Here is a 57671-nt window from a genome sequence, read left to right as displayed (position 1 = left end):
GGCGGGTCATTCTTCTTGCCATAGGCGTGCAGGAGCTGGAAGTCCTGCGCCAAGTCCTCCACCGCTCCAGCAACGGCGCGGTTGATGCTGGCCGCGCCTTGGGAGCCGCCGGTGATGAGAATGGTGGGAAGCTCGGCCAAGTTCCACTTGGTGCGCGCGTCTGCGGCCAGGTTGCCATTCGGGTCCTCCGCCAGGCTCGGGCGAACGGGGATGCCAACGACCTCGCCCGGCATGCCAGAATCCGGGTGGGCGTTGAGCCCAATGCCACCCATCTTCACGCCGAGCTTATTGGCCATTCCAGCCAAGGCATTGGTCTCAAGAACATAGAACGGGATACCGAGGGACCGCGCAGCAATATAAGCCGGCCCGGCCACGTAGCCGCCGGTGCCGAAGACGACATCCGCCTCGACGTCCTTGAGTATCTGCTTGGCCTCTCCCACCGCGCGGGAGAGGTTGAACGGTAGCTTGAAGAGCTGCGCGTTGACCTTGCGCGGGATTGGCACGGGGGTTATCAGGCTAAGGTCCACGCCGCGTGCGGGAATGATATCGCGCTCGAGGCCCTTTTCGGTACCGAGAGCGGTGATGCGTGCGCCGTGGCGCTCGCGCAAAGCTTCGCCCACGGCGAGGGCGGGTTCAATGTGTCCGGCGGTGCCGCCACCTGCGATGACGACGGAAATAGGCGTGGAATTCATAGCCTAAAGGCTACCAGCGCCACCTAGCGATAGCGGCGCTCGGCGCGCGGATAGCGGCGGCCGCTTCCGGTCACGGGGCGGCCAAAGCGCTCCTCGCGCACGCGGGATCGCGGCTCCTGCGGACGAGCGTGACGGCCCTTCTTCTTCGGCTTCGGCACCGGTTGCGGCTCGCCGATGAAAAGGAGGCGGTCGAACAGCGGGCGGCCAAAGTTCTGCATGGCGGAAATCTGCATCGGCTCATGACGCGCCACATTGCACAGAATGCCCATCGAGCCAATCGTGATGATAGCCGCGGTACCGCCGGCAGAAATCATGGGCAGCTGAATACCGGTCACCGGCAGCAAACCAATGACGTAGCCGATATTCACGAAGGCCTGCGTAACCACACCGATGGTCAGCGTTGCGGCGAGCAGGGACTGGAACTGGTTCTGCGCCCGCATTGCGGTGCGCAGGCCCACATAGCCCAACGCGGCGAATAGCACGATGACGAGCGCACCGCCCCACCAGCCGAGTTCCTCGCCCACGATGGCGAAAATAAAGTCATTCTTCGCCTCGGGAAGGTAGAACCACTTGGCACGGGATTGGCCGATGCCTACGCCCCAGAAGCCGCCGTCGGCAAGCGAGAGAAAGCCCTGATAGGACTGGAAACCCGTACCTTGAGTATCGGAGATATTGCCCACTAGGGCGTCGAAATAGGTGTGGAAGCGGTTGGAGCGGAAGCCGCCAGAAAGGAAGATAAACAGCAAACCACACACGGCTGCGACGCCGATGGTCGCGGGGACGCGCCAGTCGACGCCCGCGAAAATCAGGGTGAAGACAACCACGAGGGCAAAGGACAAAGCCATGCCCAAATCGCCCTGAAAGACGATGAGCAAGAACATAACGCCGGCAATGAGGGAGTACATCATGAAGGGATCCGTCACCTTCATGGATTTGTGCTCCTTATCCGCCAACACGGTGGCACCAAACATGCCTACGGCGACGCGGGCAAGCTCCGAGGGCTGCAGGGAGAACGGTCCCAAGTAAATCCAGGACTGGGAACCTACCTCCTCGCGGCCGGTGCCCACGCCGGGGATCAGCACGGCGATGAGCAAAATGATGGACAAGCCCACAATCCACGGCACGCATTTGCGCAGGGTATGCGGCGACACCTTGAGACCAAACCAAAAGGCAACGAGGCCCAAGAACACCATCACGCACTGGCGCAATGCCTGGTTCCATACTCCGCCGTCCTCGGTCAGGGAGGTAGCCATGGAGGAAGAAAAGACCATGAGCACGCCGATGCCCACGAGGAAAAAGATGATTAGGCGCAGCAGCTGGTAATCAAGGCCTGCTTCCTGGCGGGCGCGCTCGCGCAGCTCGCGAACGCGGTCGCCAAAACTCTTGGAGCGCGGGCGCTGCTGGGAGGTGGCCGTCATGTGTTCTCCTGATCCTTAAATCTATAGCTCTAGTTGCGGGTAAGCTCCCGCGCGGCCGCGGCGAATACATCACCGCGTTGAGCCATGCCGGTATACATATCCAACGATGCCGCAGCCGGCGCCAAAAGAACGGTATCCCCGGCGTCGGCGTGTTGCAGTGCAGCCTCCACCGCAGCATTCATGGCTGCACAAGGCTCCTGCGTCTCGATGACGTCCACCAGGGCATGCGGCGCGTGCGCCGCGAGGGCCCGGGCTACCTCTTCCCTATCCACGCCTAGGACTACCGCGGCCTTGATGTGGGCGGCGTGCTTGGCGACGAGCCCGTCTACCTCCGCGCCCTTCAACTGCCCGCCGGCAATCCAGACCACGGAATTGAGCCCCTTGAGCGCCGCATCCGCCGCGTGCGGGTTGGTGGCCTTGGAATTATCGATGAACGTAATGCCGGAATGCTCATGGACCACAGCGCCGCGGTGCCCGGCGACGGTATATGCGGCCAACCCCTGCGCAATGGATTCCGGGGTGGCGCCTGCCAGACGCGCGACGCTGGCTGCGGCCGCAGCGTCCAGAACTCCTGCCAGGCCGGCGGGCTCAATGCCCTCTGCGGACGCGAGATCCTCACGCTTCCCGTCAAGCCGCGAGACAAGACGGCCGGCACTTACGCCCACCTCTCCCTGTGTAGGTTCAGCGGCAGTAAAGCGGAAGAGGTCTGCGGTATCCGCGGCGTAGTGAACCGCCTCGGCGTCATCCTTGCCCACCACAGCGACTTCACCGGAGAGCACCTTAGCCTTCGCGCGGGCATAGGCATCGAACGATCCATGCCAATCCAGGTGGTCATCAGCCAAATTCAGTAGCACGCCCACATCCGGGCGCAGGTGGCTGGACCAATGCAACTGGAAAGAAGATAGCTCGGCGCAGAGAACGTCGACGCGAGGGGTGGCCGTGAGGGCGTCGAAAAGCGAAACGCCGATATTGCCCACCGCCAGTGCGCGCTTGCCGGTGCGCTTGGCATCTGCCTGCATAATCTGGGCCAACATACCCGTAGTGGTGGTTTTGCCGTTGGTTCCGGTAACTACCAGCCAGGTACGCGGCGCGCCGAAGACGCTCGCACGATCCAGGCGATACGCCAGCTCCACGTCACCGATGACCTCTACCCCAGCGCCCTGGAGGGCGACCAACAAGGGCGAATCGGGACGCCAGCCCGGCGAAGTAACCACCAGGTCAAAATCGCCTTGGGCGGCAGAATCGACGGAGACGGTTGCTACCCCGTACTCCTCCGCCAATTCCGCCAGCGCGGTCTGGTTGGAATCTGCCACGGTGGTATCCACCCCGAGGCTTGCCAGCATAGCGACGCAACCGCGCCCCGATACTCCCGCCCCGGCCACGAGCACTCGCCCGCGCAACGAGGATGGCAACTCGGTCATCTCTATTCCTCTTTCCTCGATAAAGCTAAAAGGCGTGAGTCTTAGGAGGCAAAGCCGACGGCAGACAGCCAGTCGCCGTAGAAGATGCATACGCCGGCAATAGCGGCCATGGCGCTCAGCAGCCAGAAGCGGGTGACTACGGCGGTCTCGGCCCAGCCACCATTTTCAAAGTGGTGGTGGATGGGCGCCATACGGAAGAAGCGCTTACCGGTGCTGCGGAAGACGATGATCTGGATAACCACGGAGACCGTCTCAATCACGAAGATAGCGCCGATGATGATCATGAGCAGCTCGGTGCGAGTGGTCACCGATAGGCCGGCGACGAGGCCACCGAGTGCTAGCGAACCGGTATCGCCCATGAAGATCTTTGCCGGTGCGGCATTCCACCACAAAAAGCCCAAGCAACCGCCCAGACCAGCTGCAGCCAGCACGGCCAAGTCGAGCGGATCGCGAACCTCATAGCACCCTGCCGCTGGCGACACGGCGCAAGAGTTGCGGAACTGCCAGAAGGAAATCAGAGCATAGGCACCCATCACCATCGCGGTAGTGCCCGCGGCCAAGCCGTCGAGTCCGTCGGTGAGGTTTACGGCGTTTGACCACGCAGCAATGAGTAGGTAGAGAAAGACCAAGAAAACAATGGTCCCGATGACCGCGCCGCCCACGGCGATGTCGAAGGTATCAAAATCGCGGACGAAGGAAAGGTTGGTAGACGCTGGGGTCAATCCATGTGCATCTGGGAACTGCAGCGCCAGGATGCCGAAGATGAGCGCCACGGCCAGCTGACCTACCAGCTTGGCGGTCTTGTTCAGGCCGAGGTTGCGCTTTTTGAATAGCTTGATGAAGTCATCGGCAAACCCCAGACCGCCAAGGCCCATCGTGAGGAAGTAGACCAAGAGACCGGAGGGGCTAAAACCACCGTTACCGGTCACGCGGGCGTAAATTCCCACCACGAGGTAGGCCACGGTGATGGCCAGCAAAATCGCCAGTCCGCCCATGGTGGGGGTGCCGCGCTTGCGCAGGTGCAGCTGCGGTCCGTCCTCGCGGATTTCTTGTCCCTTGCCTACCCCGGAAAAGTAGCGCACCAACATGGGAGTGGTAAAGATCGCGACGAGGAAGCTGAGGATGCCCGCGATAATGATCTGAGTCATTGCTAAAGGTCTTTCTCCTTGTACTGAGGACTAACGGCGATTGAGCTGTTCTGCCACGCGCCACAGGCGCTGGGCATTCGATGACTTGATAAGGACTACATCTTTGGCCTCGCGCCCCGTCCAATCTTCGATGCCGGCAGGCGCTACCCTAATGATGTCTTCGACCGCCGCCGCAGCGGCGTCAACATCCGGGCTGATAGTAGTATTTATACCCCGCGCCTGTGCGGCCTCAACCATGGCCCTCATATTATCGTTGTCTCCCACGGCCACGAGGTGGTCAACGTGGTATTTGGAAAGCACTTCTCCCAATGCACGGTGGGCGGCCACTGCTTCTCCTCCGAGCTCGCCCATCTCACCGAGCACGGCGATGGCGCGGGCATCCGGTCGGGCGGCCGAGGTATAGGCCAGCGCCGCAATGGCCGCGTGCATGGAATCGGGGTTGGCGTTATAGGAATCGTCGATGGTGGTTACTCCATCGCGGCGGGTACGCACGTCCATGCGGTGTTCCGAGGCATTCTGGTGTCCGGATAGCGCGTTAGCTACCACCTGCGGGTCCATGCCCGATTCGATGGCAGCCGCGGCCGCTGCCAAAGCGTTAGAGACCTGGTGCTTGCCAAAGACCTGCAGCTTTACCGGAAGCGGGTCCGTTCCCGGCGCATGCAGCACAAACGAGGGGCGGGCGACGTCATCGAGCTGGATATCGCTGGCGTAGTACTGGGCGTCGGAAGCTGGCGGCTTATTGGCCGAGTAGTAGACGACCTTGGCCGAAGTGCGCGGCGCCATGCCGGCGACGAAGGGATCATCGGCATTGAGTACGGCGACGCCGCCCTCAGCGGCCGAGGGCAATGCTTCCACGAGCTCGCCTTTGGCTTGGGCGATATTCTCGCGTGAGCCGAACTCACCCAGGTGAGCGGTACCAACGTTGAGTACCACGCCGACGGTGGGCGCGGTAATGGTGGTCAGGTGGCGAATATGTCCGATGCCGCGGGCAGACATTTCGGCAACCAGGAAGCGAGTGTGTTCATCGCAGCGCAACGCGGTATACGGCAGGCCGACCTCGTTATTAAAGGAGCCGGGAGGAGCGACGGTGTCACCCTCAGCGCGGAAAATCGTGGCCAGTAGGTCCTTGGTGGAGGTCTTTCCGGCCGAGCCGGTTACGCCCACGATGTCTAGGCCTTGCTCGGCGGTCAAGCGGCGGGTGACCTCCCGCGCAATATCGGATAACGCCTGCACCACCGCGGCGGCCGAGCCGTCCTCGTCGTGGGCATAGATATCCGCGTTGGCGGCATCACCGGTAACGCGGCCTTGGGGCTTGACGACGACCGCCGGAACCCCCACCGGCCGCGCAGCTAGCACCGCCACTGCGCCCTGCTCGATGGCCTTTGCTGCATAGTCGTGGCCATCCACACGGGCACCGGGCAAGGCAAGGAAAAGCCCGCCTTTTGTTACCTTTCGGGAATCGAATTCGATGAACCCGGTAACGCGCTGGTCTGGGTCAGACACGCAATCGAGGCTGCCCCCGGTGATTTCGGCAATATCGGCAATAGAAAGTGGAATCATGTCTACTCCTTCGCATTCCCAAGGGTATCGCGGTGCGGGGTTCCGGCCAGCTTTTCCTCGATGGCGCGGGCCATTTCCTCGCGGTCATCAAAGTGCAAGGTTGTGCCGTTCACGAGCTGTCCCACTTCGTGGCCCTTGCCTACGACGATGACGGCATCGCCCGGCTCGGCCCAATCGACGACCTCATCGATGGCACGGGCGCGGGAGCCTACCTCGCGGATATCGCCCTCCGGGGAGGCGTCACGTGCGCCCGCCATCACCGCCGCGCGAATGGTGGCAGGGTCTTCGGAGCGCGGGTTGTCATCGGTAACCACGGTAAGGTCAGCGCGGCTGGCTGCGACTGCGCCCATGATGGGGCGCTTGGAGCTATCACGGTCTCCGCCGGCGCCGACGACGATGCCGACGCGGCCCGTGGTTCCTTCCAGCTGGCCGCGCAAGGTGTCGAGCACCGCTGCGATGGCCGCCGGCTTATGCGCATAGTCCACTACGGCTACAAAGTCTTGGCCGCGGTCGATGCGCTCCATGCGGCCGGGGACTGCGACCTTCTCCACTCCCGACAGGAACTCCGCCGGATCCTCTCCTACCGCGGTGGCCATGCCGAGTGCTAAGCAAGCATTGGCGATATTGAACTCGCCAGGCAGCGGCAGCCGGAAGGTGAAATCAGCGCCGTCATAATTCAGGGCTACCTCCTGGGCACCGGTGGCCTCAGTGGCGGTTTGGCGCGCGCTAATCGTGGCCGCAGCGCCCTGGGTGGCAACCGTAGTCACTGGGTGGTCGGTGCTCTTGGCGACGCCGCGCATGCGCTCGCCCCACTCATCATCGATGCAGAGGACGGCCCGCTCGGCCGCCTGTTCCCCAGCAAAAAGCTTCGCCTTAGCCTGGAAGTAGTCCTCCATGGTGGGGTGAAAATCGAGGTGGTCTTGGCTCAGGTTCGTAAACCCACCTACCGCAAACCGAGTTCCGCGCACACGTCCCAGCTCCAGCGCATGCGAGGATACTTCCATCACCACATGGGTAACGCCCTCGTTCTTCATGCGTGCGAAAAGCTCTTGCAAGGTCGGCGCCTCAGGCGTGGTGAGCGAGGTGGGAACCGGCGTGCGGTTGATTCGGGTACCGGTGGTTCCGATAAGGCCCACAAAATGCCCGGCGTGGAGTAGGCCGGCCTCCAGCAGGTAGCTGGTGGTGGTCTTGCCGGAGGTGCCGGTAACGCCGATGACCGTCAGGTCACGGGTGGGGTGGCCATAAATCTCGGCGGAGATTGGGCCGAGCACGGCACGAATATCCTCCACCACCACGATGGGGCGGGTTTCCTGGGCCTCGGTAAGCAGGGCGAGCCCAGCGGCGTCGGTAAGCACGGCTCCTGCCTTGGTGTCGCGAGCGAACTGCGCGCCGTGGACGCGCGTGCCCGGCAAGGCAGCAAAGAGCGCGCCTTCCGGCAAACGGGAAGAATCCAGCCCGCACGCGGCGACCTCCACGGAGGCATCACCAATGACGCGGCCGCCAGAAAGCTGGGCGAGAGTATCCAAAGAAACGGTCATACTAAGCTCCTATTGTGCCCGCAGGGTCAGCCGCGGTGCTGGTTTCGATGTCGGAATATTGTCACGATTAAGTAGCCACGAGGCGATATCACGGAAGATAGGTGCCGCCGACTGGCCGCCGCCTCCATTGTCCTCCACGCCGGACTTAGGCTCATCCAGCATGACGGCAACAACGAAGCGCGGATCATCGGCGGGTGCGACGCCGGCAAAGGTGATCCAATAGGCGGAATTCGAATACGCCCCGGTATTTGGGTCCACCTTCTGGGCCGTACCGGTCTTGCCAGAAAGCTGATAACCCTTAAGCTGCGCATTGCCGGCCGTACCGTTTTGCAGGCCTGCATCATCGTCTTGGAAGACGGCGCGGAACATATCCACCGTAGTCTTGGCGGTCTCCGGGCTTACCACCTGGTTCTTTTCCGGTTCCTCTAGCTTTTCGTCCTTGCCATCCGGCCCCTTGACCGAGTCAATGATGCGCGGCTCGATACGCTCGCCACCATTGGCCAACGCTTGATACACGCTGGCCATCTGCAAGGTGGTCCACGACTGGCCCTGACCAATAGGCAGGTTAGCGAAGGTGCCGCCGGACCATTGCTCCAAGTCCGGCACGCTACCGGCCGATTCATTCGGCAGCTCAACGCCGGTGGTATTGCCCAACCCAAACTTCTTGAGGTACTCGGCGTACTTTTCCTGGCCCAATTTATCGGCGATCATCAAGGTGCCGACGTTGGAGGATTTACCAAAGATGCCGGTGGTCGTATACGGCTCGGTGCCGTGCTCCCATGCATCGTTGACCGTCACGCCCGCCATATCGATGGAGCCGGGGACCTGATGCACCTCATCCGGGGTGGTCACACCCTCCTGCAGTGCAGCAGCCGCGGTAACCACCTTGGCTACAGAACCCGGCTCATAAGGATGGGAGACGCTGCGGTTTTCAAAGTCCTTGCCTTCATCGAGCTGATCCTCAACATTCTTATTGGGATCCACGGTATCGGTATTGGCCATGGCAAGCACCTGGCCGGTGGCAGCATCGAGGACCACTGCTTCCGCACCAGAAGCCTTGGAGTTGGCCTTAGCCTTCTCCAACTTTTGCTGAACGTAAGTCTGCAGGTCCAGATCCAAAGTGAGGGTGACGTCGCGACCATCAACGGTATCCACGACGTCGCGCAGCGTGCCTGGAATTACCTGGCCATCCGCGGATACGTCCTCGGTGGACTGGCCGTCAATGCCGGTAAGTTCCGTATCGCGCGCGGCCTCGAAACCGAACTGTCCATGGCCATCCATCGACACCTTGCCCACAACGTTTTCACCAATGGCACCGTTGGGATATTGGCGGATGTCTTGGCGGTCCGCTGCCACTCCGTGGTACTTATTGGCGATCTCTACGGCAACATCCGGATCGACATTGCGCACCAGTACCTCATACTGGGTATCGGCTTTGAGCTTATTGAGGATGTCGTCCTTATCCACCTTGGAGGTCGAGGCGCCGGAATCCTCAATCAGCTTCGGGATTCCCTCAGACATGTCCTTGAGGGTCTCCTCCATCTTCTTGGTGAGGAAGCTATCCAGCTTTTTATCATCCATGCCCTCGGTCGAGCCATCTTTTTGGGCCTCGATCTCGGCCTTGTCTTTTAGCTCATCGCGCAGGCGGGTCGGCGAGACGGTCAAGGAACGAGACTTCATCGTGTAGGCCAAGCGCTGGCCATCGCGGTCTAAGATCTCTCCCCTCCGGGCCGGCTCAATATAGACGCGCTCACGCTGGGTGACGGCTTTGGCGGAAAGATCCGGGCCCCACACAAGCTGCACCCACGCCAAGCGGCCAGCGAGGACGACCATCGCCACGAGCACCACGGATACGATGATGCGCAGGCGTTTGCGCATCATTTTCTTTTGCGGCACCGCGGAGCTGGCAGAGCGGCGCGGGCGGCGCCTAGCCTTACTTGGCGTAGTCACAGTCCAGTGTCACCTTCCCTATTTCCGCCACAATTTCTTGCGTGTATTGATTGTGCCCTACAAAAGTGAGAATGCCCGCGCCACCACGCGCGAGCATCATCTTTTTCACCGATTATTCTTCCCTAGCTACTCGGCGCGGCTGGCATACGGCGCACGGGCCGGAAGGTTGGGTCGCGCATTGTTCTGGGCGGCATCAGCTTCGCCGGCCTCACGATCGGAATTACGGTCGGCATCGCCACCATTGCTGGTGCGCTGCTGTCCCTGTGGCACGGCATTGAGGGAATCCGACATCCCCTCCGTATCCTTTGGGTCGCTGGAAGCCTGGCCCGGGCGGATTGGTTCACCGTTGACATCAATGAGCTTTTCGGTATCCGGGGTGCCTTCGCGCTTGTCGACGATCTTTCCATCGCCGCCAACTTCCGCAATACCCGGCTGCTTAGGAATAGCCATTCCCATTTCATCCGCGCGGCGCGCAATATCAGCAGAAGAGCTGAGATTTTCCGCATCGCGGTTGAGGGTCTCAATCTGGTTATCCAGTTGGGAATCCTGCACGGTGAGCTGCTGGATGGCAAAGGTTTGCTTGGTAGACAGACCAGACAGCCACATGGCCAAGGCCACACCGACGATAAGCAGGGTGAGGGAAATGACGCCCAACCGGGTAAGGAGCCCGTTCTTCTTCGTTTGCGGCTGCAGCTGGCGTCCGCGGAAGCTCACTACTTGCTTCGAACCTAGGCGCTTCGTGCTGCGGTGCGGCACGCGAGTGCGGCTCGGAGCACGCTTAGTGCTGGGACGCTCGCGCAGCGCCGTCGGGGCTCCGGTATCGATTCCGGTGGTGAAGTCTCGGCTGGCGCCCATGGTGCGAGTGGCCTCTCTGTCGCGGCTGTCAGTCTTTAGGTGGTTGCGGCGTGGGATGGTGCTCATTGCCTGCCTCCCGGCGGTAGAAATTCTGGCATTCCCTCGAGCCTTTCGATGGCACGAACACGCACCGACGCGGCTCGCGAATTTTCCGTAACTTCCTCTTCAGAGGCCTTTTCCGCCCCGCGCGTAACGATCTTGAACTTCGGCGCGGTGCCCGGCAGATCCATCGGCAATCCAGCCGGCGTCTTGGAAGTGGTCAGTTCTTTGAAAGCTGCTTTAACGATGCGGTCTTCCAAAGATTGATAGCTCATGAATACGGCACGGCCACCTTCCGAAAGTGCCTGGGTTATGACCGGCAGGACATTTTCGATAGCCTCCAACTCGCGATTGACCTCAACCCGCAGCGCCTGGAAGGTGCGCTTGGCGGGGTGCCCTCCGGTACGGCGGGTCGCAGCGGGAATGACATCATATAGCAGCTCAACGAGCCGCGCGGAGTTCTCGAAAGGCTCCTTGTCGCGCTCTTTCAACACGGCGGAGGCAATTTTTCCCGCGAAACGCTCATCACCGTAGGTTTTGAGGACGCGAGCCAAGTCACCGTGCGAATAGGTATTGAGTACATCCGCCGCAGTGATCCCCTGCGAAGGATCCATGCGCATATCTAGCGGCGCATCCGCTTTATAAGCGAATCCGCGGTCAGCTTGGTCTAGCTGCATCGAGGAAACACCAAGGTCAAAGAGCGCGCCGGCAATGCCTACGGTGCGGGCCGAATCAAAGATATCGCCCTCCCCTTCCGCGATGGCGCTGCCCAGCTCATCGAATCGTGCATTAACGCCGACGAAGCGATCGCCGTAGGGCGCAAGACGTTCGGATGCATTGCGCAACGCCTGCTTATCGCGGTCAACGCCAATGACTCGAGCTTTGGGGAAAGATTCCAGGAAGTAGCGGGTATGGCCGCCGGCACCCAAGGTGGCGTCGACAAGCACTGCCTTATCCCCCGCCGCTTCTACCTGGGGGCGCAGGAGATCGGACATGCGCTCGCGCATGACTGGCACGTGGCCGTGGTTATCCGACACGTCATAATTTAGGTCTTTGGTAGCCATGTCTCCCCGCAACCCCCTTTCTCAAATTTCCTGACTTCCAGTGGTGGAAAGCATGCGAGTGCGTATAGGGCCCTGTCCGAGGCAGGTTTCTGATATCGGGGAAGTACACCAGAATCATCCGCCTCGGACAGAGTCCTTACACGCACTCTTGTGCAGGCTTAGAGCAAGCCCGCCAGTACGTCATCGGCATCTGCTGCCGAATAAGCATCTTCAGTTTGCGACTGGTACTCAGCCCACGCGGCTGCGTCCCAAATTTCGAGAAAGTCCACAGAGCCAACCACAACGCACTCCTTAGACAAGTTCGCATATTCCCGATGCCCCGCGGACAACGTAATGCGCCCATGCCCGTCCGGCCGCTGTTCGTCCGCACTTGCTGCCAAGTTACGGATGAAAGCACGTGCTTCTGGGTTGGTTCGAGAAACTGCCGCAGCCTTCCGCGCGCGTGCCGCAAATTCCTCCCGCGGGTACACGGCCAGCGAGTGGTCCTGCCCCTTGGTGACCATGAGGCCACCCGCGAGTTCATCGCGAAACTTTGCCGGAAGCGTAAGACGTCCCTTGTCATCGAGCTTCGGAGTGTAGGTTCCGAGAAACATCCCGGCGTCCACCTTCCTTACTCGAAAACTCCGGATTCTCTTACTTCAGAATCGAGGCCCTTAAGCCCCTCTTTCCTCCGCTGCGCCCCACTCTACCCCACTTTCCCCCACCTAACCCACTTAAAGCGGCGTGTCCCTCAGATAGCTCTCGATTACGTGCAGCTAGATAATGGTTTTTCCAGTGGGAAGAAATCCCGCGAAAGGCCTTGACAGCTCACTACAATCACCCCACTCACCCCACCCGTAACACCAATATAATGCGCCCCACTCCACCCACCGACCCCATATGCTGTGTTATCGAGGACTTTTACCTAAGCCCATGGGGCAACTACCCCACGATTGCCCACCCAGCGCCTCATCCGTGGGGCAAAGTGGGGAATTTTGGCGAGATACAAAAGTGCCCCGGTTGACCCTCACTGGGTCAACCGGGGCGAACTAAATTAAAAAGCGCTAACGCTCCTCAAAGCGGCGACGGAAGTTTTCCTCCAACTTGCCACTGACTCCACCACTGCGGGACGCGGATTTCTTTGCACGAGCGCTGGAATAATGGCCCTGGGCGGAATGCCCAGATCCATCTCCGCGCAGCATCCACACACCTGCGGCAAACATCACCAAAAAGCCCGCGATAGAAAGCACGATAAACCACAGGCTTTGCTGCGCGAGAGCAACACCGCCGACAAGCATGCAAAGGCCAACGACAACGAGCGCTACACCTCGGAGGGTTACCGCACCGCCGGATCCGCCGAACGACGTAGGCTCAGAAACGGAAGCGCCAAACTTAGGATCGTCAGCAAGTAACGATTCCTCAATTTCACGGAGCGTACGCTGCTCCTGCTCAGAAAGGGACACTGTTCCTCCAACTAGGGATTGAGCTTCGGGCGGTAATGGTTCTACCTATACTAACGCCCAGAATAATCAGTATGTTCCCCAAAAGGTAGTGAGCGCCCCCACGGAGTGACTACGCAGCAAAAGCGCCGAAAGTAGTCCCTGTCTCACTTTCATCCAAAAATTGTGCGGCATGCTGCATGAGACCATAAACATATTCCTCGCTCGGCGCTTCATCCAGCCCCGAAGACACGCGCGCACGAGTCCGCGAATATCCCTTAAAGGATTCAGCCCACCGTTTGCCTTCCACACCGACGAGCGCTAACCGATCCCATGCACTGGAGGGAAGGCGGCGGCGCCGAGCCACGACAGATGCAGCTACTCGTGCGCCAGCAGTACGTAAAGCCGATTGGTACGCCACCTCTAAAGCTTGATCGAATCGTCCCTCAGCCGCATAACCGCGCGCAGCGTCTAATAATTCTCGCGCCTGGAAGAGAAAACGTGCCCGCTTGCCACCTTCTCGCCCAAGAGAATGGGTACGCGTTGCCGAAATAATCTGTGCCATTGCCTCTGTCCTTAACTAAATAAATAACGTCGTTGAACTGCCCCTGACCCTAAGCAAGCCGCTAGACATTTCACCCCCGAGCATAGTTCACCTGTTCGATTTAAGCAACGTTAATAGCTGGCCACACGCTTTTTCCAGCCTTCTTGTTCGATTTACTTTTGTGAATTTCGAAGAACATAGCGAGCCCTGCTTTCCCTCCGCCACAGACTTCTGGTGTCATAGGAAGAGTGAGCTTTGAAATTCGCCGCCTAACCCCGCCAGAATTCTCCCTGCTAGCCCCACAGTTGGTTGAGATTTACATCGAGGCAATGCACTACAATCCCGCAATCTTGCATAGCCGCATTTCAAGCTGGCGAAATGACGTGACCCGCCCCGGATTCGGCGCGCAGATTGTCACCCATGAAAATGGCATCGTCGGCGTGGCCTATGGGTTCTTAGGCTCCCCAGATAGCTGGTGGGACGCTGAACTTCGCCGCGGGCTCCGCCTACAAGGCGGGCCCACCGAAGAGCAGTGGGACATTGTGCGCAACTACTTTGAGCTGGCTGAGATCCACGTCTTGCCGCAGTACCAGGGGCACGGCCTAGGCAGAAAGCTTTTGGAAGGATTGCTGTGGAATGCCCCGGCGCGCTATGCGCTGTTGTCCACACCCGAGGTGCCGAACGAGGATAACGGTGCCTTCCGTCTTTATAGAGCCGTCGGCTTCTTCGATGTCCTCCGTGATCATCTCTACCCCGCCGATGCTCGCCCCTTTGCCATATTGGGCGCAAGCCTGCCGCTGTAAACCTCTGTTATTTCTTGCGCAGCCTAGCCGGTATCGTGTGGGGTGTGACTATGCAGAATATTCCTGAGCTTGCGGACATCCCCGGTGCGGTGCGCGAGGAACTCGCCACCTTTCTCGATCAACGCCGAGAGCAGGTGGCCGAAATCGGCGCCCCTGTGACCAAGGCCGTGAGCTTTTTGGAATCCTTCGTGCTTGACGGTGGCAAGCGAGTACGACCTACCTATGCCTGGGCGGGCTACCTCGCCGCAGGTCGAGGAGAAGAAGATCCCGCGGCCATGCTCCGCGCGGCCGCCTCTTTGGAATTTATCCAGGCCTGCGCCCTTATCCACGATGACATTATCGATGCTTCCAATACCCGTCGCGGCAATCCTACGGTGCACCGGGGCGTCGAAAAGCTGCACCGCGAATCGGAGTACCTAGGGGATCCAGAGTTCTTCGGCACCTCCGTGGCAATCTTGGTAGGCGATTTAGCACTGGTGTATGCAGAGGACATGTTCCAAGATTCCGGCCTGAGTGCGGCCGCTTTGCACCGTGCTCGCGGCCCCTGGCGCGGCATGCGCACTGAGGTTATCGGCGGGCAGCTCTTGGATATCTCTTTGGAGGCGGCAGGTTCCGAATCGGTAGAGCTTGCCAATTCGGTCAACCGTTATAAGACGGCCGCTTATACCATTGAACGCCCGCTGCACTTGGGCGCCGCTATCGCCGGTGCAAGCGAGGAACTTATCGCTGCCTTCCGCGGCTATGGGCACGATATTGGCATTGCCTACCAGTTGCGTGACGATCAGCTGGGTGTTTTTGGCGATCCCGCGGTGACCGGCAAACCTGCCGGTGATGACCTGCGCGAAGGCAAGCGAACCGAACTTCTAGCGCTAGCGCTCCAGCGCGCGGATGAGTCTGATCCACAAGCTGCTGCTACCTTGCGCAAGCTCATTGGCCGCACCTCAGATCCCCAGGAGCTATCGCGCTTGGCCCAGATCATCGCTGATTCGGGCGCACCAGAAGAAATTGAGCGCCGCATCGATTCCCTAACACAATCGGGACTGCAACACCTGCACTCCGCACAGGTAGATCCCGCGGTCACCGAAACCCTAGAGCAGTTGGCTATCAAGGCTACTGCTCGCCGCAAGTAGGTTGTGCCGTGGCAAAGACGTACTCTTTTCCCATTCCGCGCGCGCTGCCGCTAGGGCTATCTGCCTCCTGCATTTTACTGCTCGCGTCCTTCTCTGGCGGTGCCACCCGCAACCGTGGAGGACTCCTCGAAGCATTAAATATCGGCTTCTTGTCCTATGGACACGGGCGCAATCTCGGCCTCGCGCTGTACTGGGTGGGTATTTTCCTCTTAGCCGCAGCGTGGGTGCTAGCTGGGCGCACCATCATTCGCCCGCAGCTCAAAAATCCTCTCCCCGAGGGCGGCTTGCGCGACATCCAGCGCATCCTCATCGCCTGGGTAGCTCCCCTTTTATTAGCCGGGCCATTGGCCTCACGCGATGTGTATTCCTACCTCATGCAAGGTGCTATGGTTCGCGATGGCTTCGACCCGTATACCGAAGGTGCCGCCGTTAACCCCGGACCCTTCCTCCTTGAGGTATCTCAAGATTGGCGCAATACCACCACGCCTTATGGTCCCCTTCACCTGTGGATAGGAGAACTGGTCACCAGCCTGGTAGGCGATAACGTCACTGCAGGCGTGGTGATCTATAAGATTCTTTCTCTGCTCGGGTTTGTTACCATCGCCTGGTCAATCCCCCGCATCGCCCGCAAACTCGGCGCGGATCCTGCGGTAGCACTGTGGCTTGGTGTAGCTAATCCAGTCATTATCTTGCACCTTATCGGCGGCATGCATAATGAGTCACTCATGGTGGGGATCGTGTCTATCGGCCTGCTAGCGGCATTGCATAAGCGCTTCCACGCCGCCCTCATCCTCGTGGGCACGGCCGTGGCTATGAAGGCAACTGCGGTTATTGCGGCACCGTTTATCGTATGGATGATGCTCCACCACTACGCTCCCAAGGGCTCCAGTAAGTGGCGACAACTTGCTGTCTTTGTGCTATCTGGCATCGCCGCAGTGGCAGAAATCATCGCCGCAGTGGCCCTCATCACGTGGGTTTCCGGCACGTCGTGGGGCTGGCTATCGCAGGTAAGCGGCAATTCCAAGGTGATTAACCCGCTGGCAGGTCCCACCTTGGCCACCGATATTATCTTCCCAGCGGTACAAATATTTATGCCGGATGCGTCCTATAACGCCATCCTGGCCGTCCTGCGCAGCATCGCCATGGCTTGCATGCTCATTGGGCTGGTGGCGGTGTGGTGGCTTTGCCGCAAGGACAACCGCGACGCCATTATGGGCACCGCGGCCGCGTACCAAGTTGCCTTTGTTTTCAATGCCGTGACTCTGCCGTGGTACTACGCCTCAATCTTCACCCTGATGGGCACCTTCCGGCCGCCGCTCTGGCTTATCAAATTCACGACCGGCGTGGCCCTGTTTATCGGCGTCTCGTTCTCTGGCGATGGCAATCACCAGCTCTACAACTGGTTCTGGGTCATCGGCATGATTGTGGTGGCATGGTTTGCCACCCAGTGGATCTTTGAAGACGTGCCTAAAAAGCGGCAGCCTGCGCGCGCCGAATAACCTCGCGGGCAAGGTGACCGTGCAGGGCATCGATCGGGCGGCCCGGCAGCGAGTCATCCTCGGTAAAGAGATGCTTGAAGATTTCGTCGTCCTTATAGCCGCCGTCTGTCAACACGGTAATTGCCGCAGTTACGTGCTTGGCAATAACGCCCTTGTCGTTGAAGAAGGCTAGCGGCACGCGCTTTCCTTCTGGGGAATCCCAGGCAATAAACTTTCGGTCCTGCAGCAGGTCATAAGCGCGGGTGATGGGCAGGTCTAGCTTTTCTGCCACCTGCTGCATGCTGAGCAGTTCTTCGTTTGCGAGCAAGGAATCGAGGGATTTTTCTTGGTTAGTCACGTTCTCTACTTTAACGCGGGCTAGATGATCAGCCATACTGGGAAGCATGACTAGGTTGGAAATTGGTGACGTTCTGGAGAACCGTTACCGGATCGATCGCCCCATTGCCCGCGGTGGCATGTCTACCGTCTATCGCTGCGTGGACATGCGGCTGGGGCGAGCGGTCGCGGCCAAGGTCATGGACGAGCGCTATTCCGATGACCCGGTCTTTATCAAGCGTTTTTCTCGCGAGGCTCGCGCCATGGCCCGCCTGCAGCATCCCAATCTCGTAGCTATTCACGATTTTTCCGCTGACGGCGAGCCCATTTATCTCATCATGGAGCTCATCGATGGCGGTACGCTGCGCGAGCTATTGGCTGAGGGTGGCCCCTTTCCAGTGCAGGCGGCCGCCTCTACCCTGCGCAATGTTCTGCGCGGCTTGGAAGAGGTGCATTCAACCGGGCTCATCCACCGCGACATCAAGCCCGATAATGTGCTTATTACCTCCCACCACCGGGTAAAGGTGGGCGATTTTGGGCTGGTGCGTGCCACCAATGCCGAGGCTACCTCGGACATGATTGTGGGCACCGTGTCCTATCTCGCGCCGGAGCAGGTCACAGGCGAAGAAATTACACCGGCCTCGGACGTGTATTCAGCCGGCATTGTCCTCTTCGAGCTTCTTACCGGCACCGTTCCATTCTCGGGGGATACTCCCCTAGCGCATGCCACGGCCCGTTTGGATTCCGACGTCCCCGCGCCGTCCTCGCGGATTTCTGGGGTGCCCAAGCTTGTCGACGCCCTCGTGGCCACCGCCACTGCCCGCGACCCTCGCGAGCGCTTCGCCGACGCCGGAGAATTCCTCGAGGCGCTCGATGATGTTTGCCGAGAGCTCGATCTTCCGGACGTGACCATCCCCGTGCCAAGGAACGCTGCCGCGGCACGCACGGCACAAGCACCCACGGATTTTTCTGGCACTGGAGCCACGGAAATTTTCGAACCCACCCGCAGCATTCCACAGGGTGAAACGGAGCATCTCGACGGTGGCCCGACTGAAGTCATCCCACCGCAGCGCCTTAGCTTTGAGACGAAACTGGATTTGCCGCAGGCCGGGGCCGCTCCAGAACCGGAGCCGCAATCATTGTCACGCCCCCAGGCACAGCCGTATTCCGCGTCCGAGCCCCCACTCAAACCATTTGCGCCGGCAGCTGCCTCTGCGCCTGCACCGGTACCTGCTCCTGCCCCCGAGCAGCCGGTCCAGAGCACGCATGAAGAACCCGCCGAGCGTCCGCTGACCAACCGCAATCCGCTGTCACTAGTGCTGTACTTAGTAGTGGTCGCGATTGCGGTGGGCGCAGTGGCTATCGGCGGGTGGTGGTTCGGCTCCTCGCTCTACGGCACGACGCCGCACCTGTGGATTTAGTTACGTAGCATCTCCGCGATAAGGAAGGAGAGCTCGAGCGACTGCTGCGTATTAAGGCGCGGATCCACGGCCGACTCGTAGCGGCCCGGCAGATCCACGTCGGTAATGTCCTCGGCGCCGCCCAAGCACTCGGTGACGTCTTCACCGGTGAACTCAAGGTGTACGCCACCCGGGTGGGTGCCCAGTTCGCGGTGAACCTCAAAGAAGCCTTGGACCTCATCCACGATCTTGTCAAAGTGGCGAGTCTTGTAGCCATTAGAAGCGGTGAAGGTATTGCCGTGCATCGGATCGGACTGCCATACCACCTTGTGACCGGAGTCTTCCACCGCCTTCACAATGGCAGGCAGAACCGTGCGCACCTTATCGTGGCCCATGCGCGAGATCATGGTCAGGCGCCCCGGCTCGCGATTCGGGTCCAGCCTTTCCGCGTACTCCACGGCCTGCTCCGGGGTGACGCCCGGCCCCAGCTTGATGCCCACTGGGTTACCAATCATCGCCGCAAAGTTCACGTGGAAATCTTCGATGCCACGAGTGCGCTCACCAATCCATACCTGGTGTGCAGAGAGATCGTAGAGCTTGGTATCGCCGTTATTGTCCTGGCCCAAGCGCAGCATGGAGCGCTCGTAGTCCTTCAGCAAAGCCTCGTGCGAGCAGTAGATATCGGCTGAACGCAGGGTGTCATCGTGCACGCCGCAGGCATTCATGAAGTTCAAACCGTTTTCGATCTCCCGGGCCAAGTCCTGGTAGCGGGCACCAGCGCGGGACTTGCGCACGAACTCGCGGTTCCACTCATGCAGGCGGTAAAGATCCGCAGTGCCGGAAGAGGTCAAAGAACGCACGAGGTTCATTGCCGCCGAAGAGTTCGCGTAAGCGCGGATCATCCGGGCTGGGTCGTGGCGACGAGCCTCATCGGTCGGCTCCACGCCATTGACAATGTCACCGCGGTAGTTCAGCAAACCATTGGAATCCGTATCAGAGGAACGCGGCTTGGCGTACTGGCCAGCGATGCGGCCGAGCTTAACCACGGGAACGGAAGCGCCGTAGGTCAATACCACGGCCATCTGCAGCAGCGTTTTCACATTGCCACGGATATGCGGCTCAGTATTGGACTCAAAGGTTTCCGCGCAATCGCCGCCCTGCAGCAAAAATGCGTTACCCAAGGCAACGTCTGCCAGCTTCTTCTTGAGCGCCTCAATCTCGGGCGCAACCACGATGGGCGGCACGGACTCGAGAATCTTGCGCACGTTATCGGCCTGGGAAGTATCCCAGCTGGGCTGCTGCTTTGCGTCACGCTTGATGACGTCCTGGAAGACCTCGTCGATGCCGGAGGGCAATGGCGGGAGATCTGGGAGAACGCCTTGCGGAATATCTACTGTCCAACTCACACTGCTATTTAACCATCAAGCGCCTATCGCGCGTTAGTTAAATTCTAGATATTAATTCTATTGCCTTTAGAGAGCGGAAGAACTTGAGCGCAGGCACGGAACTTGGCGAGGTTATGGCGGGCGTCGACAAGCGCATCGTGATTGCCCTTAGGGACAGCCGGCAGGCTGGGACGCCCCGCAAACTCCCAGTACTGCTTCAGCTCGCGGGTATAGCGGGGCATGCGTTTAGGCAGTCCAGCCATATCGCCCCACAGCTGCGCCAAAACCACATGATCATAAGCGCCCACCCACGCCCACAGCTCTACCGGGGTTGAGCTCTGGGTCAGGAACTCGAAGACCTCCGTGCGAATGGTCGCCAGAGGTTTCCATACTGGGTCCCGCGGGCTAGGCAGCTTGGCCAATACATTGTCTTTGACCCAAGAATTGGCCTTGGCCGGATCAAAATCCGTAGACACGGCGTAGTATTCGCTGCCATTCTCACCGACGATGCCGATGGAGACCAATTCAATGGTTTGTCCATCTTCAATAAATTCGGTGTCATAGAAGTAGCGCACGTCTCCCAAGCCTAGCGCCGCCTAGTCTGCGGCGATAAATTGGCCCCTTAAAGAGACGGTTGTACACTTCTGGCGTGAAGAAATCTTTGTGGTTTACTGCTTTGCCCTTGTGCCTCTCTGTCCTCGTGGCCCTCTGGTGGCTCATTGATATTCCGGAGCTTTTCTCCGGCCATTTTTCCACGTATTACCACATTGACCTGGACGTTTACCGCGAAGGCGGGGCCGGCTTTGGCAGCGACCTCTACGCCAAGGACTATCTCGTCGGCAGCAATCGCGATGTCTCTCTTCCCTTCACCTATCCGCCCTTTGCGGCGCTGCTTTTTGCCCCACTGAGCTGGATTCCCCTCACCGCCGCGAGCATCCTCATATCTGTCGCCTCCTTACTTGCCCTGTGGGTCTGCGTTGCCCTGGTCCTGCGCTCTCTTGGCTGCCCTGGCTGGGCAGGCTGGGCGCTTCTAGCGGCGATGCTTACTGAACCGATTACGGAGACCTTTAGCTTCGGGCAGGTCAACATCCTGCTCACCGCACTCGTCGTGGTCGATATTCTCTGGCTGCGCCCCGGACGCGGCAGGGGCGTGCTTACCGGTATCGCTATGGCGATCAAGCTCACCCCTGCGGTATTCCTTGCCGTATTTTTCGTCCGCCGCGAATGGCGCGCATTTTTCAGCGCCCTGGGTTCCTTTCTGGCAGCAGGGCTCATCGCCTTCGCCTGCAATCCACATAGCTCCATCCAGTACTGGAGCGAAACACTGCGCGATTCCAACCGCATCGGTGGACTTGCCTATAGCTCCAACCAATCTCTGCGCGGTTTGTTTAGCCGCCTAGTCCCCGAACACGCTGAAAAGCTGTGGCTCGTGGCCGTTGTCCTCGTCGTCGCCATCGTGTGGTTTGCCATGGAGCGCCTCTCTCACGGGAACCAGGCGGTACTCATGCTGCTGGCCGCTTCAGTATCGCTCCTGTGCTCGCCAGTGTCATGGTCGCATCACTTCACCTGGTTGGTATTGGCGGGCGTATTGCTAGTGGCGCAGCGCCACTGGGCGCTCGGTGCGCTGACATGGCTGGCGCTTTTGGCCCGCGGTCATTGGCTCGTCCCCCATGCCAATGACCAAGAGCTGGACTGGGCATGGTGGCAGCACATCGTGGGCAATGACTACGCCATCGTTACCGCTCTGCTGGTTCTTTGCTCGCTACCATTGGCTCTACGACGGGCCGGCGCTTATCAATCCGCGGCGGAACCAGCGTCCAACCAAGGATAGGAACCTTCCCGAGGGCCCAAAGCGCTACCGATGCCGCAGCGGAATAGAAGAAACACATTCCGATCCAGAACCAGGTATTTTCCATCGGCCACTGGCCAGCAAGGCTCACCACATAGTCGCGGTGGGCCATGAAGAAGCCGTACCCCAGTGTCATGCCGATTGGGTGGGCCAAGTAAATGGGCAGGGTATGCCGGCCCACGAACTTTACAAAAGTAGACAGCGCCGGAACATGGCTAATAAGTACAGCACCAACGATGCCCGCTGGGGTTTCAAGCGTCTGCTCCGCAAAGCGGATCAGCAAGTCTAGATCGCCTCGGCCAAGAACGTCCCCGCCTGGAAGTGGCCACTGCACCGCTACCTCGCCTTCGACGGCATTCCAGGTTTGCCGAATGGTAAGTCCCGCGATGTAGCTAATGATTGCCGCACCATATGCCCACAGAGAGCCCTTGCGGAAGGTGCCTTTAAAGGGTGCTTCGGCGGCGTCGGCAAACCGCGTAATAGGCCCGCGGAGATAGGCTGCACCGACAAAGATGGGCAAGAACATGATTGCCTTGCCAATAAAGTAGTAATGATGCTGCCACGCTATAAACAGCAGCGGCGCAAAGCTCAGGCCAATACCTGCCCACGCGGGCAACTTGCGTACGGCCCACAAAAATATATTGAAAAAGATAAGCGCGTGAATGAACCACGCCATGGTATGGCCCAGCAGCAAGTTATAGAGCAGATCCGTAAGCTGCAGATACGAATCACCAAATACCCAGTGGTACTCGATGCGCTTAGTCCACAGCTCAACGGTCATCCACACCGAATAGGGCACGAGGAAAAACCACAGGCGGCGGGTAAAGAGCTCGCTGAAAGAATAGCGAAAGATCTTGGTAGAGAAATAGCCGGATACGAGGAAAAACAAGGGAAGGCGAAGGGGATCCAGCCACATGTTTAGGTCAGCCAACCACGTTAGCTCACCTTCCGGAACCACCAGCGTGACGTGCAAGAGCACCACGCCGATAATGGATACGCCTTTAGCGGTATCTGGCCAAGCTAAGCGGGCCTTGGGAATAGTGATTACCTCCCCTTGTATTCAGCGCCGGCGGGGTAACCATGGCCGGCTTTGAGCGAAGCCTTCACATCGGAGGCGTACACATCAACATAAGGCTTATCGCTCAGCTCGGCCAAATTGCGCATCACAAAGTCGGTGAAGGCGCGGATAGTCTCATGCTCGGCCGGATTCATCCCGCGCTCCTTGGCCCACTCATGCGGCCAGATGGGGTCTCCTACCCGCACGCCAACCTTGAAAGGACGGGGAATCCACGAGCCAATGGGATTGGCCTTGCGCGAATTGATCATCGCGATGGGAAATACTGGCTGATTAGTCTCCATGGCGATGCGCGCCATGCCGGTGCGTCCCCTGTACACGCGGCCATCTGGGGAACGAGTTCCTTCCGGATAGATACCGAAGAGATCGCCACGGGACAAAATGCCTTCTGCGGTTTCCACGATGGCGTCGCCAGCGTCCTCGCTATCGCGCTCGATGGGGACCTGGCCTACCGAGGTAAAGAACCACTTTTGCAGGCTACCAACAAGGCCAGGAGTGGTGAAGTATTCTGACTTAGCCGGAAACGTGATCTGGCGCGGGCACACCAAAGGAAAGAAGAAGGAATCCATAACCGCCTGGTGATTCGACACCAAAATCGCAGGGCCCTCAGCGGGGATTTTCTCGATGCCCTCGGTCCACGGGCGATTCCATACTCGCAGGGCGGGTCCGAAGAAGATGTGCTTAAAAGCCCAGTACCACTTGTTTTTCATCGCCAGGTCGTCCTTTGTTAGTTTTAACGGCCGCTGCGGGCCAAATCGGCTACGCCAATCATACCCGCTGCCGACCCTAATTCTGCGGTGGCAACACGTGCGAGGGGGCGATGCCCTGCCCCGACAATGTCCTGTCCCATGGCTTGGGCAGCGCCCTCGAGGTAGAGGTCCGCATCTTGGGATACGCCGCCGCCGAGCACGATGAGCTCCGGATCCAAAACATCAGCAACAATGGATAGGCCCTGGCCCAGCCACCGACTGAAGTCTTCCATCACCGCGACGGCAAGCGGATCTCCGCGCCGCGCGGCCTGGGTAATTTCCTTGCCTGTGGGATCAGCCGGCAGCGAGGTCTCATAGCTTCCACGCAGATCAGCGCAGGTATCCGGCAACGCGGTACCGGAGGCATAGCGTTCCAAGCAGCCGCGCTTACCGCAGGAGCACTGCCGACCATTAGGGACTACCACGATATGCCCAAATTCTGGGGCGGTGCCAAACGCGCCGCGGTAGATGGTGTCATGCGTCATCAGAGTGGCGCCGATACCTGTTCCTACCGCAAAGAAAACCCAATCCTCCGCTCCACGGCCGGCGCCAAAGCACCACTCACCCCACGCGGCGGAATTTGCATCATGCTCCAAACGCACGTGCATACCGAGCTTCTGCGAGAGTGATTCCCGCACATTGGCGTGCCGCCAGGGAAGGTGCGGGGCGAAGCGCACTACCTCGCACGTAGGATCCAAAAATCCCGCCAAGGCGAGGCCAACGGCGTCCACCTCATAGTCAGCGCGCAGCTCATCGACGATGCCCACAATGTCCGCTTCCAGCTGCTCGGCGTCCATGGAAGTAGGAACCGTGCGGCTCGCGAGAATCTCACCCTCCCGAGTGATCACTCCGCCGCGCACGTTGGTGCCACCGACGTCGAAGCCGATAGTCAGATCGGCGGAGTTGTTCTTAAGCATGCATAACAGAATATACCGACAACCGGGTTAGGGTCACATCAAGACATCAGCTGCCGCAATCGCTGCCCCATAATCCGCCACGTCCAATTCTCTTCCACATGGCGACGCCCCGCCTGCCCCATGCGAAGCCTACGTTGCGGGTCGGCCAAAAGAGCTTTCAACGCTTCAGCTAGTTCCGGCACAGAGGCGCCCTTGACGACGACTCCCGTCTCCCCCGTCACCGTCTCTGGTGCACCACCGGAGTCTCCGGCGACAACTGGCAAGCCGCACGCCTGCGCCTCCAAATAGACGATGCCCAAGCCCTCGACGTCTAGCCCTCCGCCACGGGTGCGTGCCGGCATGGCAAAAACATCCGCTGCGTGCAATGCAGCCTCAATGCTTTCCGCTTCCTGAATCACTGCGTCTGGACAGTAGATTTCCGCCAATTGTTCCAAAGCCGCGCGGTAGCGTCCGCGCCCAATAAGTAGGAGCTGTGCATCCGGAAATTCTTCACGCACGAGAGGCATAGCGCGTAGAAGCTGATCCTGCCCCTTGCGTGGAACGAACCGCGAAATGCAAACGATGGTCGGCCCGCTGACTCCGAACTCTGCCTTTGCCGCTGCACGTTGCTCCGGCGTGGCTGGAGAAAGGCCCTCCACACTCACTCCGGAAGGCAGGTGCTCCCAGCACGGCTTCGGTCCAAATGGTCGACGCAACCGACGCAGGGTGTAGTCGGAGATATAGGTAATCACATCAGCATAGTCACCAATACGGCGCAGGCACTGCCGCGCCACGGGCACCATTGACCACCCCACTTCGTGCCCGTGCGTCGTAGCTACTACACGGGTCGCCCCTGCCTCTTTTGCGGCCTTGCCCATCAAAGCAAGGGGCGCGGCTGCACCAAACCAGACAATGTCAATATTTTCTGTGCGGATGATCTCCTGCATCCGACGAACCGTGGCAGGCGTCGGCAACATCACGCGGCGAGACCAGCGGATGACCTTGTAGTCCACCGCGGCATCGAATTCCGCCGGCGATTCCTGGGTAGAGACGAAGACCACGACATCGCGCGGATTTAAGGTTGCTACGAAATCGCGCAGGTAAGACTGAATCCCGCCAATCTTGGGCGGGAAGTCATTAGTTACCAGCAGAACGCGGGCCACTTAGTACCGCGCCGTTCCGGTAATCGGCATGGACTTTAGCGGTACCACCTGAACAGGCACGCCATAGGTAGAGGCATGGACTACCTGGCCATTACCGATGTACATGCCCACGTGAGTTACTCCCGGGTAATAGCCCACGATATCGCCCGGCTGTAGGTCTTCCAACGGTACCGATGTGCCACCTGCAATCTGAGCCTGCGACGTACGCGGAATGGACTTACCAATCTGCTGATACGCCCAGAACATCAATCCAGAACAGTCGAACTGATCGGGTCCAGCCGCACCCCAGCCATATGGGGCGCCCAGCTTCGACAAGGCAGCCGAGGCAGCACCATCAGCTACCTCACCCAGATCCATATCCGGCTTATCAGATCCGCCGAATTGACCTTCCCAGGCCTCGCGCTGCTGTTCATCGAGAGCGTCCACCTGCTTTTCGATGTCCTTTTGCTGCTTTTCCAGCTCCTCCTTCTCCTTGAGAAGCTCCTCGCGCTGCACTTCCAGCGCCTTCTTTTCCTCGCGCACCTTCGCGGCGACGTCGGCAGCCTTATGCTTTTCCTCTTCCGCCGTGGAAGCGGCATTAGCCTTGGCATCGAGGGTGCGCTGGGCCTGTCGGGATAATGCTCCGAGGTAGCCCATGCGCTCTACGGCATCGGAAGGATCTTCTGCAGCCAAAGCTCCAGACACTGCCGAACGGGAATCACCGCGGTAGCGCGACTGTGCGATGCCATTGACACGGTCCTGCTGGGTGGAAACATCCCCCTTCGCATCGTCCGCACGCAGCTGCGCCTCAGCGGCGGCCTGCTCGGATTCAGCAACCTCAGCCTGCTTCTCCTCAAGCTTGACCTCGAGCTCTTTTACCTCTTCGTTCTTGGCAGACACTTTGCGCGCAACTTCTCCTACGCGCTCCACCAAGGCGTCTACATTTTCGGTGGCACTCTCCTGTTGTGGAACGGCCTCCTGCGCAACAACCTGCGAAATCCCAGAAACCGACGTAACAGCAAGAGCCGCTGCAAGTGCAGCTGCAGGAAGTACTCGTTTAGACACGTAAGGACCCTTAGACTAAGAAAATTTTAAAAATCGTACTAACTATAGCGGGTTTTACCCCCTGATGCACGACAAAGCCCTCCCCGCGAAGGGGAGGGCAAGATCCGCCGCTTCTTAGAAGCGAACTGCGGAGTGAATCGGCATGTAGTTCAGGTCGCGCTCCTGAACCGGCACGCCGGAGTTAAGGGCGTCGATGATGGTGCCGTGGCCGGTGTAGATACCAACGTGGGAAGCGCCACCGTAGTAAGCGATGATGTCACCCGGCTGCAGCTGATCCAGGGATACCGGGGTACCGGCGGCAGCCTGTGCCTGAGAGGTACGCGGGATCTCCTTGCCAGCCTGAGCGTATGCCCAGCTGGTCAGACCGGAGCAGTCGAAAGCGTTCGGGCCAGCGGCGCCGTATACGTACGGAGAACCGATGACGGAGCGGGCTGCTGCCAGTGCCTTCTGGCCAACGGTCTGCTGTGCCGGAGCGGCCTGCTTGTGGCCAGCTGCTGCGTAGTTGGTGTTCTGCTGGTTAGAAACCTGACCCAGGGACGGAACGTAGCGGTCAATGTTCGGCACCTGGTCAATGTTCGGGACGTTTTCCAGACCTGCTACCTCAAAGCGGTAGTCGGTATTAGGTACGACGACCTCTGCTGCCTGTGCGACGCCCGGTGCGACGACTGCTGCGGTTGCAGCCAGTGCTGCAGTAGATGCGATGCGACGGGTGTTCTTAATGCCCTGACGACGGTGCTGTGCCATGAGTAAAACTCCAAATCTTCCTGCGCGCCTACTTCCCTAATAAAGGAAGCTCTGACCCTGGGGGACTAGCGTTCGTTGGGAATCCGTTCCTTTAGGATTTCCTCCACTCGGCCCCTCAGTAGGAAGGGCCAGATGCGGCGCTGTAATTCTTCTGTTTAGATTGAGCACCTTTTCGGGCGGTAACTCAATGTCTCGAATAGGTTACGAAATCATTACAAGCAATGTCCATTCGCGACACCAAAGTAACGTTTGTTATCGCTTCGTTACCTTCCGTTGACCTTGCCGAGATTTAACCTCCATATGGATGCTAGCACCCGCCAGAATCCACCGCCTCGAGACCATAAGCAGCACAAATGACAGCGGATGCCGGACATCCGACCAAGAAGTGTCCTCACTAAGAGTAAGCTTAACAATTAAGACTTTTCTAATTTGTGACTTTCAACACTACGCCATTTTGACAGTCCCTCCTCCCCCACGATGTCACTCCTTTAACGCACGTCTAGAGCCTCGCTTTCATCACGACGGCGCCCCGCTTTGCCACCCTTCCTTGCGGTCGTTTTAGCTAAACCGCTTCTTGAAGCCCCAAAGGCACTCAAGCGACGAGCGCAGCGTACCTCTAGACAATAAAGCCTTTCGGCATGCACACCCACCTGAGCCCACGCACTAGGCTCCTGAAACTGTAAAGCACGACAAAACCGCAAACTATCGACAATCCGCGCACCAGAACATGTACTAAACCGGCTGCACAACAAGCTTCAGCAGTTCTTCAGATGCTTCTAGATTCATAAATACTCACAGGCACGCAACAGCTCCCCTTCAACAACTCCTGTAGCAGCCAGAAGGATGAGGACTGGGGTCGGAATCTATCTGTACATACGCAAACCGCCCTTGCTCCTTCAGCAGGAGCAAGGGCGGTTCTGTGAGCGCGTTTCGAGTAATCCTCAGGAAAAGCGGCTAAATGCGGCCGTTTTCCTCGTCCTCACGGCGGTTAGCCTCGTTGAGGCGGCGGAACATCTCCGCTTCCTCGTCGTGGTTATCCGAGTGGATTTCGTGCACTCGGTGCATGAGGGCCGAATCATCAGGGCTGAAGGTGCCCTGGGTCTCGGAGTCAGCGAGTCCGAGGTGGTTCAGCTGCTTCGGCACCTGAGCGCCTGCATACTCGAGCGGAACCGGGTGGCCTTCGGCATCAACCGGGCCGAGCGGCTGGTGAACCTCGATGAAGGCACCATTCGGCATCTGCTTGATAACGCCGGTTTCAATACCGTGCTCGAGAACCTCCCGGTCAGAGCGCTGCAAACCAACGCAAATGCGGTAGGTCATGAAGTACGCAATCGGAGGAAGCACGATGAGGCCGATACGACCAACCCAGGTCATAGCGTTCAGCGAAATCTGGAAGAAGTGTGCCACGTGGTCGTTACCACCGGACAGGGTGACCAGCAGGAAGAACACGATGGCAGCAGCGCCGATAGCGGAGCGGGTAGGAACATCGCGCGGACGCTGCAGCAGGTTGTGGTGTGCATCGTCACCGGTGAACTTCTTCTCCAAGAACGGGTACGCCATTAGCAGGACGACCATGAGGCCACACAGCAGAGCTACCCAGAACGCGGAAGGAATGGTGTAGTTGCCAATGTAGAGTTCCCAAGCCGGCATGACACGGGCAACACCATCAGTCCACAGCATGTAAATATCCGGCTGAGAACCAGCGGAAACCTGGGATGGGTTATAAGGTCCAAGTGTCCAGATGGCGTTGATGGTCAGCAGACCAGACATCAGCGCCAGTACGCCAGCAACCATCATGCCCATACCAATAGCCTTGGTGGCGAAGACCGGCATAATGCGGACGCCAACGACGTTGTTCTCCGCACGGCCCGGTCCAGGGAACTGGGTGTGCTTCTGGAACCAAACCATAATCAGGTGGGCTGCAATCAGGCCAAGGATGATGCCCGGAATAACCAGAACGTGCAGGATGTAGAAACGATCCAGCATCAGGTCGGACGGGAAGTCACCGCTAAAGATTGCCCAGTGCAGCCAGGTGCCGATAATCGGCAGACCCAGGATGATGGCGGACATGATTCGCAGACCAACACCGGAAAGCAGGTCATCCGGCAGGGAGTAACCAAGGAAGCCCTCGATCATGCCCAGCAGGATAAGTGCGCAACCGATAATCCAGTTTGCTTCACGCGGACGACGGAACGCGCCAGTGAAGAAGATACGCAGCATGTGCGCAACCATGGACATCATGAACAGCAGAGCTGCCCAGTGGTGCATCTGGCGCACGAACAAGCCACCACGAACTTCAAAAGAGATATCCAGCGCGGTGGCGTATGCGCGGGACATTTCTACACCATTAAGCGGTGCATAGGTGCCGTCGTAAATGACCTTGGTGATGGACGGGTCGAAGAACAGCGCCAGGTAGATACCGGTCAGTACAAGAATGATGAAGCTGTATAGCGCCATCTCACCAAGCATGAAGGACCAGTGGGTCGGAAAGACCTTGTTCAGCTGAGTCCTCAACACGCCGGCGGCGCTATAGCGCTCATCCATGTTGTTGCCCATTTGGGCGAGTTTATTGCTCATTATGACTTACGCTCCCAGAATGCCGGGCCGACAGGCTCAATGAAGTTGCCCTGTGCAACGAGGTAGCCCTCGTCATCCACCGTGATAGGCAGCTGTGGCAGTGCGCGGGCAGCCGGGCCGAAGACCGGCTTACCGTACTGCAAAGCGTCGAACTGCGACTGGTGGCACGGGCACAGGATTCGGTTGGTCTGCGCCTCATACAGAGAGGTCGGGCAACCGATGTGGGTACAGATCTTGGAGTAGGCGTAGTAATCGCCGTGGTGGAAGTCTTCCTGACCTTCGCGCTCGATTGCCTTCTGAGCGTCGTTGTGACGCAGGCGAATCAGCATGACCGCATTGCGGTTGCCGTGAATCGAGTGCATGTGGTGCTCGTAGACATCGCGCTCGGCATCGTACTTGTCGCCATCGTTAACGTCTTCTTCTGCCAGCGGGAAGACGGTCTCCATGCCGCCTGCCGCCAGATCCTCCGGGCGCACACGAACCAAGCGGGTAACACCCTTGGTGCTGTAGTGCTCACCGGTTTCGCCAGAGTGCTTCTCGGCAATAGTACCGGTGTCGCGGGCCAGGTAAAGCTTGACACCTTCATTGTGCAGGGTCCAACCGGAAGTCCACAGGGTGCCGTCGCCGGCATAGTTCATATTGTGGCGAACCTTCCAAGGGTTCTTGATTGCGCCACCAAGCGGAGCAATCACGGTTAGACCGAACAGAACGCCGGCGCCGCCCAGCAGACCCTGAACGGTCTTGCGGCGACCAAGAGTCGAGGTCTTCCAAGAATCGTTCAGAAGGGCGGTCAGGGTACGGCGGTCAACCTCTTCGGAAGGACCATCGTGACGACGCTGAACGGAGATCTCCTCCGGGAGAATCTTCTTAACGTACTGGACGATGGCGATGCCCAAGCCACAAATTGCGAGGGCTGCAGTAATACCTAGCAACGGAGTGTAGAGAGTGTGCCAAATGTGGCCCTCCTCCCCCAGCTGCTTGTACTGCCACGGCCAGAACAGGTAAACGCCAAGGAATCCAAGGCCGCCGATGACGGACAGGAACAACCAGATAGCAACGTTACGTCCAGCGCGCTTTTCTGCTGGGTCGCCTTCGACTGGGAAACGCTCCTTGCGGAACGCAACGGTGACGTCGTCGAGCTCGGTACCAAGAGCAGCGAGTTCATCGTTGCTCATCTTGTCGAGCTCAGCGTTAGTGTAATTCTTCTTCACATTGCTCATGAGCGCGATCCAATCCACATAGCGGCAGCGCACAGGGCGCTAATGCCGATGATCCACATTGCCAGGCCTTCCGCTACTGGGCCGAGACCACCAAGGTCCCAACCTGCTGGGGAAGGAGTTTCCTTTGCAGACTTGAGGTAGGCAATAATGTCCTTCTTCTCGTCTGCGGTCAGCTGGCGGTCAGAGAACTTAGGCATGTTCTGCGGGCCGGTCAGCATAGCCTGGTAGATCTCCTGCTCACTTGCCGGAGCCAGCTCCGGAGCGAACTTACCGGAAGACAGTGCGCCGCCCTGGCCGGTGAAGTTGTGGCAGGATGCGCAGTTCATGCGGAAGAGCTCGGAGCCCTTCGCTATGTCTTCTGCCTGGATTTCGCCGTTATAGTTAGCACCACGCAGCGATTCTTGGGCAACGCTTCCGTCATCGTTGTAGACAATGTCAGCGCCGCCGCCGTTGGCTGCAACATATGCAGCCAACGCCAGAGTCTGCTGCTCAGTGTAGCGGGGAGCCTTACGCTCTGCCTGTGCGTCGTTAGACATCATCGGCATACGGCCGGAGTGCACCTGGAAGTACACGGAACCAGCACCGACACCAACGAGGGACGGACCGCGACCTTCGATGCCCTGCAGATTGGCACCGTGGCAGGTGATACAAGCGGTGTCATAGATGTCCTTACCCTCTTGGACGAGGGCTTGGTCATCTTTTTCCGCCGTGGCGACCTGTGCGTCCGGGGTCAAGGCAGAAGCCAAGACGCCCGCACCGGACAGGCCAATCGCCAAAGCGAAGCCACCGGCAAGGGTGCGCTTCGCCTTGCGGCGACGGCGGGTCTTCTTAGCCGCCGCAGTGGTCTGCTCCACTGCCACGGACTGCGAATTGTTATCCATCATTTTCCTTTAGATAACTCGAACACGGGAGGACTGTTTGGGGATCTTGGCCAGTGCTACTGAACCAAGTAAATAACGGTGAAAACGCCGATCCACACAACGTCAACGAAGTGCCAGTAGTAGGACACTGCCATTGCTGCGGTCGCCTGTGCCGGCGTGAACTTGGACTTAGCAACGCGCGCGAGAATGATTGCAAAAGAAATCAGGCCCGCGGTCACGTGCGCAGCGTGGAAGCCGGTGATGATATAGAACACCGAACCAAAGACGCTGGACTGCACAGTCACACCTGCGTGAATCAACTCGGTCCACTCAAACGCCATGATGCCCAAGAACACAACGCCCAGTACCAGCGTCACGGTGTACCAGAGTCGAAGCTTGTAAACGTCACCCCTTTCTGCGGCAAACACGCCGAACTGCGAGGTCACAGAAGAAGAAATCAGCACTGCCGTAATGAGGAAACCCATGGGCAGGTTGATATGGGCGGTGTGCTCCGCCCAATCGCCTTCCTGACCGTTTGCTCGCGAGGTAAACCACATCGCGAACAGTCCGGCAAAGAACATCAATTCCTGAGACAGGAACACGATGGTGCCCACGCTGACCATATTGGGTCGGTTCAGCGAGGCAGCACGTGGTGCTGTCATACCTTGGTTAGAAACTACGCTCGTCACAGTGGCTATTATGGCTGTTCTGGGCGCTAAAGTCACCTCGATTCCCCCCGCTTTCTCTATTCGTTTTTGATGCTTCATCCAGCGAACGTTCAGCTCGCGAGGGCCAAAAACAATATTCCTCCAAACGGGAACTTTTTACCCCACTTTCCGACGCCCCATTGATGCAGGTGACACCACCAGCTGGGCGCTACCTTGAAATTCCTAAGCACCCCAGACGCCTGCGGCCCACACTTGTCGATGCGCCAATTAGCGCACCCGATCCCAGCCATCCAGAGAGATAAATCACATTCCACGGGCCCCCTAAACGCCCAGCTTTACAACTTTCGAACGACCCCCGCTAAAATCGGCTTCTACGTGCCAGAATGCAGAAGAAGACTAGTCGACAATACGTCACACAGTCAGGTGTCACTCCCCCACCGGCAAAACTTTTCAGAAATCTCGGGAACTTTATGACGCGACAGACGACGCTGGATCGCCAAAGCCCTCCTAGCCATGATGGCTAGGAGGGCGGAGAAGTTTTAGGCAGGGATTCCTTTACATCGAGGAATTAGTGTTTTTCCTTCGGTAGGCCGTACTGCAGGGACAGGCCGGTGCAGGCCGCGATGAGGCAGACAGCGCCGAGGGCAATCAGCCAGAAGTAGAGGAAAATGATTCCCAAGCCGAGGAGACCAATGGCGCCAGTCATAGCCAGCGGCCAGATGGAGCCTGGGGAGAAGAAACCAAGGATACCAGCGGCATCTTCAGTTTCTGCCTCTTCCCAATCCTCTGGCAGGACGTCACTGCGGTCATCAGTGAAGTGAAGGTAAGCACCCAGCATCATGCACAGCAGGAAGGCGAGGAACATGCCGACGATGCCAACCCACTCGGCACCGTAGAGGTAGCCGTCGTCCTTAACGAAGGTGACGCCGAAGATATAGACAATCAGCGAGACAAGAAGGTACGTCGCGATTGAGTAAAAGACTTTCGATGTTGCACGCATTGTGTTGTGTCCTTATCTCTTATGCCGCGGTGTTCACGTAGTTATCGCCCTTAGCGGTGTCACGCTCGCCGGAGAACGGTTGGGTGGTTACCGCGTATGGGTCCTGACCGATTTCTTCCAGAGCTTCCGCGTTGGTGGCTTCTGGGTTGTCCTCGCGGAACTTCAGGTAGGTGTTGAAGTCCTCCGGAGAGACAACGCGGATTTCGAAGTTCATCATCGAGTGGTAAGTACCGCACATTTCGGCACAACGGCCAACGAATGCGCCCTGCTTCTCAATCTTTTCTACCTGGAAGCTGCGCTCCTGAGCGTTTGCCTCGGGGTGTGCGTAGACGTCGCGCTTGAACAAGAACTCCGGTACCCAGAATGCGTGTGACACGTCGCCGGAAGCGAGTCGGAACTCAATCGCAGTATCGGAAGGAAGAACCAGAACCGGAACCTCTTCGGTGGTACCGACGGTCTCAATCTTGTTGTAGTTCAGGTAGGAAAGGTCGCCCATGGACTTGCCGTGGATTGGGTTCGGGTTGTCCACACCCTCAGGGTCGTGAGCAGTCTTCTCTGCCTCAGCCTGACGCTCCTTGTCGGCACCGTCGTAGTTCTCACCATTGACATGGTTCTCGGCGTAACCAAACTTCCAGTTCCACTGGAACGCGGTGACGTCAACGACAACCTTCGGATCCTTATCCAAGGCAGTGACCTTCTGCTGAGTCTGAACGGTGAAGAAGAACAGGCCCATAATGATGAGGATCGGGACGATGGTCAGAACCATCTCCAGCGGAACGTTGTACTGGATCTGGCGCGGGAACTCGCCCTTGCCATCTTTCTTCGCCTTCTTCGCGCTCCAGCGGAAGATTGCGGTGAGGAACAGGCCCCACATAATAAAACCAACGATCCATGCGGCAACCCAGACCCAAATCCAGAAGTTGTACATGGCCTCTGCCTCAGGAGTAATACCCTTCGGCCAACCGAATCCAAGGAGGTTCTCTACAGCAGTTGGCGCCTGAACGTCACAACCTGCCAGAGCGAGTCCACCCAGGGCAAGTGCGCCAGCTACGCCCGCCTTGCGGGCAAAGGTGCGCTTATTACGCTGTCCCACGTGTGTTCTGCCTTTCTGTCCACACAAAACTTCTCGAATACTCACAGAGCACTCTTACCCAATCAGAATAGAGGATAATTGCCAGATTCCCAGCCTGTTTAAAGGCACAAAAGGGCACCTAGTGTGCTCATTTCATATTCTCCTTCTGGTAGGTTACCGCCCCACCTGCACAATGTTCCAACCGCACCCCCAGCATCCATAGGCTTCGTGTGCGCCAATTCACAGGATTCTCGTGGAGCCATCATCCGAAAGTTCGCACCCCTATCGGGGAAGCTAATTCCAAGGCAGTCGGCAGGTTTCCTTAAGCCGTGGCGTGTTCTGGTTTCATGCTCTCTAGCCGTAAAGTGGGTGACTAGCAATAGACGCTTATATATAAGGAGCAATCTTTACATGTGCGGACTTCTTGGCATGCTCGCCGCCACAGGCAACGTAGATAAGTACGTTGATGCACTGGAACGATCCCTGCCCTGCATGCGCCACCGCGGTCCAGACGCGGCCGGCACGTGGCATGACGGCGATGCCGCCTTCGGCTTCAATCGTCTGTCCATTATTGACTTGGAGCATTCCCATCAGCCCCTCCGCTGGGGCCCAGAGGACCAGCCTGACCGCTACGCCATGACCTTTAATGGTGAAATCTACAACTACGTGGAGCTGCGCGAGGAGCTCCAGGGCCTCGGCTACACCTTCCACACCGAAGGCGATGGCGAGCCCATCGTGGTGGGCTACCACCACTGGGGCAAGGACATAGTCAACCACCTGCGCGGTATGTTTGGCATCGTCATCTGGGATACCCACACCAAGACGATGTTTGCTGCTCGTGACCAATTTGGCATCAAGCCGCTGTATTACGCCACTACCGAGGCAGGCACCGTTTTCGCTTCGGAGATGAAGTGCATCCTTGAAATGGCGGACGAGATTGGTCTAGAGCTCAACCTTGACCGACGCGCCATTGAGCACTACGTCGACCTGCAGTACGTCCCGGAGCCAGAATCCCTCCACGCGAATATTCGCCGCGTTGAATCCGGCTGCACTGTCACTCTTCGCCCGGGCGAAGATGTTGTCGCCGAGCGCTACTTCAAGCCCCGCTTCCCTGTACAGCAGGTAAAGCAAGGCGAGGAGCAGCAGCTATTTAACCGCATTGCAGAGGCGCTGGAAGATTCCGTCGCTAAGCACATGCGTGCCGACGTCACCGTGGGTTCCTTCCTATCTGGCGGCATTGACTCCACCGCTATTGCCACACTGGCCAAGCGCCACAACCCAGATCTACTGACCTTTACCACCGGCTTCGAGCGCGAGGGATATTCTGAGGTCGATGTCGCGGCAGAGTCTGCGGAAGCTATTGGTGTGGAGCACATCGTCAAGATTGTATCCCCTGAAGAATATGCCGAGTCCATCCCGAAGATCATGTGGTACCTGGACAATCCGGTGGCTGATCCCTCGCTGGTACCGCTCTACTTTGTGGCGCAGGAGGCCCGCAAACACGTCAAGGTAGTTCTTTCCGGCGAGGGCGCAGACGAGCTCTTTGGCGGCTACACCATTTACAAGGAACCACTGTCCCTCGCCCCATTTGAGAAGATTCCGTCCCCACTGCGTCGCGGTCTGGGCAAGCTCTCGCAGGTTCTGCCCGAGGGCATGAAAGGCAAGTCCCTGCTTAATCGCGGCTCGATGACGATGGAAGAGCGCTACTACGGCAACGCTCGTTCCTTCAACTTTGAGCAGATGCAGCGCGTTATCCCGTGGGCAAAGCGCGAATGGGACCACCGTGAGGTTACCGCCCCCATCTACGCCCAGTCCGAGAACTTTGATCCGGTTGCCCGCATGCAGCACTTGGATCTATTCACTTGGATGCGCGGTGACATCCTGGTCAAGGCCGATAAGATCAATATGGCCAACTCGCTGGAGCTGCGCGTGCCCTTCTTGGACAAGGAAGTCTTCAAGGTTGCCGAGTCCATCCCTTATGACCTGAAGATCTCGCACGGCACCACCAAATACGCCCTGCGCAAGGCCATGGAACAGATCGTGCCGGCGCATGTTCTACACCGCAAGAAGCTGGGTTTCCCAGTGCCGATGCGCCACTGGCTGGCCGGCGATGAGCTTTATGGCTGGGCCCAGGACACCATCAATGAATCCCAGACCGAGGACATCTTCAATAAGAAGGAAGTTCTCGAGATGCTCAAGGAGCACCGCGACGGCGTTTCCGATCACTCCCGCCGCTTGTGGACCGTGCTGTCCTTTATGATCTGGCACGGCATCTTTGTGGAAAAGCGCATCGATCCGCAGATCGAGCAGCGCGACTACCCAGTCAAGCTCTAAGAGCCTTCCACACATACAAAGAGGGTGGGTGCCAGTGGCACCCACCCTCTTTTCTGTCCTTCTATTTAGTTGAAGGAATCGCCACAAGCGCAAGAGCCGGTGGCATTCGGGTTATCAATGGTGAAACCCTGGGACTCGATGGTGTCAGCGAAGTCAATCTTGGCACCGGTCAGGTAGGGAACGGACATCTTGTCCACAACGAGGTTTACGCCGCCTACCTGGTCAACCTTGTCACCATCCAAGGTGCGGTCATCAAAGTAGAGCTGGTAGCGCAGGCCAGCGCAGCCACCAGGCTGGACGGCAATGCGCAGAGAGAGATCGTCGCGGCCTTCCTGATCAAGCAGCGCCTTTGCCTTTGCGGCTGCTGCTTCAGTCAGAATGACGCCGGTTGCGGAAGCTGGAGCGGTCATCACTTCTCCTCAATAAGTATTGGATTCGTTGCCACTACCCTACCCGGTTAGTTCAGGTGGGAAAAGGTAGCCCATACCTACAACACCATCTGGGCCGGGCCTATTCCCCTATTCACACCTAAACCTTGTAGTGTGAGGAGCGTGAAACTCCCGTGGCAAAAAGATGACAAGACCTCCACTGAACCCGCCCCTGTACAGGACAAAGCTCAGGCCAAAGTTCAGGAAGAGCCCCAGCGCAAGGGCTACACCCCACCGAAGGGTCGTCCTACGCCAAAGCGCGCAGAGCAAGAGATTGCGCGCGGCGTAAAGCGTGATCCCAATGGCATGTCCGATGCGCAGCGCTACCAGCACCGCAAGGACATGAAGAAGTCCATGAGCAAGGACGAGTGGAAGGAATATAAGAAGAAGGAGCGCCAAGAGCGCCAGCAGGCCAACCGCGAGCAGCAGGCCCGCATGGCAGAAGGCGATCCGCGCTTCCTCCCCGCCCGCGACCAGGGTGAAGTGCGCGCCTATGTGCGCGATTGGGTGGATGCCCGCCGCAGCCTGAGCAACTGGGTCATGCCGATGGCCTTGGTGCTCATCGTGGTCATGTTCTTGACCTACGCGGTACCCAGCATTGCAACAATCATCAACGCGGTAGCGATGGTTATCCTCGTAATCTTCGCCATCGAGGGCGTCATTTTGGCCCGCCGCTGCAATAATGCCGTGCGCGCCAAGTTCCCTGGCACCACCGAAGCCGGCTTTAGTCTTGGTTTTTATGCGTATTCTCGCGCCAGCCAGCCGCGCAAGTGGCGCATCCCGCGCCCCCGCGTGGAGCTCGGCGCTGACGTTTAGGGGGACTACTCATGGCCATTCCGCAGCCCGATAAGCAGGCACATACCGCACAGGACGCGCAGCTCGCCCCTTGGGGGCGCCTGACCGACGCCGCTCAATGGCTGGCTGCTTGCCAAGGCGCGGCACCTGCCCATGAGCCGCGGCGCGTGCGGGCCGTGATTTTCGCGGATCAAGAGACCTCGCTTTCGGCCGCTGAGACCGCTGCGCGTCGCGCCGAGGCCGGGCTGAATGTAGTCACCGTGACGGATTATTCCCAAGCCTACAGCCTTGGAGCCGCAACAGCGGATGCGGAAATTGATGCCGGGGCTGACCTACTGATTCCCGGCGGCGAAGAGCTCGCCCGAGTACCGGCCGTGGTAATGGCAACTATGACGCAGACGGAGCCGGTAGTGATCGTCGGCAAGCAGCGCAGCGTGGAAGACTGGAAGCGCGAGGTCTGCGCTATCCGGGACGCTATGTTTCGCGCCCGTAACCTCGAAGGCATGGAGCTGGTTGAATCGTGCCAGTCCACGGTGCTGGCAGCCACGGTGGGGTTCATTGCCCGAGCCGCGGAGCGCCGCACGCCCCTGCTTATCGACGCCCCCTTGACCGCCACCGCCGCGCTCCTTGCCGAGCGCGATAATCCCGGTGTGAAAGACTGGCTCTTCGCCACAACCCTGTCCGCTGCCCCTGCGCATAAGTTGGCACTGGAAAAGCTAGGGCTCCACCCCCTGCTTGAACTGGGAATGGAGCCACAACCTGCACTAGGCGCGCTCGCGGCGCTGCCAATGTTGCTGACCGGAGTGGAGATCGCTGCGGACGCCTAACCGGGGACTACTTCACTAGGGTATGGAGCCAACCGTGGGTATCCTCCACTGCGCCGCGCTGGATACCGGTGAGGCGCTCGCGCAGGGCCATGGTGATCTCCCCCGCTTCATTGCCATTGACCTGGAAGTCGGCAGAGTCTCCCAACACGTGACCCACCGGCGTAATAACCGCGGCAGTGCCACAAGCAAAGGCCTCTGACATAGCGCCGGATTCGGCATCGCGCTGCCACTCTTCGGCAGTAATGCGGCGCTCGGTGACCTTGTAGCCCACATCCTGTGCTACCTGCAATAGGGATTCGCGGGTAATGCCGGGCAGCAAAGAGCCCGATAGTTCTGGTGTAACAATCTCCGCGCTATCACCAGAGCCATACACAAACATCAGGTTCATTCCGCCCATCTCCTCGATGTAGCGGCGCTCAATGGCATCCAACCAGACAACCTGGTCACACCCCTTTTCATCTGCCTGGGCCTGCGCCAAGAGCGAGCCTGCATAGTTGCCCGCAAACTTGGCCGCGCCGGTGCCGCCAGGGGCTGCGCGCACGTAGTCAGTGGATAGCCACACCGAAACCGGCTTGATTCCGCCGCTGAAGTAGGAACCCGCTGGGGAGGCAATGAGCACATAGCGGTAGGAATTGGCGGGGTGAACGCCCAAGGAGACCTCGGTGGAGATCATAAACGGGCGCAGGTACAGCGCTGCTTCCCCGCCGGCTTCTGGTACCCAGTCCTGATCCACCTCAACCAATTGGCGCAGGGACTCAATAAACTCCTCCTGCGGAAGCTCCGGCATAGCCAGGCGCTCAGCGGAGTTGATTAAGCGCTGCGCATTGTGGTCCGGCCGGAAAGTAGCGATAGAATCATCCGGCTGTCGGTAGGCCTTGATGCCCTCAAAGATCGCCTGGCCATAATGGAATACGTTGCTGGCCGGGTCCATACTCATCGGACCGTACGGACGCACCTGAGCATTGTGCCACCCCTTTTCTTCGGTCCAGTCAATGGTGACCATGTGGTCTGTAAAGTGCTTGCCAAAGCCGGGGTTGGCGAGGATATCGCTCAATTCTTCCGCGGACGTGGGGTTATCGGTACGAGTAATCGTGTAATCAAGCATGCCCACAATCTACCCCTTTATCTATAGCGAGGCAGGAATAAGTTCATCGCCGCGCGGTACAGTGGTGGGAAGATTGATAAGCCTTTCCACAAAGGAGGAGACAAATGGCACAGTCCGATCTACCAGCACGCGGCCACTTTCCCCAGGTAAAGCTGGGAAAGAAGGTTCCTAAGAAGGCGGAAGCTCTACTTATCGCCGCTTTCGAGGGCGAAGGCGGCCTAGAGCTGCCAGGCACCGATCTGCTTGGGGGCGCGGCGCTGCGCTCCACTTATGAAGCACTGGTGGCCGTAGGGGCCTCTGGCAAGGCCGGTGAGGTCACGCGCGTGCCGGCCCCATCCAAGGCGGGCGTAGCATCCATCATCGCCGTTGGCTTGGGCGATGCGGAAGAAGTTGACGATGAGACGCTGCGCCGCGCTGCCGGCCAAGCCGCCCGCTCTATCACCAAGGTGGGGGCCGTAGCCACCTCCCTGGGCGATTTTGGAATCACCCCAGTGGTAGAAGGCCTTATCCTCGGCGGCTATAAGTATTCTGGCCTGCGCTCCGAGTCGGCAACGGAGACCACCACCTACACCGTGGTGGCGGAGAAGTCCGCTCAAAAGGAGTTCGACAGCGCCAAAATTACCGCCGAGTCCGTCCTCATCGCCCGCGACCTCGTCAATACCCCTTCCAATCTGCTCTATCCAGAAACCTACGCGGCGTTCCTGTCTGCCCAAGCGGCAGAGGCCGGCCTTGAGGTAGAGGTCTTGGATGAAAAGGCGCTGGAAAAGCAGGGCTTTGGTGGCATCATGGCCGTCGGCCGCGGATCCGCCCGCCCGCCGCGCTTGGTCCGCTTGAGCTGGAAGCCGAAGAAAGCCAAGCGACACGTCGCTTTGGTGGGCAAGGGCATTACCTTTGATACCGGCGGAATTTCCCTGAAGCCGGGCGCCAAGATGTGGGACATGATTTCTGACATGGGCGGTTCCGCTGCAATGGCCGCAGCCATCATCGCCGCAGCAAAGCTGAACCTGAAGGTGGGCATCACCGCTACCCTGCCACTGGCGGAAAACATGCCGGGCAGCGATGCTACCCGCCCGGGTGACGTCATCACCCACTACGGCGGCATTACCTCCGAGGTTCTCAACACTGACGCGGAGGGACGCCTCGTGCTTGCCGACGCCATTGCGCGCGCCAGCGAGGACAACCCCGATTTCCTCATCGAAACCGCGACCTTGACCGGCGCCCAGATGGTCGCCCTGGGTGAGCGCACCGCCGGCGTGATGGGCTCGGAAGAATTCCGCGATCGCATGGCCGAGATCGGCCGCGAGGTGGGCGAGAAGGCTTGGGCCATGCCGCTCCTGGAAGAACACGAAGAATCAGTGAAATCTGCCAGCGCCGATATCCGCAATATCAACGCCAAGCGTGAGGGCGGCATGGAATACGCCGGCACCTACCTCCAGCACTTCGTGGGCGAGGGAATCGAATGGGCCCATATCGATGTGGCTGGCCCTTCCTTCAACACCACGGGCGCTTATGGATACACCCCAAAGATGGGCACCGGCGTGCCCACCCGCACGGTGGTTGCCGCCTTGCGCGAGATTGCTGAATTAAAGTAGCACCACAACAGGCTTAGTGCGTTTAGAATCCTAGAAGCATGAAGCCTGCTTTAATCATCGTTGACGTGCAACATGACTTCTGCCCCGGCGGCGCCTTAGGCACCGAGCGGGGCAACGAGGTCGCTGTAAAAATCGCTACCCTGCAACGGGATTACGAAACCGTCGTAGCCACGCAGGATTGGCACATCGATCCGGGTTCTCACTTTTCTACGGACCCGGATTTTGTCGATTCTTGGCCGGTGCACTGCGTAGCCGAGTCCCACGGGGCAGCCATGCATGAGGCCATCGGGCCGGCGCAAGCCTACTTCCGCAAGGGCGAATACACCGCCGCCTATTCCGGATTCGAGGGCGCTGCGAACGGCACCTTGCTCGCCGACTGGTTGCGCGAGCGCCACATAGACGCCGTGGATATCGTGGGCATTGCCACCGATCACTGCGTGCGTGCCACGGCTGCCGACGCCCTTAAAGAGGGCTTTACCGTCCGAGTACTGCGTGAGTATTGCTCCCCAGTGGACGAAGCACGCGGCGAAGCCGCGTTGCAAGAGTTAGCCGCTGCCGGCGCCACCATCTGCTAAACACATGAAGACGCCTACGGCCCTCGAACCGAATCTGGTCCGAGGGCCGCTGGCGTCTCTCTACAAGGTGTTTCCATGTATCGGCTAATGCAGCCGCCCTCTGGAAACAGGAGGGGTTCTCTCTATCTCTCTCGCATGCGCTCTCTCAAACGCATGAATTAAGTATGGAATGCCGATATTGGATCCGGGTGTCAGGTACCTGAAAGTTTCCTGTTGAATTGTGCCACCAAGGCTCCTACTACCTCACCTCGACAAATACGTCTCCACCCAAATGGCGAAAGCTCTGCGCTATGCGAGACGATTGTTATAGGGTGATCTGCGTCCCCACGGGTGCCCGAGCACGGGCTGAGAGTGCGCTAAAGCTGCGCATAGACCGTTCGAACCTGTTTGGTTAATACCTACGAAGGAAGAGAGGAGCGCTTGCCATGACGGCTGCCCCAGAAAACCACCCTAAGCATTCCTATTCCCCCATTCACCACGACGGTCTAGAAGTTCCAGAGACCGAAATCCAACTGGATGATTCCCCACAAGGCCCCAATGAGCCCTTCCGCGTCTACCGCACGCGTGGGCCAGAATGCGCACCTGAAGTGGGGCTACCGGCCCTGCGCAGCGAGTGGATTAGCGAGCGCGGAGATACCAAAGAGTACGCCGGTCGCGGCCGCGAGCTGGCTGACGATGGACGTGCCGCACAGCGCCGCGGGGCGTCTTCCCAAGAGTGGAAAGGCTCTAAGCGCCCGCCGCTTAAGGCTCAGCCCGGGCGCCGCGTAACTCAAATGCACTACGCTCGCCAAGGAATCATCACCCGCGAAATGGAATTCGTAGCACTGCGTGAGCACTGCGATCCGGAATTCGTTCGCGCTGAGGTAGCTCGCGGCCGCGCCATTATCCCTAATAATGTCAACCACCCCGAGTCTGAGCCCATGATCATTGGGCGAAAATTTCTCACCAAAATCAACGCCAATATTGGTAACTCCGCGGTTACCTCCTCCATCGAGGAAGAAGTGTCCAAACTGCGCTGGGCTACCCAGTGGGGCGCGGACACCGTGATGGATCTTTCCACTGGTGACGATATCCACACCACCCGCGAGTGGATCCTCCGCAATTCCCCAGTTCCCATTGGCACCGTGCCCATTTACCAAGCATTGGAAAAGGTCAATGGCGTGGCAGAGGATCTGACCTGGGAAATCTTCCGCGATACCGTCATCGAGCAATGCGAACAGGGTGTGGACTATATGACCATTCACGCCGGTGTGCTCTTGGCGTATGTACCGCTAGCAAGCAATCGCGTGACCGGCATTGTCAGCCGTGGTGGCTCCATCATGGCGGGATGGTGCCTTGCTCACCACAAAGAGTCATTTCTGTACGAGCACTTCGATGAGCTATGCGAGATTTTCGCTCAATACGATGTTGCATTTTCGCTTGGCGACGGCCTGCGCCCCGGCAGCCTTGCCGATGCTAACGACGCCGCCCAATTTGCAGAGCTAAAGACTATCGGCGAACTTACCCGCCGCGCCTGGGAGTATGACGTCCAAGTCATGGTGGAAGGCCCCGGACACGTGCCTCTCAACATGATTCAAGAAAACAACGAACTCGAACAGGACTGGGCTTCAGATGCCCCCTTCTATACCCTCGGCCCTCTAGTTACCGATATCGCCCCTGGCTATGATCACATCACTTCCGCCATCGGTGCCGCCCATATCGCAATGGGTGGTACAGCCATGTTGTGCTATGTCACGCCGAAGGAGCACTTGGGACTGCCCAACCGCGATGATGTAAAAACTGGCGTCATTACCTATAAGATTGCGGCGCATTCAGCGGACGTGGCCAAGGGACATCCAGGCGCCCGCGCTTGGGACGATGCCATGAGCAAGGCCCGCTTTGAATTTCGCTGGAATGACCAATTTGCGCTCTCCCTCGACCCAGAGACCGCGCAGGCCTATCACGATGAAACGTTGCCTGCTGAGCCAGCAAAGACCGCACACTTTTGTTCCATGTGTGGGCCGAAGTTCTGCTCCATGCGCATTAGCCAAGACATCCGCGAGATGTTCGGCGGGCAAATGGCCGAGCTGGGCATGCCGACGCTGGGCGACCAGGTCCGTGCGGCAGCCCACGGCCCAGCACCACAGGAAGGTATGCAGGAAAAATCCGCCGAATTCCGCCGCAACGGGTCTCAAATTTATTTACGCGAGGATGCTGACCTAGCTTAGCTCTCGCCCTGTATCGGGATTTTCGCCGCGCTCAAATCGGGCGCGGCGTTGCCTTTGTTCTTCCCTTTTGCGCAAGATGCGCTGCCTTTCCATGCGATCGCGCATGCGCTGCGGATAGCCGGTTTCTTCCACGTCATAAATATCGCAGCTCAAAAGTTTGGCCACCGCATCAATTCCTTTCGGCCCGCCAATACGGCGCCGGATAAAATCGCCGTGTTCATCCACAACGACAACGGACATCTCATTGACTACAGTTTCCGGTTCCACAAAGGCCTCTACATATACCTTTCCGGCGGCCCATTGTTGCAGATCCTGCGCGTCTTCCGGGCGGATGGTCTCCCCCGGTCCGCGGGGTGGTCGCAGTGACGATCTGGACTTGTTGCGGCGGAAAGGGTTGAACATAATTCCCTAGCTTACCCGGAAGGAGGGTAGTTACTCACCCCACATCTGCACGAGGGTGAGCATCACGCTGTAAGATTGTCGGGTAGCGATAGAACACTTCCAACTTTCGAGGAGTCTTATAACTCATGGCGAACTCCGTTGAGATGCCCGAGCTGGGCGAATCCGTAACCGAAGGCACCATCACGCAGTGGCTCAAGTCCGTAGGCGACACCGTCGAGGTCGACGAACCATTGCTCGAGGTCTCCACTGACAAGGTCGATACCGAAATCCCCTCCCCCGTAGCCGGCACCATTATTGAAATTAAGGCTGACGAGGATGACACCATCGAGGTCGGCGAGGTCATCGCCATCATCGGTGACGAGGATGAGGCAGGCTCCGCATCCAACGACTCCTCCGCTGACAAGGGCGAGGAAGAGGCAGAAGAAAAGAAGGAAGAGCCAAAGGCTGACTCCTCCAACGGCGGCTCCGGCGACGCAGCCGACGTGGAAATGCCAGAACTCGGCGAATCCGTCACCGAGGGCACCATCACGCAGTGGCTGAAGTCCGTAGGCGACACCGTCGAGGTAGACGAGCCACTGCTCGAGGTCTCCACCGACAAGGTCGACACCGAAATTCCTTCCCCAGTAGCAGGCACCCTGGTAGAAATCCTCGCCGACGAGGACGACACCATCGAGGTCGGCGAAGTCATCGCCCGCATCGGCGACGAAAACGCCACCGCATCCTCCTCCGAGGCCAAGCCAGAGCCACAGGAAGAAAAGAAGGAAGAGCCAAAGGCCGAAGAAAAGGAAGAGCCAAAGGCTGACTCCTCCAACGGCGGCTCCGGTGACGCAGCCGACGTGGAAATGCCAGAACTCGGCGAGTCCGTCACCGAAGGCACCATCACCCAGTGGCTCAAGTCCGTTGGCGACACCGTCGAGGTAGACGAGCCACTGCTCGAGGTCTCCACCGACAAGGTCGACACCGAAATTCCTTCCCCAGTAGCAGGCACCCTGGTAGAAATCCTCGCAGACGAGGACGACACCATCGAGGTCGGCGAAGTCATCGCCCGCATCGGCGACGAAAACGCCACCGCATCCTCCTCCGAGGCCAAGCCAGAGCCACAGGAAGAAAAGAAGGAAGAGCCAAAGGCCGAAGAAAAGGAAGAGAAGAAGCCAGAACCGAAGGCTGAGGAAAAGAAGGAATCCAAGCAGGATTCCTCCCTGAACACCTCTGCCAAGGTCAACAATGGCGACAACGTTCCTTATGTCACCCCACTGGTACGCAAGCTGGCTGAAAAGCACGGCGTAGACCTCAACACCGTTGAGGGCACCGGCGTGGGCGGTCGCATCCGCAAGCAGGACGTGCTCGCCGCTGCTGGCGAGGGCGATGCACCTGCCAAGTCTGGCGCACAGTCCGATAACTCCCCACGCGCACGTTGGTCCACCAAGTCCGTGGATCCGGCCAAGCAGGAGCTCATCGGCACCACCCAGAAGGTCAACCGCATCCGCGAAATCACCGCCGCCAAGATGGTCGAGGCGCTGCAGATTTCCGCGCAGCTTACCCACGTCCAGGAAGTCGACATGACTGCCATCTGGGATATGCGCAAGAAGAACAAGCAGGCGTTCATCGACAAGCACGGTGCCAACCTGTCCTTCCTGCCATTCATCGTGAAGGCTACCGCCGAGGCTCTGGTCTCCCACCCGAACGTCAATGCGTCTTATACCCCAGAGACCAAGGAGATGACCTACCACTCGGACGTCAACATCGCTATCGCCGTTGACACCCCGAAGGGCCTGCTCACCCCGGTTATCCACAAGGCGCAGGACATGACCCTGCCGCAGATCGCTCAGCAGATTGCAGAGCTGGCTGATAAGGCCCGCAATAACAAGCTGAAGCCGAACGATCTCACCGGTGCTACCTTCACCGTGACCAACATCGGTTCCGAGGGCGCCATGCTCGATACCCCGATCTTGGTTCCGCCACAGGCCGGCATCCTGGGCACCGCGGCTATCGAAAAGCGCCCGGTTGTTGTCAACGAGAACGGCCAGGACGCCATCGCCATCCGCCAGATGTGCTACCTGCCATTCACCTACGACCACCAGGTAGTTGACGGTGCGGACGCAGGCCGCTTCATCACCACCATCAAGGATCGCCTGCAGACCGCAGACTTCCAAGCAGACCTCGAAGTCTAAAGGTTCTATCGCCGCTTAAAGCCTCTTAGCCCCACTGCGGGCTAAGAGGCTTTAGCTATGTCTGGGGTGCTAAGTGGGGGTGATGGATCCACAATCACCGGACTAATCCATCCCCTTTTATTCGAGGTGTTGAGGGTGCCTTGCCCCTAAGCCCATGGTGAGCGCACTGGGCGCAGTTCTATACAGTGACGCGCTGCATAAAAGTTTCCAAAGGGGGATCGGTTCACCCATTGCTAAACATATAATTGGGGCGGTTACAGCCATTGTCCCCCATTAAGGAGTCTCACTGACATGGAATTCATCTCCCGCCACCTAGGGCCGGATTCTGCGGAGCAGGCCACCATGCTTGCGAAGGTAGGCTACGACAGCGTGGACGCGCTGGTCGATGCCGCCATTCCGTCAAAGATCCGCGCCGCAGAACTGCCTCAGCTTCCTGAGGCACTCTCGGAAGATGAGGCACAGGCTACATTGCGGGAATACGCCAACCAGAACACCGTGCTGAAGTCCTTCTACGGACAAGGCTTTTCTGACACCCTCACCCCCGCGGTCATCCGCCGCGGTTTATTGGAAGATGCGGGATGGTACACCGCCTATACCCCGTATCAGCCAGAGATCTCCCAGGGTCGTCTTGAAGCGCTGTTGAACTTCCAGACCATGATTGAGTCCCTGACCGGTCTGCCCATCGCCAATGCATCCTTGCTGGATGAGGCCTCCGCCACCGCGGAAGCCGTGGGACTTATGTCCCGCGCGGTAAAGAAGGGTCGCCGCGTGGTGCTGGATTCTCGCCTGCACCCGCAGGTGCTTACCGTGGCCGCGGAGCGCGCCCGCGCGATTGACCTCGAGGTAGAAATCGTAGACCTGCGCGAAGGCCTCGTGGGCGAGGATCTCATCGGCGCAGTAATCGCCTACACCGGTACCGAGGGCGATATCTTTGATCCCTCCACCATCATCGAGGAGCTGCACACCCGCGGCGCTCTGGCTACCGTGGCCACCGACCCGCTTTCGCTGCTCCTGCTGGAGGAACCTGGCTCGCTGGGCGCCGATATTGTGCTCGGTTCTTCCCAGCGCTTTGGCGTTCCGCTCTTCTTCGGCGGCCCGCACGCTGCGTACATGGCAGTCACGGAAAAGCTGAAGCGCCAGATGCCTGGCCGCATCGTAGGCGTGTCCAAGGACGCGGATGGTCGCCCCGCTTACCGCCTAGCGCTGCAGACCCGCGAGCAGCACATTCGCCGTGAACGCGCTACCTCCAATATTTGTACTGCGCAGGCGCTGCTGGCCAATGTCGCCTCCATGTACGCCGTCTACCACGGCCCGCAAGGTCTCAAGTCCATTGCCCAGCGCGTCCACGCGCTCGCTTCCTCCTTTGCGCAGGCCGTTAAGAATGCTGGAAAGCAACTCGTGTCCGAGGACTTCTTCGATACCGTTACCGTCGCCGGCGTAGACGCCGCCACCATCAAGGCTGACCTCCAGAAGGAGGGCTACCTCGTGCGCACCATCGGCGAGGAAAAGGTATCGGTGTCCTTTGGTGAGTCGGCGACCAAGGAGGACGTCGCCAAGCTCGCCCAGGCCTTCGGCGCCAATGCCGTTGAGGCCGACTTTGCTCTGCCGGAGAACCTACAGCGCGGCGAGGAGCCACTGCAGCACGAAATCTTCAATCGCATCCACTCCGAGACCCAGATGCTGCGCTACCTGCGCAAGCTGGCCGATAAGGACCTGGCGCTCGACCGCACCATGATTCCGCTGGGCTCCTGCACGATGAAGCTCAACCCCACCGCCGCCATGGAACCCATCTCCTGGCCGGAGTTTGCGGGCATCCACCCCTACGCACCAGAGGAAACGACCGCCGGCTGGCGCGCATTGGTGGAAGAGATTGAGGGCTGGCTGGCCGAGGTCACCGGCTACGCCAAGGTCTCCATCCAGCCCAATGCCGGCTCCCAGGGCGAGCTGGCGGGTCTATTGGCCATCCGCCGCTACCACGTGGCCAATGGCGATAACGAGCGCGATGTAGTGCTCATCCCAGCTTCCGCGCACGGTACCAATGCGGCTTCGGCAACGCTGGCTAACCTGCGCGTTGTTGTGGTGAAGACCGCGGAGGACGGCTCTATTGACCTTGCGGATTTGGATGAGAAGATTGCCAAGCACGGCAACCACATTGCCGGCATTATGGTGACCTACCCGTCCACCCACGGCGTCTTTGACCCCGAGGTTCGCGACGTATGCGATAAGGTCCACGCAGTGGGCGGCCAGGTCTACATCGACGGTGCGAATATGAACGCGCTGACCGGCTGGGCCCGCCCAGGCCAGTTCGGCGGCGATGTTTCCCACCTCAACCTGCACAAGACCTTTACCATTCCGCATGGCGGTGGTGGCCCGGGCGTGGGTCCAGTTGCCGTGGCCGAGCACCTCATCCCCTTCCTGCCCACCAACGCCGCGGATCCGCAGCTGGATGCCACCACAGCTACCCCGGTAGGCCAGGGCGTGCCGATTACCAATACCAAGTACGGCTCGGCTGGTGTGCTGCCGATTTCCTGGGCGTACCTCGCTATGACCGGTGCGCAGGGACTGGCCCAGGCCTCCGCCCACGCCATTTTGGGCGCGAACTACCTGGCCAAGTCCTTGGAAGATTCCTTCCCTGTGCTCTACACCGGCAACGCTGGCTTGGTGGCGCACGAATGCATCCTGGATCTGCGAGCGCTTACCGACGCCTCCGGGGTCACCGCAGCCGACGTAGCCAAGCGTCTCGTGGACTTTGGTTTCCATGCCCCGACCCTCGCCTTCCCGGTGGCCGGAACCCTCATGGTCGAGCCCACCGAGTCTGAAGACTTGACCGAGCTGGACCGCTTCATCGAGGCTATGCGCACCATTCGCGCCGAGATCCAAGAGATCATCGACGGCGAGGTGTCCTACGAAGGCTCCGTTATCCACCACGCACCATTTACCGCGGAGTCCGTCGGTGCCGATGCGTGGGAGTTCGCCTTCAGCCGCGAAAAGGCAGCGTGGCCCGTGAAATCCCTGCGCCACAGCTACAAGTACTTCCCGCCTGTGCGCCGCATCGACGAGGCCTACGGCGACCGCAACCTGGTCTGTAGCTGCCCACCACCAGAAGCTTTCGACATCGACGATTCTGAGGAGTAACCATGACTGAACTACTCACCTCCCCGCTTCATGCCGAGCACGACAAGCTCGGCGCCACTTTCACGGCCTTCGGCCCGTGGAACATGCCCTTGAAATACCAGAATGAGCTGGATGAGCACCGCGCGGTGCGTAGCACCGCTGGCCTCTTTGACCTTTCCCACATGGGCGAAATCTGGGTCAACGGCTCGGACGCCGGCAAGTTCTTGTCCTATGCCTTCATCTCCAACTTCGAGCCCCTCAAGGTGGGCAAGGCCAAGTACTCCATGATTACCGCTGAAGACGGCGGCATCATCGATGACCTGATTACCTACCGCTTTGAAGAGGACAAATTCCTCGTCGTCCCGAATGCCGGCAACGCCGATACCGTGTGGGACGAGCTCAATAAGCGCGCCGAGGGCTTCGATGTTTCCCTGAAGAACGAGTCCCGTGACGTCGCCATGATCGCCGTCCAGGGCCCTAAGGCCGCAGAAATCCTCGTCCCGCTGGTAGAAGACAATAAGCAGGACGAGGTATATAACCTCGGCTACTACGCTGCCACCATGGGCAAGGTAGCGCGCACCTTCGCCATTATCGCGCGCACCGGCTACACCGGTGAGGATGGCTTCGAGCTCATCGTGTATAACTCCGATGCCCCACAGCTGTGGGAAGAACTGCTCAAGGCCGGCGCGGAATACGACCTCAAGCCGTGCGGTCTTGCCGCCCGCGATTCCCTGCGCCTCGAGGCCGGCATGCCGCTGTACGGCAACGAGCTCTCTCGCGATATCACCCCAGTAGAGGCGGGCATGGCGCGTGCCTTTGCCAAGAAGGAGGCCGATTTCATCGGCGCCGAGGTCATCCGCCAGCGCGCCGCCGAAGGCCCACAGGTGGCTATCACCGGTCTCACCTCCACGCAGCGCCGCGCCGCGCGCGCCGGAGCCGAAGTATTCGTGGGAGACAAGAAGGTCGGAACGGTCACCTCCGGCCAGCCTTCCCCCACCCTGGGACACCCAGTGGCCATCGCGCTGCTGGAAACCAGCGCTGAACTCGAGCCCGGCGCCGAAGTCGAGGTAGAGATCCGCGGCAAGCGCTATCCTTTTGAAGTAACCGCGTTGCCGTTCTACAAGCGCGATAAGTAAACACTTTCTCAACCAGCCCGAAAGGACTACATCACCATGGCTGCCCTTCCACAAGATTTCTCCTACTCCGAAGACCACGAGTGGGTCAACGCCACCGCTGACGCCGTCGCAGGCGCTACCGTGCGCATCGGCATTACCTCCGTCGCTGCCGATCGCCTGGGCGAGGTTGTCTTTGCCGAGCTACCGGAGGTGGGCGATACCGTCACCGCCGGCGAGTCCTGCGGCGAAGTCGAATCCACCAAGTCCGTCTCTGACCTCTACTCCCCTGTCACCGGCACCGTCAAGGCCGTCAACGAGGCCGTGCACGATGACTACGCCGTCATCAACAACGATCCGTTTGGGGAGGGCTGGCTCTTCGAGGTCGAGGTAGATGAGACCGGCGAGCTCATGGATGCCGCCGCCTACGCATCCGCTAACGGCCTAGACTAATTCGGCTCCACGCGGGAGGGTGTGCCACGCGCATCCTCCCGCTTTGCTTTGCCCACCGCACCAGAGGAAACTTTGAGGCTATGACTGCACCACGCGATCCTTTCTTCCCCGCCGAGCGCTCCATCCGCGCCTCCGATAAGCCACTAGAGGTCCGTTTCCTGGGCCGGATGGACTACCAGGAGGCGTGGGATTACCAGGCCGAGGTAGCGGCCGCCCGCGCCAAGGGCGAGCAGGGCGACGTGGTGCTCGTGGTCGAGCATCCCAATATCTATACCGCCGGCAAGCGCACCCAGCCAGAGGATATGCCGGATAATGGCCTGCCCGTTATCACCGTGGACCGCGGCGGGCGCATTACCTGGCATGGCGAGGGCCAGTTGGTCATCTACCCCATTATCAAGCTGGCAGAGCCTGTCGACGTCGTCGACTATGTCCGCCGCTTGGAGGAAGCCACCATCCAGACGGTTCGCCAGATGGGGGTGACCACCGCTGGGCGCATCGACGGCCGCTCGGGTGTTTGGGTACCCTCCACCACCCAGGCCAAGGATCCGGCTGCCCCGAAGCGCGACCGCAAGATTGCCGCGCTGGGCATCCGCATTACCCGCGGGGTGACCATGCACGGCTTGGCGCTCAATTGCTGCAATACGCTGGAATACTACGACCACATCGTGGCCTGCGGCATCGACGACGCCGACGTGACCACTCTGTCCTTAGAACTGGGCCACCAAGTCAGCCTCGAGGACGCCACCCAGCCGCTGTTGCAAGCGCTGGACGACGCCCTCTCGGGCCGCCTCATCGTTGCCGACCACACCTTCGGCTCAGCCCCGGATCCCACGAAGCTGGCCAATGAAAGGGCACGGGAGAGGCGTCGGCAAGCGCGGCACTAGCCCTCGTTCGGGGCTGGCGCGGAATAGGATGTGACCCTGGCGACTTATACCTAGAAGAGCTATTAGCCATCACCACCATCAACCGATAAAGTGAGTTTTTGTGACTGTAAAGCCTGAAGGACGCAAGATGCTCCGCATTGAAAAGAAGAATGCAGAGTCACCCATCGAACAAAAGCCACGCTGGATTCGCAACCAGGTCCGCACCGGCCCGGGCTACGAGGACATGAAGTCCCGCGTGGCCGGCGCCTCCCTGCACACCGTGTGCCAAGAGGCAGGCTGCCCGAATATCCACGAGTGCTGGGAATCCCGCGAGGCTACGTTCCTTATCGGTGGCGATAAGTGCACCCGCCGCTGCGACTTCTGCGATATTGCCACCGGCAAGCCGGAAGAACTCGACCGCGATGAGCCGCGCCGCGTGGCCGAAAATATCCGGGAAATGGACCTTAACTACACCACCATTACCGGAGTTACCCGCGACGATCTCCCGGATGAAGGCGCTTGGCTCTACGCCGAGGTCGTGCGCAAGATTCACGAGCTTAACCCGCATACCGGCGTGGAAAACCTCACCCCGGATTTCTCCGGCAAGCCGGACCTTTTGGAAGAGGTCTTCGAGGCCAAGCCGGAGGTCTTCGCCCATAACCTGGAGACCGTGCCGCGCATCTTTAAACGCATCCGCCCGGCCTTCCGCTACGAGCGCTCCCTGGACGTTATCCGCCAGGCCCACGACTATGGCCTGATTACCAAGTCCAACCTGATTTTGGGCATGGGCGAGACCGAGGATGAGGTCGAGGAAGCATTGCGTGACCTGCGCTCTGCCGGCTGCGATATCATCACCATCACCCAGTACCTGCGCCCCGGCCCGCGCTTCCACCCGATTGAGCGCTGGGTGCGCCCAGAGGAATTCGTCGCCCACTCCAAGCTGGCCAAGGAGCTCGGCTTCGGCGGCGTCATGTCCGGCCCGCTGGTGCGCTCGTCCTACCGCGCCGGCCGCCTCTACGTGCAGGCCATGGAAAAGCGCGGCTTCGAGCTTCCAGAAAACCTCAAGCACCTGGCCGAGACCTCCCAGGGTGCCACCGCCCAAGAGGCCTCCACCCTGCTGGAGAAGTACGGCCCCTCGGAAGAGACTCCAGTGACCACCCGCATGGCCAAGACCCCGGCTAATGCGAATTCGGCGGCGGCCACCATCCGCTAAACCGAACGTTTTCATAACGGCCTGCGCTTTTCGCGTGGGCCGTTTTAACATTTATGCCCGTTGACCTTTAAAGTAGGAGCCATGGCGAAAGATGACAAGGCAGCACTAAAGGCTGCAAAGAAGCAAGAACGCGCGGCCAAGCGCCAGCAGCGTAAGCAAACCTGGTCCCAGATGTGGCAAGCATTCAATATGCAGCGCAAGCAGGATAAGGCGCTTATCCCCATCATGCTGGGTGCCTTCCTGGGCATGGGCTTGCTCTTCTTCCTCATTGGCCTGCTTTTTAGCGGCCAGTGGTTCATGCTCATCCTCGGCTTGGGCATCGGCGCGCTGCTCGCCATGTTCCTCTTTACCCGCCGCCTTGAGCGCGATATGTACAAGCGCGTGGAAGACCAGCCGGGCGCTGCCGGCTGGGCGCTGGAACAGCAGCTGCGCAATACCGTGGGCATCGTGTGGTCCGTAAAGACCGGTGTGGCCGCCACCCGCCAGCAGGATCTTATCCACCGCGTCATCGGCAACGCCGGCGTCATCTTCGTTTGCGAGGGCAATAAGAACCGCGTACGCCCCACCTTGAACCAGCTTAAGAAGCGTGTAGACAAGATCGCCGGCGGCGTTCCCATCTACGAGATCTTCGTGGGGAACGGCGAGGACGAGGTTCCCGTATCCAAGCTGCGCAATAAGGTCATGAAGCTGCCGCGCAACTTCAATAAGAACGAAACCTACGACAACATCCGCCGCATCGAGGCCATGGATTCCATGCCGGGTACCACCCCGGGCATGCCCAAGGGCCCGATGCCCCACCAGGCGCAGAACATGGCCGGCATGAACCGCCGCATGCGCCGCGCCCAGCAGCGCAAGAAGAATAAATAAGCGCCTAAAGCTAATCCCTGCTACACCGTCGACGGCGTAGCAGGGATTTTCTTATGCCCAGAAAAGTCGGGCACCTTAGGAGCGAATGACGATGGTGCCGGTGGCGCGGTCGTGCATGCCGCGTCCATCCGCATCAACCATGGCCGCTGGGAACAGCACACCGGTGAGCACCGTGCGCAGCGCCGCGCGCCATAGGCCCACGCGGGCACCGGGGACGTCGAGTCGCGCCACGCCCATCCCCAGCAGCAGCATGCCGGGGGTGCGGGCAAAGAGCCAGCCACACACAATGCCCATGATGACCCACAGGGCGTAGCCCAAGAAAGCCACACCGCCGAGTTCCGTCGTGAACATGTGGATCAGGTTGGCAATGAGCATGCACACGATCCAATCAATGGCCACGGCGCCGGCACGGCGGCCAACGGGGGCCAGTGATCCCGGCCCGGACTCCGGAAGGCCGAGCTTTTCGCCCGGCCAGCGGCCAGGGCCTTCCATGTCATCGTATTCGCCCGGAATATTCGGCCCGTCGAGCCACGTACGCTTATCTGCCATGCTCACCAATCTAGCGGGCACAAAGTGAGATGTGAAACGAGGGGAATCGCGATGCCAACGGTGGGAACCTAGTAGGCTATAGAGAGACAATTCACCGGTCAACAACGAGGAGACAAACGTGTCTTTCGAGACAGTGCAGGACATCGTCCAATTTATTAAGGACGAGGACGTAAAGTTCGTCGATATCCGCTTTACGGACGTCCCGGGCACCGAGCACCACTTTTCCATCCCAGCAGATGAGTTCACCGTAGAAGATGCCGAAAATGGCCTTGCCTTCGACGGCTCCTCTATCCGCGGATTCACCACCATCGATGAGTCCGATATGACCCTGCTGCCGGATCCAGCCACTGCGCATATCGATCCGTTCCGCACGGCCAAGACCCTGAACATCAAGTTCTTCGTCCACGACCCATTTACCTTTGAGCCTTTCTCCCGCGACCCGCGCAACATCGCGCGCAAGGCGGAAGAGTACCTGCAGTCCACCGGCATTGCCGATACTTGTAACTTTGGTGCTGAGGCCGAGTTCTACCTCTTTGACTCCGTGCGCTTTGGCACCGACGTCCAGCACGGCTTCTACGAGGTGGATTCCGATGAAGGTTGGTGGAACCGCGATAACGAAACCAACTTTGACGGCACCCCGAACACCGGCTACAAGACCCGCCTGAAGGGCGGCTACTTCCCCACCGCGCCGTATGACAAGCACGGTGAGGTGCGCGACGCCATGGTAGAGAACCTGCAAAAGGTTGGCTTCCAAATCGAGCGCTTCCACCACGAGGTCGGTGCCGGCCAGAATGAGATCAACTACCGCTTTAACTCCATGTTGCACGCGGGCGATGACATCCAGACCTTCAAGTACGTGATTAAGCAGACTGCGGCACAGTGGGGCAAGACCGCAACCTTCATGCCCAAGCCGCTGGCTGGCGATAATGGTTCCGGTATGCACGCCCACATGTCCCTGTGGAAGGACGGCAAGCCTCTCTTCCACGACGAGGCTGGCTACGCAGGCCTTTCCGATATCGCCCGCTACTACATCGGTGGCATCCTCCACCACGCTGGTGCCGTTCTTGCGTTCACCAACCCGACGCTGAACTCCTACCACCGCCTGGTGCCGGGCTTCGAGGCCCCGATTAACCTGGTGTACTCCCAGCGCAACCGCTCGGCCGCCATCCGTATCCCGATTACCGGTTCCAACCCGAAGGCCAAGCGCATCGAGTTCCGCGCTCCGGACCCATCCGGCAACCCTTACTTGGGCTTTGCCGCCATGATGATGGCCGGCATCGACGGCGTAAAGAACCGCATTGAGCCGCACGCTCCAGTTGATAAGGACCTCTACGAGCTGCCGCCGGCAGAGGCTGAGTCCATCCCGCAGGCACCGACCTCCCTCGAGGCTTCCCTCAAGGCCCTGCAGGAGGACATGGACTTCCTCACCGAAGGCGATGTCTTCACCGAGGATCTCATCGAGACCTACATCAACTACAAGTACGAAAACGAGATTAACCCGGTCCGCCTGCGTCCTACCCCGCAGGAATTTGAGATGTACTACGACTGCTAGAGCTGCGCTTGCCGACGCCCCCTCTCGCCACCGGCTTTCCGCCTTCCTAGGCTCCCAAATTGCTGAGTGCCGATTGGGGGCTTTGCAGATCCTCTGTGCACTTTGGATTCAGAGGTTTTACACCGACTATTGACAAGCGCCCTTGATTCTTAGCGGTGCCCCACTCCTTGTTAATTGACTACCGCAGCGTTTTCCAAACGCGTGGCCCGTGAACAAAATTTTGCGCAAATGATTACTAAAATTGCGCATTTTGAGCTATACTTTAGTTAATCGATACCCCCTCCAAGCTTCCCATAAGAACAGCTCAATATGAGAGGGGGGCTTTGCTATGCTGAAGCAAGGCGGATTCTAGTGGTCGTGGAAACACTTCTTATGTTTCGGTTGAGTTTATCAGTGCGGCCATTTTCTCGGCTGGT

50 protein-coding genes and 1 riboswitch (1 of these 51 running past the window's edge) are annotated in these 57671 nt (G+C 59.2%); of the genes, 19 read left to right on the top strand and 31 right to left on the bottom strand.

All coding sequences use genetic code 11. From position 1 onward, the window contains the following. The 12 genes from murG to QP324_RS05040 form a co-directional block, all read right to left on the bottom strand. Window positions 1–692 carry the 5' portion of an undecaprenyldiphospho-muramoylpentapeptide beta-N-acetylglucosaminyltransferase gene (murG, locus tag QP324_RS05095; RefSeq protein ID WP_284814852.1) on the bottom strand. It extends 409 nt beyond the left edge of the window, so 692 of the gene's 1101 nt are visible here — the first part of the coding sequence; the start codon lies at window positions 690–692; its stop codon lies off the left edge, out of view. A 23-nt stretch (window positions 693–715) separates the two neighbouring features. Beyond that, window positions 716–2110, bottom strand: a complete 1395-nt coding sequence (locus QP324_RS05090) for an FtsW/RodA/SpoVE family cell cycle protein (protein ID WP_284814850.1) — start codon at window positions 2108–2110, stop codon at window positions 716–718. 29 nt (window positions 2111–2139) lie between these two features. Continuing rightward, complete coding sequence (gene murD, locus QP324_RS05085; RefSeq protein WP_284814848.1) at window positions 2140–3531, bottom strand: UDP-N-acetylmuramoyl-L-alanine--D-glutamate ligase; 1392 nt, start codon at window positions 3529–3531, stop codon at window positions 2140–2142. 41 nt (window positions 3532–3572) lie between these two features. Next, the gene (gene mraY / locus QP324_RS05080) at window positions 3573–4679 is read right to left on the bottom strand and encodes a phospho-N-acetylmuramoyl-pentapeptide-transferase (protein ID WP_239278954.1); all 1107 of its coding nucleotides are present in this window, start codon (window positions 4677–4679) and stop codon (window positions 3573–3575) included. A gap of 30 nt (window positions 4680–4709) precedes the next feature. Beyond that, a complete protein-coding gene (murF, locus tag QP324_RS05075; protein WP_239278955.1) occupies window positions 4710–6239 on the bottom strand; it encodes a UDP-N-acetylmuramoyl-tripeptide--D-alanyl-D-alanine ligase in 1530 nt (509 codons plus the stop codon). Window positions 6240–6241: 2 nt separating this feature from the next. After that, complete coding sequence (locus tag QP324_RS05070) at window positions 6242–7777, bottom strand: UDP-N-acetylmuramoyl-L-alanyl-D-glutamate--2,6-diaminopimelate ligase (RefSeq protein WP_284814846.1); 1536 nt, start codon at window positions 7775–7777, stop codon at window positions 6242–6244. A 9-nt stretch (window positions 7778–7786) separates the two neighbouring features. Further along, a complete protein-coding gene (locus QP324_RS05065; protein WP_284814912.1) occupies window positions 7787–9655 on the bottom strand; it encodes a penicillin-binding protein 2 in 1869 nt (622 codons plus the stop codon). A gap of 198 nt (window positions 9656–9853) precedes the next feature. Next, complete coding sequence (locus QP324_RS05060; protein WP_284768531.1) at window positions 9854–10648, bottom strand: hypothetical protein; 795 nt, start codon at window positions 10646–10648, stop codon at window positions 9854–9856. Further along, the gene (gene rsmH, locus QP324_RS05055; protein ID WP_284814844.1) at window positions 10645–11685 is read right to left on the bottom strand and encodes a 16S rRNA (cytosine(1402)-N(4))-methyltransferase RsmH; all 1041 of its coding nucleotides are present in this window, start codon (window positions 11683–11685) and stop codon (window positions 10645–10647) included. Before rsmH ends, QP324_RS05060 begins: the two co-directional genes overlap by 4 nt. Window positions 11686–11843: 158 nt before the next feature. Beyond that, window positions 11844–12278, bottom strand: a complete 435-nt coding sequence (mraZ, locus tag QP324_RS05050; RefSeq protein ID WP_005324499.1) for a division/cell wall cluster transcriptional repressor MraZ — start codon at window positions 12276–12278, stop codon at window positions 11844–11846. Window positions 12279–12728: 450 nt separating this feature from the next. Further along, entirely contained in the window at window positions 12729–13127 is a 399-nt protein-coding gene (locus QP324_RS05045) for a DUF3040 domain-containing protein (protein WP_239278959.1), read from the bottom strand. Window positions 13128–13236: 109 nt separating this feature from the next. Then, a complete protein-coding gene (locus QP324_RS05040) occupies window positions 13237–13668 on the bottom strand; it encodes an SAV_6107 family HEPN domain-containing protein (RefSeq protein ID WP_239278961.1) in 432 nt (143 codons plus the stop codon). Window positions 13669–13895: 227 nt separating this feature from the next. Between QP324_RS05040 and QP324_RS05035 the strand changes: the two genes are divergently transcribed. Genes QP324_RS05035 through QP324_RS05025 form a run of 3 tightly spaced genes read left to right on the top strand, consistent with a single transcriptional unit; the run spans window position 13896 to window position 17079 of the window. Beyond that, window positions 13896–14450, top strand: a complete 555-nt coding sequence (locus QP324_RS05035) for a GNAT family N-acetyltransferase (RefSeq protein WP_239278962.1) — start codon at window positions 13896–13898, stop codon at window positions 14448–14450. A gap of 50 nt (window positions 14451–14500) precedes the next feature. Next, on the top strand, window positions 14501–15580 hold the full coding sequence (locus tag QP324_RS05030) for a polyprenyl synthetase family protein (RefSeq protein WP_239278979.1): 1080 nt from the start codon (window positions 14501–14503) through the stop codon (window positions 15578–15580). An 8-nt stretch (window positions 15581–15588) separates the two neighbouring features. Further along, a complete protein-coding gene (locus QP324_RS05025) occupies window positions 15589–17079 on the top strand; it encodes an alpha-(1->6)-mannopyranosyltransferase A (RefSeq protein ID WP_284768527.1) in 1491 nt (496 codons plus the stop codon). On the opposite strand, the gene QP324_RS05020 is transcribed toward QP324_RS05025, so the two are convergent. Continuing rightward, window positions 17048–17452 (bottom strand): Rv2175c family DNA-binding protein, encoded by a 405-nt coding sequence (locus tag QP324_RS05020; protein ID WP_080970387.1) that lies wholly within the window; start codon window positions 17450–17452, stop codon window positions 17048–17050. The genes QP324_RS05025 and QP324_RS05020 overlap by 32 nt on opposite strands. A 10-nt stretch (window positions 17453–17462) precedes the next feature. On the opposite strand from QP324_RS05020, the gene QP324_RS05015 reads away from it, so the two are divergent. After that, complete coding sequence (locus QP324_RS05015) at window positions 17463–18815, top strand: protein kinase (protein WP_284814842.1); 1353 nt, start codon at window positions 17463–17465, stop codon at window positions 18813–18815. Here the strand turns inward: QP324_RS05015 and QP324_RS05010 are convergent. Further along, window positions 18812–20200 (bottom strand): class II 3-deoxy-7-phosphoheptulonate synthase, encoded by a 1389-nt coding sequence (locus QP324_RS05010; protein WP_284814839.1) that lies wholly within the window; start codon window positions 20198–20200, stop codon window positions 18812–18814. The two genes, QP324_RS05015 and QP324_RS05010, sit on opposite strands and share 4 nt — an antisense overlap. Window positions 20201–20244: 44 nt before the next feature. Continuing rightward, complete coding sequence (locus QP324_RS05005) at window positions 20245–20754, bottom strand: polyadenylate-specific 3'-exoribonuclease AS (protein WP_284814837.1); 510 nt, start codon at window positions 20752–20754, stop codon at window positions 20245–20247. Window positions 20755–20828: 74 nt separating this feature from the next. Between QP324_RS05005 and QP324_RS05000 the strand changes: the two genes are divergently transcribed. Beyond that, the gene (locus QP324_RS05000; RefSeq protein WP_284814835.1) at window positions 20829–22010 is read left to right on the top strand and encodes a glycosyltransferase 87 family protein; all 1182 of its coding nucleotides are present in this window, start codon (window positions 20829–20831) and stop codon (window positions 22008–22010) included. On the opposite strand, the gene QP324_RS04995 is transcribed toward QP324_RS05000, so the two are convergent. From QP324_RS04995 to QP324_RS04940, 12 genes are all read right to left on the bottom strand, one after another. Next, complete coding sequence (locus QP324_RS04995; RefSeq protein ID WP_284814833.1) at window positions 21916–23010, bottom strand: hypothetical protein; 1095 nt, start codon at window positions 23008–23010, stop codon at window positions 21916–21918. The two genes, QP324_RS05000 and QP324_RS04995, sit on opposite strands and share 95 nt — an antisense overlap. 62 nt (window positions 23011–23072) lie before the next feature. Beyond that, window positions 23073–23813: a 1-acyl-sn-glycerol-3-phosphate acyltransferase gene (locus QP324_RS04990; RefSeq protein WP_284765750.1), complete on the bottom strand. Its 741-nt coding sequence runs from the start codon at window positions 23811–23813 to the stop codon at window positions 23073–23075. A 23-nt stretch (window positions 23814–23836) separates the two neighbouring features. Further along, window positions 23837–24769 (bottom strand): ROK family protein, encoded by a 933-nt coding sequence (locus tag QP324_RS04985; protein WP_284814831.1) that lies wholly within the window; start codon window positions 24767–24769, stop codon window positions 23837–23839. Window positions 24770–24807: 38 nt separating this feature from the next. Beyond that, the gene (locus QP324_RS04980) at window positions 24808–25911 is read right to left on the bottom strand and encodes a glycosyltransferase family 4 protein (protein WP_284814830.1); all 1104 of its coding nucleotides are present in this window, start codon (window positions 25909–25911) and stop codon (window positions 24808–24810) included. Continuing rightward, the gene (locus QP324_RS04975) at window positions 25912–26955 is read right to left on the bottom strand and encodes an NlpC/P60 family protein (RefSeq protein WP_284814828.1); all 1044 of its coding nucleotides are present in this window, start codon (window positions 26953–26955) and stop codon (window positions 25912–25914) included. 114 nt (window positions 26956–27069) lie between these two features. Continuing rightward, the gene (locus tag QP324_RS04970; protein ID WP_239278971.1) at window positions 27070–27699 is read right to left on the bottom strand and encodes a C40 family peptidase; all 630 of its coding nucleotides are present in this window, start codon (window positions 27697–27699) and stop codon (window positions 27070–27072) included. 954 nt (window positions 27700–28653) lie between these two features. After that, window positions 28654–30276 carry a cytochrome bc complex cytochrome b subunit gene (locus QP324_RS04965; protein WP_239228194.1) on the bottom strand — a complete coding sequence of 541 codons (1623 nt, stop codon included), beginning with the start codon at window positions 30274–30276 and terminating at the stop codon, window positions 28654–28656. Beyond that, the gene (locus tag QP324_RS04960; RefSeq protein WP_198491715.1) at window positions 30276–31496 is read right to left on the bottom strand and encodes a ubiquinol-cytochrome c reductase iron-sulfur subunit; all 1221 of its coding nucleotides are present in this window, start codon (window positions 31494–31496) and stop codon (window positions 30276–30278) included. Before QP324_RS04960 ends, QP324_RS04965 begins: the two co-directional genes overlap by 1 nt. Then, entirely contained in the window at window positions 31493–32380 is an 888-nt protein-coding gene (locus QP324_RS04955) for a c-type cytochrome (protein WP_225746703.1), read from the bottom strand. Before QP324_RS04955 ends, QP324_RS04960 begins: the two co-directional genes overlap by 4 nt. Window positions 32381–32433: 53 nt before the next feature. Next, entirely contained in the window at window positions 32434–33018 is a 585-nt protein-coding gene (locus QP324_RS04950; protein WP_179386734.1) for a heme-copper oxidase subunit III, read from the bottom strand. Window positions 33019–33592: 574 nt separating this feature from the next. After that, on the bottom strand, window positions 33593–34024 hold the full coding sequence (locus tag QP324_RS04945; RefSeq protein ID WP_005328946.1) for a cytochrome c oxidase subunit 4: 432 nt from the start codon (window positions 34022–34024) through the stop codon (window positions 33593–33595). A gap of 19 nt (window positions 34025–34043) precedes the next feature. Further along, complete coding sequence (locus QP324_RS04940) at window positions 34044–35117, bottom strand: cytochrome c oxidase subunit II (RefSeq protein WP_225746700.1); 1074 nt, start codon at window positions 35115–35117, stop codon at window positions 34044–34046. Between the two features lie 390 nt (window positions 35118–35507). Between QP324_RS04940 and asnB the strand changes: the two genes are divergently transcribed. Beyond that, window positions 35508–37430: an asparagine synthase (glutamine-hydrolyzing) gene (gene asnB, locus QP324_RS04935; RefSeq protein WP_284814823.1), complete on the top strand. Its 1923-nt coding sequence runs from the start codon at window positions 35508–35510 to the stop codon at window positions 37428–37430. Between the two features lie 65 nt (window positions 37431–37495). On the opposite strand, the gene QP324_RS04930 is transcribed toward asnB, so the two are convergent. Then, window positions 37496–37840 carry an iron-sulfur cluster assembly accessory protein gene (locus QP324_RS04930; protein ID WP_005324455.1) on the bottom strand — a complete coding sequence of 115 codons (345 nt, stop codon included), beginning with the start codon at window positions 37838–37840 and terminating at the stop codon, window positions 37496–37498. Between the two features lie 141 nt (window positions 37841–37981). Between QP324_RS04930 and QP324_RS04925 the strand changes: the two genes are divergently transcribed. Both QP324_RS04925 and QP324_RS04920 read left to right on the top strand, forming a co-directional pair. Next, window positions 37982–38674, top strand: a complete 693-nt coding sequence (locus QP324_RS04925; protein WP_225746698.1) for a DUF3043 domain-containing protein — start codon at window positions 37982–37984, stop codon at window positions 38672–38674. Between the two features lie 11 nt (window positions 38675–38685). Then, the gene (locus QP324_RS04920; protein ID WP_225746697.1) at window positions 38686–39480 is read left to right on the top strand and encodes a nicotinate-nucleotide--dimethylbenzimidazole phosphoribosyltransferase; all 795 of its coding nucleotides are present in this window, start codon (window positions 38686–38688) and stop codon (window positions 39478–39480) included. A 7-nt stretch (window positions 39481–39487) separates the two neighbouring features. Here QP324_RS04920 and QP324_RS04915 read toward each other — a convergent pair whose 3' ends face one another. Then, window positions 39488–40585, bottom strand: a complete 1098-nt coding sequence (locus QP324_RS04915) for a branched-chain amino acid aminotransferase (RefSeq protein WP_225746696.1) — start codon at window positions 40583–40585, stop codon at window positions 39488–39490. Between the two features lie 104 nt (window positions 40586–40689). Between QP324_RS04915 and QP324_RS04910 the strand changes: the two genes are divergently transcribed. The 3 genes from QP324_RS04910 to thiC all read left to right on the top strand — a co-directional run bounded on the left by QP324_RS04910 (window position 40690) and on the right by thiC (window position 44959). Continuing rightward, complete coding sequence (locus QP324_RS04910; RefSeq protein WP_239278975.1) at window positions 40690–42177, top strand: leucyl aminopeptidase; 1488 nt, start codon at window positions 40690–40692, stop codon at window positions 42175–42177. 38 nt (window positions 42178–42215) lie between these two features. Then, on the top strand, window positions 42216–42752 hold the full coding sequence (locus QP324_RS04905; RefSeq protein ID WP_239278976.1) for an isochorismatase family protein: 537 nt from the start codon (window positions 42216–42218) through the stop codon (window positions 42750–42752). A gap of 316 nt (window positions 42753–43068) precedes the next feature. Next, window positions 43069–43179: riboswitch (TPP riboswitch) on the top strand. Then, entirely contained in the window at window positions 43178–44959 is a 1782-nt protein-coding gene (gene thiC, locus QP324_RS04900) for a phosphomethylpyrimidine synthase ThiC (protein ID WP_225746693.1), read from the top strand. (Overlaps the previous riboswitch by 2 nt.) Here the strand turns inward: thiC and QP324_RS04895 are convergent. Next, window positions 44951–45361 (bottom strand): oxidoreductase, encoded by a 411-nt coding sequence (locus QP324_RS04895; RefSeq protein WP_225746692.1) that lies wholly within the window; start codon window positions 45359–45361, stop codon window positions 44951–44953. The two genes, thiC and QP324_RS04895, sit on opposite strands and share 9 nt — an antisense overlap. A 125-nt stretch (window positions 45362–45486) precedes the next feature. Here QP324_RS04895 and sucB point away from each other — a divergent pair, with 125 nt between their 5' ends. The 7 genes from sucB to QP324_RS04860 all read left to right on the top strand — a co-directional run bounded on the left by sucB (window position 45487) and on the right by QP324_RS04860 (window position 55154). Then, window positions 45487–47532, top strand: a complete 2046-nt coding sequence (gene sucB / locus QP324_RS04890; RefSeq protein ID WP_284814817.1) for a 2-oxoglutarate dehydrogenase, E2 component, dihydrolipoamide succinyltransferase — start codon at window positions 45487–45489, stop codon at window positions 47530–47532. Window positions 47533–47823: 291 nt separating this feature from the next. Beyond that, window positions 47824–50667 (top strand): aminomethyl-transferring glycine dehydrogenase, encoded by a 2844-nt coding sequence (gene gcvP / locus QP324_RS04885; protein ID WP_284814815.1) that lies wholly within the window; start codon window positions 47824–47826, stop codon window positions 50665–50667. Window positions 50668–50669: 2 nt separating this feature from the next. Beyond that, window positions 50670–51782, top strand: a complete 1113-nt coding sequence (gene gcvT, locus QP324_RS04880) for a glycine cleavage system aminomethyltransferase GcvT (RefSeq protein WP_284814813.1) — start codon at window positions 50670–50672, stop codon at window positions 51780–51782. A 36-nt stretch (window positions 51783–51818) separates the two neighbouring features. Next, complete coding sequence (gene gcvH / locus QP324_RS04875; protein ID WP_284814810.1) at window positions 51819–52211, top strand: glycine cleavage system protein GcvH; 393 nt, start codon at window positions 51819–51821, stop codon at window positions 52209–52211. A gap of 80 nt (window positions 52212–52291) precedes the next feature. After that, window positions 52292–53095: a lipoyl(octanoyl) transferase LipB gene (gene lipB / locus QP324_RS04870; RefSeq protein ID WP_284768483.1), complete on the top strand. Its 804-nt coding sequence runs from the start codon at window positions 52292–52294 to the stop codon at window positions 53093–53095. A gap of 127 nt (window positions 53096–53222) precedes the next feature. After that, on the top strand, window positions 53223–54287 hold the full coding sequence (lipA, locus tag QP324_RS04865) for a lipoyl synthase (protein ID WP_005327094.1): 1065 nt from the start codon (window positions 53223–53225) through the stop codon (window positions 54285–54287). Between the two features lie 81 nt (window positions 54288–54368). After that, window positions 54369–55154, top strand: coding sequence for a DUF4191 domain-containing protein (locus QP324_RS04860; RefSeq protein WP_239273549.1), 786 nt, complete (start codon window positions 54369–54371; stop codon window positions 55152–55154). A 75-nt stretch (window positions 55155–55229) separates the two neighbouring features. Here QP324_RS04860 and QP324_RS04855 read toward each other — a convergent pair whose 3' ends face one another. Beyond that, the gene (locus QP324_RS04855; RefSeq protein ID WP_049377713.1) at window positions 55230–55703 is read right to left on the bottom strand and encodes an RDD family protein; all 474 of its coding nucleotides are present in this window, start codon (window positions 55701–55703) and stop codon (window positions 55230–55232) included. Between the two features lie 118 nt (window positions 55704–55821). Between QP324_RS04855 and glnA the strand changes: the two genes are divergently transcribed. Beyond that, on the top strand, window positions 55822–57255 hold the full coding sequence (gene glnA, locus QP324_RS04850; RefSeq protein ID WP_284791523.1) for a type I glutamate--ammonia ligase: 1434 nt from the start codon (window positions 55822–55824) through the stop codon (window positions 57253–57255). Window positions 57256–57671: the final 416 nt, after the last annotated feature.

The sequence above is a fragment of the Corynebacterium sp. UMB0012 genome (assembly GCF_030216265.1).
GTDB lineage: Bacteria > Actinomycetota > Actinomycetes > Mycobacteriales > Mycobacteriaceae > Corynebacterium.
Note: the sequence above shows the minus strand (reverse complement) of the source record. Positions and strands in the feature narration are given on the sequence as shown.

Excerpts from the sequence above, each read along its gene's own strand:
- QP324_RS05090 (WP_284814850.1), bottom strand. The coding sequence starts at position 2,110 with ATGACGGCCACCTCCCAGCAGCGCCCGCGCTCCAAGAGTTTTGGCGAC.
- murD (WP_284814848.1), bottom strand. The coding sequence starts at position 3,531 with ATGACCGAGTTGCCATCCTCGTTGCGCGGGCGAGTGCTCGTGGCCGGG.
- mraY (WP_239278954.1), bottom strand. The coding sequence starts at position 4,679 with ATGACTCAGATCATTATCGCGGGCATCCTCAGCTTCCTCGTCGCGATC.
- murF (WP_239278955.1), bottom strand. The coding sequence starts at position 6,239 with ATGATTCCACTTTCTATTGCCGATATTGCCGAAATCACCGGGGGCAGC.
- QP324_RS05070 (WP_284814846.1), bottom strand. The coding sequence starts at position 7,777 with ATGACCGTTTCTTTGGATACTCTCGCCCAGCTTTCTGGCGGCCGCGTC.
- QP324_RS05065 (WP_284814912.1), bottom strand. The coding sequence starts at position 9,655 with ATGCGCAAACGCCTGCGCATCATCGTATCCGTGGTGCTCGTGGCGATG.
- QP324_RS05060 (WP_284768531.1), bottom strand. The coding sequence starts at position 10,648 with ATGAGCACCATCCCACGCCGCAACCACCTAAAGACTGACAGCCGCGAC.
- rsmH (WP_284814844.1), bottom strand. The coding sequence starts at position 11,685 with ATGGCTACCAAAGACCTAAATTATGACGTGTCGGATAACCACGGCCAC.
- mraZ (WP_005324499.1), bottom strand. The coding sequence starts at position 12,278 with ATGTTTCTCGGAACCTACACTCCGAAGCTCGATGACAAGGGACGTCTT.
- QP324_RS05040 (WP_239278961.1), bottom strand. The coding sequence starts at position 13,668 with ATGGCACAGATTATTTCGGCAACGCGTACCCATTCTCTTGGGCGAGAA.
- QP324_RS05030 (WP_239278979.1), top strand. The coding sequence starts at position 14,501 with ATGCAGAATATTCCTGAGCTTGCGGACATCCCCGGTGCGGTGCGCGAG.
- QP324_RS05020 (WP_080970387.1), bottom strand. The coding sequence starts at position 17,452 with ATGGCTGATCATCTAGCCCGCGTTAAAGTAGAGAACGTGACTAACCAA.
- QP324_RS05015 (WP_284814842.1), top strand. The coding sequence starts at position 17,463 with ATGACTAGGTTGGAAATTGGTGACGTTCTGGAGAACCGTTACCGGATC.
- QP324_RS04990 (WP_284765750.1), bottom strand. The coding sequence starts at position 23,813 with ATGAAAAACAAGTGGTACTGGGCTTTTAAGCACATCTTCTTCGGACCC.
- QP324_RS04985 (WP_284814831.1), bottom strand. The coding sequence starts at position 24,769 with ATGCTTAAGAACAACTCCGCCGATCTGACTATCGGCTTCGACGTCGGT.
- QP324_RS04970 (WP_239278971.1), bottom strand. The coding sequence starts at position 27,699 with ATGGCACAGCACCGTCGTCAGGGCATTAAGAACACCCGTCGCATCGCA.
- QP324_RS04965 (WP_239228194.1), bottom strand. The coding sequence starts at position 30,276 with ATGAGCAATAAACTCGCCCAAATGGGCAACAACATGGATGAGCGCTAT.
- QP324_RS04960 (WP_198491715.1), bottom strand. The coding sequence starts at position 31,496 with ATGAGCAATGTGAAGAAGAATTACACTAACGCTGAGCTCGACAAGATG.
- QP324_RS04955 (WP_225746703.1), bottom strand. The coding sequence starts at position 32,380 with ATGATGGATAACAATTCGCAGTCCGTGGCAGTGGAGCAGACCACTGCG.
- QP324_RS04950 (WP_179386734.1), bottom strand. The coding sequence starts at position 33,018 with ATGACAGCACCACGTGCTGCCTCGCTGAACCGACCCAATATGGTCAGC.
- QP324_RS04945 (WP_005328946.1), bottom strand. The coding sequence starts at position 34,024 with ATGCGTGCAACATCGAAAGTCTTTTACTCAATCGCGACGTACCTTCTT.
- asnB (WP_284814823.1), top strand. The coding sequence starts at position 35,508 with ATGTGCGGACTTCTTGGCATGCTCGCCGCCACAGGCAACGTAGATAAG.
- QP324_RS04930 (WP_005324455.1), bottom strand. The coding sequence starts at position 37,840 with ATGACCGCTCCAGCTTCCGCAACCGGCGTCATTCTGACTGAAGCAGCA.
- QP324_RS04920 (WP_225746697.1), top strand. The coding sequence starts at position 38,686 with ATGGCCATTCCGCAGCCCGATAAGCAGGCACATACCGCACAGGACGCG.
- QP324_RS04915 (WP_225746696.1), bottom strand. The coding sequence starts at position 40,585 with ATGCTTGATTACACGATTACTCGTACCGATAACCCCACGTCCGCGGAA.
- QP324_RS04910 (WP_239278975.1), top strand. The coding sequence starts at position 40,690 with ATGGCACAGTCCGATCTACCAGCACGCGGCCACTTTCCCCAGGTAAAG.
- QP324_RS04905 (WP_239278976.1), top strand. The coding sequence starts at position 42,216 with ATGAAGCCTGCTTTAATCATCGTTGACGTGCAACATGACTTCTGCCCC.
- thiC (WP_225746693.1), top strand. The coding sequence starts at position 43,178 with ATGACGGCTGCCCCAGAAAACCACCCTAAGCATTCCTATTCCCCCATT.
- QP324_RS04895 (WP_225746692.1), bottom strand. The coding sequence starts at position 45,361 with ATGTTCAACCCTTTCCGCCGCAACAAGTCCAGATCGTCACTGCGACCA.
- sucB (WP_284814817.1), top strand. The coding sequence starts at position 45,487 with ATGGCGAACTCCGTTGAGATGCCCGAGCTGGGCGAATCCGTAACCGAA.
- gcvP (WP_284814815.1), top strand. The coding sequence starts at position 47,824 with ATGGAATTCATCTCCCGCCACCTAGGGCCGGATTCTGCGGAGCAGGCC.
- gcvT (WP_284814813.1), top strand. The coding sequence starts at position 50,670 with ATGACTGAACTACTCACCTCCCCGCTTCATGCCGAGCACGACAAGCTC.
- gcvH (WP_284814810.1), top strand. The coding sequence starts at position 51,819 with ATGGCTGCCCTTCCACAAGATTTCTCCTACTCCGAAGACCACGAGTGG.
- lipB (WP_284768483.1), top strand. The coding sequence starts at position 52,292 with ATGACTGCACCACGCGATCCTTTCTTCCCCGCCGAGCGCTCCATCCGC.
- lipA (WP_005327094.1), top strand. The coding sequence starts at position 53,223 with ATGCTCCGCATTGAAAAGAAGAATGCAGAGTCACCCATCGAACAAAAG.
- QP324_RS04860 (WP_239273549.1), top strand. The coding sequence starts at position 54,369 with ATGGCGAAAGATGACAAGGCAGCACTAAAGGCTGCAAAGAAGCAAGAA.
- QP324_RS04855 (WP_049377713.1), bottom strand. The coding sequence starts at position 55,703 with ATGGCAGATAAGCGTACGTGGCTCGACGGGCCGAATATTCCGGGCGAA.